Source organism: Caballeronia jiangsuensis (genome assembly GCF_046030135.1).
GTDB classification, from domain to species: domain Bacteria; phylum Pseudomonadota; class Gammaproteobacteria; order Burkholderiales; family Burkholderiaceae; genus Caballeronia; species Caballeronia jiangsuensis.
Genome location: NZ_JAQQDB010000028.1, coordinates 56,847 through 97,348, shown reverse-complemented (window position 1 = coordinate 97,348; position 40,502 = coordinate 56,847). Strand labels below are relative to the sequence as shown.

Annotated in this window: 36 protein-coding genes; 16 read left to right on the top strand and 20 right to left on the bottom strand. The window is 63.2% G+C overall.

Going from position 1 to position 40,502, the window contains the following annotated elements:
• Positions 1 to 137 precede the first annotated feature (137 nt).
• The 5 genes from PQR08_RS26290 to PQR08_RS26270 all read right to left on the bottom strand — a co-directional run bounded on the left by PQR08_RS26290 (position 138) and on the right by PQR08_RS26270 (position 7,217).
• Positions 138 to 1,565, bottom strand: coding sequence for an efflux transporter outer membrane subunit (locus PQR08_RS26290; RefSeq protein WP_250487611.1), 1,428 nt, complete (start codon positions 1,563 to 1,565; stop codon positions 138 to 140).
• A gap of 11 nt (positions 1,566 to 1,576) precedes the next feature.
• Positions 1,577 to 2,746, bottom strand: a complete 1,170-nt coding sequence (locus PQR08_RS26285; protein WP_250487612.1) for an efflux RND transporter periplasmic adaptor subunit — start codon at positions 2,744 to 2,746, stop codon at positions 1,577 to 1,579.
• 11 nt (positions 2,747 to 2,757) lie between these two features.
• Positions 2,758 to 5,946, bottom strand: a complete 3,189-nt coding sequence (locus tag PQR08_RS26280; protein ID WP_250487613.1) for an efflux RND transporter permease subunit — start codon at positions 5,944 to 5,946, stop codon at positions 2,758 to 2,760.
• 179 nt (positions 5,947 to 6,125) lie between these two features.
• Complete coding sequence (locus PQR08_RS26275) at positions 6,126 to 6,254, bottom strand: hypothetical protein (RefSeq protein WP_284509263.1); 129 nt, start codon at positions 6,252 to 6,254, stop codon at positions 6,126 to 6,128.
• Between the two features lie 138 nt (positions 6,255 to 6,392).
• Positions 6,393 to 7,217, bottom strand: coding sequence for an undecaprenyl-diphosphate phosphatase (locus PQR08_RS26270; RefSeq protein WP_250487614.1), 825 nt, complete (start codon positions 7,215 to 7,217; stop codon positions 6,393 to 6,395).
• Between the two features lie 325 nt (positions 7,218 to 7,542).
• On the opposite strand from PQR08_RS26270, the gene PQR08_RS26265 reads away from it, so the two are divergent.
• Positions 7,543 to 9,765, top strand: a complete 2,223-nt coding sequence (locus PQR08_RS26265) for a TonB-dependent receptor (protein WP_250487615.1) — start codon at positions 7,543 to 7,545, stop codon at positions 9,763 to 9,765.
• A gap of 24 nt (positions 9,766 to 9,789) precedes the next feature.
• On the opposite strand, the gene PQR08_RS26260 is transcribed toward PQR08_RS26265, so the two are convergent.
• The 4 genes from PQR08_RS26260 to PQR08_RS26245 form a co-directional block, all read right to left on the bottom strand.
• Positions 9,790 to 10,638, bottom strand: coding sequence for an ABC transporter permease subunit (locus PQR08_RS26260; protein WP_250487727.1), 849 nt, complete (start codon positions 10,636 to 10,638; stop codon positions 9,790 to 9,792).
• A 23-nt stretch (positions 10,639 to 10,661) separates the two neighbouring features.
• Entirely contained in the window at positions 10,662 to 11,441 is a 780-nt protein-coding gene (locus PQR08_RS26255) for a taurine ABC transporter ATP-binding protein (RefSeq protein ID WP_250487616.1), read from the bottom strand.
• A 247-nt stretch (positions 11,442 to 11,688) separates the two neighbouring features.
• The gene (locus PQR08_RS26250; protein WP_250487617.1) at positions 11,689 to 12,864 is read right to left on the bottom strand and encodes an acyl-CoA dehydrogenase family protein; all 1,176 of its coding nucleotides are present in this window, start codon (positions 12,862 to 12,864) and stop codon (positions 11,689 to 11,691) included.
• Between the two features lie 221 nt (positions 12,865 to 13,085).
• Positions 13,086 to 14,483, bottom strand: coding sequence for an LLM class flavin-dependent oxidoreductase (locus tag PQR08_RS26245; RefSeq protein WP_250487618.1), 1,398 nt, complete (start codon positions 14,481 to 14,483; stop codon positions 13,086 to 13,088).
• A gap of 248 nt (positions 14,484 to 14,731) precedes the next feature.
• Here PQR08_RS26245 and PQR08_RS26240 point away from each other — a divergent pair, with 248 nt between their 5' ends.
• Positions 14,732 to 15,490: a glutathione S-transferase family protein gene (locus PQR08_RS26240; RefSeq protein WP_250487619.1), complete on the top strand. Its 759-nt coding sequence runs from the start codon at positions 14,732 to 14,734 to the stop codon at positions 15,488 to 15,490.
• Positions 15,491 to 15,499: 9 nt separating this feature from the next.
• Here PQR08_RS26240 and PQR08_RS26235 read toward each other — a convergent pair whose 3' ends face one another.
• The gene (locus PQR08_RS26235) at positions 15,500 to 16,870 is read right to left on the bottom strand and encodes an NAD(P)/FAD-dependent oxidoreductase (RefSeq protein ID WP_250487620.1); all 1,371 of its coding nucleotides are present in this window, start codon (positions 16,868 to 16,870) and stop codon (positions 15,500 to 15,502) included.
• 117 nt (positions 16,871 to 16,987) lie between these two features.
• On the opposite strand from PQR08_RS26235, the gene PQR08_RS26230 reads away from it, so the two are divergent.
• Positions 16,988 to 18,538: a bifunctional AfsR/SARP family transcriptional regulator/alpha/beta hydrolase gene (locus PQR08_RS26230; protein ID WP_250487621.1), complete on the top strand. Its 1,551-nt coding sequence runs from the start codon at positions 16,988 to 16,990 to the stop codon at positions 18,536 to 18,538.
• Between the two features lie 28 nt (positions 18,539 to 18,566).
• Entirely contained in the window at positions 18,567 to 19,058 is a 492-nt protein-coding gene (locus PQR08_RS26225) for a flavodoxin family protein (protein ID WP_250487622.1), read from the top strand.
• A 51-nt stretch (positions 19,059 to 19,109) separates the two neighbouring features.
• Here PQR08_RS26225 and PQR08_RS26220 read toward each other — a convergent pair whose 3' ends face one another.
• Positions 19,110 to 19,532, bottom strand: a complete 423-nt coding sequence (locus PQR08_RS26220) for an ACT domain-containing protein (RefSeq protein WP_035508115.1) — start codon at positions 19,530 to 19,532, stop codon at positions 19,110 to 19,112.
• 281 nt (positions 19,533 to 19,813) lie between these two features.
• On the opposite strand from PQR08_RS26220, the gene PQR08_RS26215 reads away from it, so the two are divergent.
• A complete protein-coding gene (locus tag PQR08_RS26215) occupies positions 19,814 to 20,275 on the top strand; it encodes a hypothetical protein (protein WP_250487623.1) in 462 nt (153 codons plus the stop codon).
• On the opposite strand, the gene PQR08_RS26210 is transcribed toward PQR08_RS26215, so the two are convergent.
• Together PQR08_RS26210 and PQR08_RS26205 are read right to left on the bottom strand one after the other, a co-directional pair.
• On the bottom strand, positions 20,257 to 20,724 hold the full coding sequence (locus PQR08_RS26210) for a YybH family protein (protein ID WP_250487624.1): 468 nt from the start codon (positions 20,722 to 20,724) through the stop codon (positions 20,257 to 20,259). The genes PQR08_RS26215 and PQR08_RS26210 overlap by 19 nt on opposite strands.
• A gap of 103 nt (positions 20,725 to 20,827) precedes the next feature.
• Positions 20,828 to 21,451: a glutathione S-transferase family protein gene (locus PQR08_RS26205; RefSeq protein WP_408162834.1), complete on the bottom strand. Its 624-nt coding sequence runs from the start codon at positions 21,449 to 21,451 to the stop codon at positions 20,828 to 20,830.
• Between the two features lie 292 nt (positions 21,452 to 21,743).
• Between PQR08_RS26205 and PQR08_RS26200 the strand changes: the two genes are divergently transcribed.
• The gene (locus PQR08_RS26200; protein ID WP_250487626.1) at positions 21,744 to 22,568 is read left to right on the top strand and encodes a GGDEF domain-containing protein; all 825 of its coding nucleotides are present in this window, start codon (positions 21,744 to 21,746) and stop codon (positions 22,566 to 22,568) included.
• 25 nt (positions 22,569 to 22,593) lie between these two features.
• Here the strand turns inward: PQR08_RS26200 and PQR08_RS26195 are convergent, their stop codons facing one another.
• The 3 genes from PQR08_RS26195 to PQR08_RS26185 form a co-directional block, all read right to left on the bottom strand.
• Positions 22,594 to 23,508 (bottom strand): DUF2950 domain-containing protein, encoded by a 915-nt coding sequence (locus tag PQR08_RS26195; RefSeq protein WP_408162832.1) that lies wholly within the window; start codon positions 23,506 to 23,508, stop codon positions 22,594 to 22,596.
• 11 nt (positions 23,509 to 23,519) lie between these two features.
• The gene (locus tag PQR08_RS26190) at positions 23,520 to 25,103 is read right to left on the bottom strand and encodes a DUF3300 domain-containing protein (protein ID WP_408162830.1); all 1,584 of its coding nucleotides are present in this window, start codon (positions 25,101 to 25,103) and stop codon (positions 23,520 to 23,522) included.
• Between the two features lie 114 nt (positions 25,104 to 25,217).
• Positions 25,218 to 25,514 (bottom strand): hypothetical protein, encoded by a 297-nt coding sequence (locus PQR08_RS26185; RefSeq protein ID WP_238287907.1) that lies wholly within the window; start codon positions 25,512 to 25,514, stop codon positions 25,218 to 25,220.
• Between PQR08_RS26185 and PQR08_RS26180 the strand changes: the two genes are divergently transcribed.
• From PQR08_RS26180 to PQR08_RS26170, 3 genes are all read left to right on the top strand, one after another.
• Positions 25,426 to 26,070 carry a CBS domain-containing protein gene (locus PQR08_RS26180; protein WP_250487729.1) on the top strand — a complete coding sequence of 215 codons (645 nt, stop codon included), beginning with the start codon at positions 25,426 to 25,428 and terminating at the stop codon, positions 26,068 to 26,070. The genes PQR08_RS26185 and PQR08_RS26180 overlap by 89 nt on opposite strands.
• A 244-nt stretch (positions 26,071 to 26,314) precedes the next feature.
• Positions 26,315 to 27,310: a LysR family transcriptional regulator gene (locus tag PQR08_RS26175; RefSeq protein WP_250487628.1), complete on the top strand. Its 996-nt coding sequence runs from the start codon at positions 26,315 to 26,317 to the stop codon at positions 27,308 to 27,310.
• A gap of 62 nt (positions 27,311 to 27,372) precedes the next feature.
• Positions 27,373 to 27,756 carry an RT0821/Lpp0805 family surface protein gene (locus tag PQR08_RS26170; protein ID WP_238212999.1) on the top strand — a complete coding sequence of 128 codons (384 nt, stop codon included), beginning with the start codon at positions 27,373 to 27,375 and terminating at the stop codon, positions 27,754 to 27,756.
• 11 nt (positions 27,757 to 27,767) lie between these two features.
• Here PQR08_RS26170 and PQR08_RS26165 read toward each other — a convergent pair whose 3' ends face one another.
• From PQR08_RS26165 to PQR08_RS26155, 3 genes are read right to left on the bottom strand one after another with little or no spacing between them, the layout of a single operon-like run.
• Positions 27,768 to 29,519, bottom strand: coding sequence for a SulP family inorganic anion transporter (locus PQR08_RS26165; protein WP_250487629.1), 1,752 nt, complete (start codon positions 29,517 to 29,519; stop codon positions 27,768 to 27,770).
• Between the two features lie 20 nt (positions 29,520 to 29,539).
• Positions 29,540 to 30,880, bottom strand: coding sequence for an ArsB/NhaD family transporter (locus PQR08_RS26160; protein ID WP_250487630.1), 1,341 nt, complete (start codon positions 30,878 to 30,880; stop codon positions 29,540 to 29,542).
• 18 nt (positions 30,881 to 30,898) lie between these two features.
• The gene (locus tag PQR08_RS26155; protein WP_238287248.1) at positions 30,899 to 31,960 is read right to left on the bottom strand and encodes an amino acid ABC transporter substrate-binding protein; all 1,062 of its coding nucleotides are present in this window, start codon (positions 31,958 to 31,960) and stop codon (positions 30,899 to 30,901) included.
• A 442-nt stretch (positions 31,961 to 32,402) separates the two neighbouring features.
• Between PQR08_RS26155 and PQR08_RS26150 the strand changes: the two genes are divergently transcribed.
• The 5 genes from PQR08_RS26150 (at position 32,403) to PQR08_RS26130 (ending at position 38,500) form a co-directional block, all read left to right on the top strand.
• Positions 32,403 to 33,575, top strand: coding sequence for a monovalent cation:proton antiporter-2 (CPA2) family protein (locus PQR08_RS26150; RefSeq protein WP_238287258.1), 1,173 nt, complete (start codon positions 32,403 to 32,405; stop codon positions 33,573 to 33,575).
• Positions 33,576 to 33,692: 117 nt separating this feature from the next.
• Entirely contained in the window at positions 33,693 to 34,793 is a 1,101-nt protein-coding gene (locus tag PQR08_RS26145) for an AI-2E family transporter (protein ID WP_187603216.1), read from the top strand.
• A gap of 13 nt (positions 34,794 to 34,806) precedes the next feature.
• The gene (locus PQR08_RS26140) at positions 34,807 to 36,351 is read left to right on the top strand and encodes an efflux transporter outer membrane subunit (RefSeq protein WP_284509264.1); all 1,545 of its coding nucleotides are present in this window, start codon (positions 34,807 to 34,809) and stop codon (positions 36,349 to 36,351) included.
• Positions 36,348 to 37,481 carry an HlyD family secretion protein gene (locus PQR08_RS26135; protein ID WP_250487631.1) on the top strand — a complete coding sequence of 378 codons (1,134 nt, stop codon included), beginning with the start codon at positions 36,348 to 36,350 and terminating at the stop codon, positions 37,479 to 37,481. Before PQR08_RS26140 ends, PQR08_RS26135 begins: the two co-directional genes overlap by 4 nt.
• 8 nt (positions 37,482 to 37,489) lie before the next feature.
• Positions 37,490 to 38,500 (top strand): DUF2955 domain-containing protein, encoded by a 1,011-nt coding sequence (locus PQR08_RS26130; protein WP_250487632.1) that lies wholly within the window; start codon positions 37,490 to 37,492, stop codon positions 38,498 to 38,500.
• 43 nt (positions 38,501 to 38,543) lie between these two features.
• On the opposite strand, the gene PQR08_RS26125 is transcribed toward PQR08_RS26130, so the two are convergent.
• Positions 38,544 to 38,801 carry a hypothetical protein gene (locus PQR08_RS26125; RefSeq protein WP_187603220.1) on the bottom strand — a complete coding sequence of 86 codons (258 nt, stop codon included), beginning with the start codon at positions 38,799 to 38,801 and terminating at the stop codon, positions 38,544 to 38,546.
• A gap of 191 nt (positions 38,802 to 38,992) precedes the next feature.
• On the opposite strand from PQR08_RS26125, the gene PQR08_RS26120 reads away from it, so the two are divergent.
• A complete protein-coding gene (locus PQR08_RS26120) occupies positions 38,993 to 39,796 on the top strand; it encodes a MipA/OmpV family protein (RefSeq protein WP_187603221.1) in 804 nt (267 codons plus the stop codon).
• A 265-nt stretch (positions 39,797 to 40,061) separates the two neighbouring features.
• Positions 40,062 to 40,292 (top strand): hypothetical protein, encoded by a 231-nt coding sequence (locus PQR08_RS26115; RefSeq protein ID WP_408162840.1) that lies wholly within the window; start codon positions 40,062 to 40,064, stop codon positions 40,290 to 40,292.
• The last annotated feature ends 210 nt before the right edge of the window (positions 40,293 to 40,502 follow it).

The following is a 40,502-nucleotide window of genomic DNA, read 5'->3' as shown; positions in this document are numbered from 1 at the left end:
GCTGCTTTCTTTGGTTACTTTCTTTGCAGCAGCAAAGAAAGTGACTGCCGCCCCGCACAGGGGCAGTGCTAATAGACCACTAAGAAATCGGGATCCAGCGAAAACGCCCTCATCAGGCCACATTGCCAAGCCCGATATCACTGATCTGCGCGTACCCGCCAGTCGCCGCCCAGCGCGACCAGGAGGCCCACGGAGGCGACGGCCCGGCGCGCATCGATCTGCTCGGCGGTGCGTTCGTTGGTGAGCGCAATGGTCTGCGCGGTCACGACATCCAGATAACTCACCGCGCCGGCATCGAAACGATTCGTCACGAGCTTCAGCGAGAGCGTCGCCGCGTCCGACGCGAGCCGCTGACTGCGTGCTTCGTCCGCAAGTGCATTCAGGGCGGTGAGATTGTCCTCGACTTGCTGGAACGAAGTCAGCACGGTCTGTCGGTAATCCGCGACATAGCCGTCATAGCGCGCATGCGCGCTCGCAAGCGATGCCTTCCGACGCCCGCCATCGAACAAGGTGCCCGCAAGCTGCGGACCAAGTGACCAGAAGAGACTCGGCGCGGTGAGCCAGGGCGCGAAGAAGCTCGACTCCAGACCCGCGCTCGCGCTCAGGATCAGATCGGGGAAGAAGGCTGCACGCGCCTCGCCGATTTGCGCATTCGCGGCGAAGACGCGGCGTTCCGCTGCAGCGATGTCCGGCCTGCGTTCGAGCAATTGCGAAGGCAGCGCCTGCGGAATGTCCGGCAACAGGAAGGTTTGCTTGCGCGCGGGTATCGAGAAGGTCGAAGCCGGTTCACCGATGAGCGTCGCAATCGCATGTTCGAGCATCGCGCGTTGCGAAGCGGCCTCGGTCGACTGCGTGCGCGTGCTTTCCAGTTGCGCCTGCGCCTGCGCCACCGCCGATGCATCGATCGCGCCGCTCGCGAGTTGCCGCTTCAGCAGTTGCAGGGCGGCGTCATAAGCGGTGACGGAATCGTCGAGAAGCTGCTTCTGGGTATCGAGCGAGCGCAGATTGAAGTAGTCCACTGCGAGCTGACTCGAAAGCGACAGACGCAGCGCCTCGACATCGGCGGCGCTCGCCTCGGCGCTGGCTTGCGCGTTGAGCGTCGCATCGTGGATGCGGCCGAAAAGATCCGGTTCCCACGATGCCGATACGCCCGTCGAATAGTCGGAGATGGTCTGTCCCGCCAGCGATTTGCCGAGCAGATTCTGCGATGTGCGGTAGCGGCTCTGCGCCACGCCGGCTGTCACTGTCGGGAAGAAACCCGCGCGCTGATAGTCGACCATGGCGCGCGCTTCCTGCAACGAAGAGACGGCTTTCTTCAGCGACTGATTCGAGACGTTCACACGCGCTTCGAGAGCGTCGAGCTGCGGGTCCTTGAATGCCATCCACCAGGGGCCGCGTGGTGTCGAATCGGCGGGAGCGGCAACCGACCATTGCGGTGAGCCCGCGAAATGCGCCGGAACGGCGACCTCCGGTTTCTGATACGGCGGCACGGTCGAGCAAGCGACGAGCGTCACGCAGACGAGGGCAGCGGCGCAACGGCGCAGCGCGAAAGGGACACGTTTCATTCTGTCCTCCTTCACGATGCGCTCGCGGACTTTGCGATCTTCACCGCTTCGCCGCTCGTGATCGCGTCGCCGGGGTTGTCGATCACTTTATCGGACGACTGCACGCCGGTCATGATCTCGACATGCGTGCCGAAATCTCGGCCGAGCGTCACGGTCTTGAGACTGATCCTGTTCGATGCATCGACGGTCGCCACCGTCACGCCGTTCGGCCGGAAAAGCAGGGCGCTCACAGGGAGATCCAGTTTCGGCGTCTGACTGACGAGCTCCAGATGCGCCTGCGCGTAAGCGCCCGGCAACAGGGCGCCATCGGCGTTCGCGACATCCAGCTCGACGCGCAAGGTGCGGGTCACCGGGTCCATTGCGCCGGCATTGCGCGCGACCGTCGCGGGGAAGCGTCGTCCGGGATATTGCTGCGCGGTGAGATAAGCCTGGGTCGTCGAGGTCACGTAGGGCGCATCGCCTTGCGGGACATCGATGAATACGCGCAAGGTATCGCTCTGCACCACATGGAAGAGTTCACCGGTGGTGCCGCCGAGGCCGGGCGTGCCGCCCGCCGTGACGAGCGCGCCCACATCGACACGGCGCGCGCTCACCACGCCATCGAACGGCGCGAGCACTTTCTCGTAGGACACGAGTTCCGTGAGGCGGCGCACGTTGGCTTGCGCGGATGACAACATGGCCTGCTTCGCGAGCATATCGCCCGACTTCGTATCGGCGTCCTGTTGCGACACCGACTGCGTCTTCAGCATGTCCTGCCAGCGTGCGGCCGTGTCCCGCGCATAGACATAGTTCGCTCGCGCGGTGGCTTCGTCGGCGCGTGCCTGCTGCAATTGCGCATCGACTTCGGGTGTCTGAATCACCGCGAGCAATTGCCCTTGCTTCACGTGCGAGCCGATGTCGGCATACCAGTGCTGTACATAACCGCTGGTGCGCGCATAGACCGACGCGTCCGAGTACGCCGACACGGCGCCCGGCAACAACAGTTCCTGCGTCGCCGGAGCCTGGCGCGGCGCGATGACCGATACATTCATCACGCTCTGGACATCGGCCTGCGCGGCGAGCGCGCTCTGTGCGTGCAGGCGCGGAATGATGCCGGCGCCGAGCAGCGCGGCTGCGATCCCGAGAAGGATTAGCGCTGGGAGAAAGCGCCGCTTGGTCGTGTGTTCGTCTTGCTGGTTCATGATGGTCGCTATTAGGCGTCGATAGAAGGATGTGCGCTCGATGCGCCCCTCGCAGCTTGCCGGCGCGCGAGCCACGCATGCACGACGCCGAACACCACGGGCACGAAAAGGAGCGTGGACACCGTGCCGAGCATCAAGCCGCCGATCACCGCGCGTCCGAGCGGCGCGTTCTGTTCGCCGCCATCGCCCAGTCCGAGCGCCATCGGCAGCATGCCGATCAGCATCGCGAGCGCGGTCATCAGCACCGGGCGAAAGCGTGAGAAGCCCGCTTCGATCGCGGCCTGAACCGGTGCCATGCCATTGCTCAAGAGTTCGCGCGCGGCGTTGATCACGAGGATGCTGTTCGCCGTCGCGATGCCGATACAGAGAATCGTCCCGGTGAGCGCCGGCACGCTCAGCGTGGTGCCCGTTGCGAAGAGCATCCACGCGATGCCCGCAAGCGAAGCAGGCAATCCGCCGATGATGATGAGCGGATCGAGCCACGACTGAAAATTCACGACCATCAGCAGATACACGAGCGCGATCGCGAAGACGAGTCCGAAGCCGAGGCCGCTGAACGACTGCGTCATCGACTGGACCTGCCCGCGCATGACGATGGTCGAGCCGCCCGGCAGATGCGCACGGCTCTGTGCGATCAGGCGCGACACGTCCGCGGCGACGCCGCCCAGATCGCGACCCTGCACCGACGCGTAGATATCGAGGACGGGCTGCACGTTGTAATGCGACACCACCGCCTGCTGCGAGCCGCGCTGCATGTTGCCGAGCGACGCCAGAATGCTTTGCGGCGCGCTAGACGCCGCGTGCTGGTCGAGCGGCAGATTGGCGAGCGTCTGCAACGAGTGGATATCGTACTGAGGCACCTGCGCCATGAGCGGATAACTCACGCCGTTCTTCGGATCGAGCCAGAAATTCGGCGTGGTCTGCGAGCTGCCCGAGAGCGAGATCAGCATGTCCTGCGCGATCTGCTTCTGCGTGAGGCCGGCGAGCATGGCCTTGGTGCGATCGACGCGGATGTTGATCGCCGGGGCATCGTCGGGTTGTTGAATGTGCGCATCGACGAGACCGTGCACGCCGCGCATTCTGGCGAGCAGATCGTTGGCCACGGCGCGATTGGCGACCAGGTTCCTGCCGACGATCTGTATGTCGATCGGCGCGGGCTGGCCGAAGTTGAGAATCTGGCTCGTGATGTCGGCGGGCAGAAACGAGAACGTCGTGCCGGGGAACGAAGCGGCCAGCACGCCGCGCAGTTTCGCGACGTAGGATGCGGTCGGCGCATGACCGGGCTTGAGGGCGATCATGATGTCGGCATCTTCCGAACCGATAGGCGCCGACGACGAATACGTGAGGTTGATGCCGCTCACCGGCAGGCCGATGTTATCGAGCAGCGACGCCTCTTCGGACTTCGGTATCACGGTGCGGATTTTCGCTTCCACCTGATCGGCGAGCCGCGCGGTCTCTTCGATGCGCGTGCCCGTCGGCGCGCGCATATGCAGGCGAATCTCGCCGGTATCGACACTGGGAAAGAAGTCGCGCCCTGCAAATGGAATCAGCGCCATCGAGGCCGCGCAGAAGAGCGCGAAGATCAGGATGACCGTGCGCGGCCGGCCCGTGTTATTCGTGAGCGCGGCCTTGTATCGCAGGCGCAGGCGCTCGAAGCGATGTTCGAACGCCGCTTGCCCGCGCGAGAGAAACGCAAGCCGCCCAACCGGCGCCTGCTTCGAGCGTGCCTTGAGCAAGTACATGGCGAGCGTCGGGATCAGCGTGCGCGAGAAGAAGTACGACGCGCACATCGCGAACACGACCGCTTCGGCCATCGGCACGAAGAGATAGCGCGCCACGCCCGACAGCATGAACATCGGCGCGAACACGATGCAGATGGAAAGCGTCGAAACGAAAGTGGGCACGGCGATCTCGCCTGAGCCGTTGAGAATGGCATCCGCGAGCGGCGCGCCGTTCTCCAGGTGATGCGTGATGTTTTCGATCGCGACGGTCGCATCGTCCACCAGGATGCCGACGGCGAGCGCGAGTCCGCCCAGCGTCATGATGTTGATGGTCTCGCCGAGCGCGGACAGCGCCAGCAGCGAAGTGATGACCGACAGCGGAATCGTCACCGCGATGATGAGCGTCGCGCGCCAGCTCCCGAGAAAGAGCAGGATCATCATCGCGGTCAGGCACGCGGCGATGAGCGCCTCGCGCACCACACCGAGAATCGCGGACTTGACGAACACCGACTGATCCGCGAGCGGCACGATATGCAGCGCCTTGGGCAAGCCCGCCGAGATCGTGGGCAGCATCGACTTGATCTGCTGGATGATGGTCAGCGTGGACGTGCTGCCGGTCTTCTCGACAGTCAGCAGCGCGGCGCGCTTGCCGTCGCTGCGCACGATGTTGGTCTGCGGCGCATAGCCGTCGCGCACCTGCGCCACGTCGCGCAGATAGACCACGCCGCCGTTGACCGCCTCGATGGGCAAGTCGTTGAGCGCGGCGACGCTCTCGGTGCTGCCGTTCATCTGGACGTTGTATTCGCGCGTGCCGATCTTCGCGGTACCGCCCGGCAGAATCAGGTTCTGCACGTTCACCGCGTTGACGATATCGCTCGGCGAAAGATTGCGCGCCTGGAGCTTGCGCGGATCGATATCGATCATGATCTGGCGAATCTTGCCGCCATAGGGCAGCGGCACGGCCGCGCCCTGCACGGTGGCGAGTTGCGTGCGCACGAAGCTGTTGCCGAGGTCGTACAGCGATTGTTCCGGTAGCGTCGCACTGGTCAGGCCCAGTTGCAGGATGGGCACGGTGGACGCGTTATACGTGATGATATTGGGCGGCAGCGTGCCGGGCGGCAGCACCCGCAGGATCGACGCCGAGCTGGATGTCGCTTGCGCCACTGCACGATTGATGTCCGCGCCGGGGTGAAAGAAGATCTTGATGATCGACACGCCATTGAGCGATTGCGACTCCACGTGCTCGATATTCTCGATATCCGACGTCAGCGCGCGCTCATAGTTGGTCGTGATGCGGCGGGCCATGTCCTCGGCTGAAAAGCCGTTATAGGACCAGACGATGCTGACCACCGGGATATTGATGTTGGGGAAGATATCGGTCGGCGTGCGCAGAATCGTCAGCGGGCCGATGCTGAACAGCAGCAGCGCCAGAACGATGAAGGTATAGGGCCGCCGAAGGGCCAGGCGAACGATCCACACGAGCAGTATCCACGGTTGTTACCCGACGCCAGAAGGCGCCGGGTCTTGTGATTGCACAACGGGATGGAGTGTGCGGGCGGCCGCCTTACCTGATACTGTCCGTTAAATGACAAGCTTGTAATCTGCGTCGGCGTGTGGCGACGCCGTTCGCCCGGAGCCGAGCGTGTACCGGACCGTCTTCAGGCGAAGCGTCCGTGCCGTCGCGCGGTCTCGCTAAGCTCGATCCGCTCGAAAAACCGGCCCATCGACACGGTTAACAATGCGCCCAGCGAGACGGCGTAGACGGAGCCAATGATCAGTGTCAGCATGAAAATATCCTCGAGAGTGATTCGATTGATTGAGGCGCTCGCGAAGCGTTCTTTTTATAAAATCGACGTCGCGCCTTCAATCAAATTGCTACCGAATCCTTAGCAGGGTCTTAGTACGAGCATACTGTCCAAGGCCCGTCAATCGGCCCAGTTGACCCAGCCGAAGTGCGCCGTCACCAGCACCGCGACGCCGAACGCGATCCGATACCACGCGAACGGCACGAAGTCATGCGTTGCCACATAGCGCAGCAGCCAGCGCACGCACACCCATGCGCTCAGGAACGAGAAGATCAATCCGACGGCGAACAAAGGCGCGTCGGTCGCCGAGAGCAGATGACGTTCCTTGAAGAGGCTGTACGCGCCTGCGCCGATGAGTGTGGGTATCGCGAGAAAGAAGCTGAACTCGGTCGCCGCGTTGCGGCTCAGTCCGACCAGCATTCCGCCGATGATGGTCGATCCCGAACGGCTGACGCCTGGAACAAGCGCGAGACATTGCAGGAGGCCGACCTTGAGCGCATCGAACGGCGACATGTCGTCGACGGTGAAAACGCGCACCGTGCTCTTGGGGCGGCGCTCGGCCCACAGGATCACCAGCGCGCCCGCGATGAAGGACGTGGCCACGACCGTCGGAGTGAAGAGATGCGCCTTGACCGCCTTGCCCACGAGAAGACCGATCACCACCGCGGGCAAAAACGCGATCAGCACGTTCAGCACGAAACGCCGCGCGCGCGATGAATCGCCGAGTGCGGCGGCGGTGTCCACGAGACGGCGCCAATAGAACAGGATCACGGCGAAGATGGCGCCCGTCTGGATCGCGATGTCGAATACCTTGGCCTTCTCGCTGGTGAAGTCGAGCAGCGACCCGGCCAGGATCAGATGCCCGGTCGACGAGATCGGCAGAAACTCCGTCAACCCTTCGACGATTCCCATGATCGCGGCTTTGACGAGTAACAACGTATCCATGTGCATTCCGGTCTGGTTTTTTGATTGGTATGAGTTCGCTCGGGCTCACGCGTCGAGTCAGGCGGCACTCTGCCGGGGTTTACTTAGACGTTGCTTAGTGACCTCTGTTTACTTAGCGTAATCTTTCATTTTTACTGTTTCGCCTTATATGGCGGGGCATTTCGGCAAATGCACGTCCGAAGACGTTTACACCTTTGTAAATAAACATTACAATCCGTCGCGTCAGTTATTGAGGATGATTCTCATTAACCGAATCTAACGCGATCCGTCTCGCGCCCGTCCGCTCCATGCAACGTGGGGCTTCATCCTTCTTCACATTGTCACCATGCCCGCTCTGTTAAAGACGCGGACGCGTCTGCTCGCGTCCGTCGGTGCTCTTTATTGCGCAAGTTTTCTCGCTCCGTCCCAGGCCGTCGCGCAGTCCGTGTCGACGCCAGGCTCGAACGACGCTTCGCCCCAATCCTTGCCCGCGGTTCAGGTGAATGCGACCACGGCGCAATCCGACCTGCAGACGAAGGAACTGCCTTCGTACAAATTCACCGCGCCGCTGCTGGACACGCCGCGCTCGATCACGGTCATTCCCGAAGAACTCATCAAGGAAACCAACGCGACGACCTTCGCCGATGCGCTCAAGACCGTGCCGGGCATCACGTTCCTCGGCGGTGATGCGGCAGCGAATCCGTCGGCGGACCGGCCGGTGATCCGCGGCTTCGAATCGCGCAATTCGATTTTCGTCGATGGCATTCGCGACTCGGGCGTGCAGAACCGCGAGACGTTCGACATCGAGAGCATCACGGTGATCAAGGGTCCGGACTCCGTGTATGCGGGGCGCGGCGCGGTGGGCGGTTCGATCGACATCGAAACCAAGATGCCGAAGAACGAAAACTTCATCAACGGCAGCGCGGGCATCGGAACCGATGCATACAAGCGCCTGACGCTCGATGTGAACCAGAAGTTCGCCGGCGACAACGCGTTCCGCTTTAACGCGATGGGCTTCGATGCCAATCAGGCGGGCCGCAATAACGTCTATAGCAAGCGCTGGGGCATCGCGCCGTCCGTCGCATTCGGCCTGAACAGTCCGACGACGGTCACGCTCAGCTACTACCATCTGAATAGCTATGACATGCCCGATTTCAGCGTGCCGTTCCGCTCGACGGGCGGCACGCCGATCAACAGCGATCGCGGCCAGTTCTACGGCCTCAACAACCGCGATTATCGCTATGGGCAGACGGACACGGGCGAGGTGCGCATCGAGCATCGCTTCAACGAAAATCTGAAGCTCAGAAACACGACGATGTTCGGCCGGTCCACGCTCGATTACATCGCGACGAATCCACAGTTGACGAGCCCGACGTCGAACATCCTCAGCCTGCAGGCGAAGAGCGGCAAGTACGCAACCAACAGCATCACGAACCAGACCGAACTGACCGGCAAGGCGACACTCCTCGGCATGCAGCACACGATGACGGGCGGCGTCGAGTTCAGTCACGAGCACAGCCTCTATGAAGGCTATCTCGTCTCGGATAGCGCCGGAAACAATATCCGTACGGGCGGTCCGTGTTCGGTGGCATACAACTGCACGCCGGTCAACGCGTGGAACCCGGACAATCCGTGGCTCGGCAGCGTTCTGCTCAACGGCGACAAGGCCTTTCCTGGCGCGGCGACGCATACGCAGACCAATACCGCATCCGCGTATCTCTTCGATAGCGTGAAGATCACGGACCGATGGATCTTCAACGCGGGCGCGCGTTTCGACCGCTTCGACGTCACCTCGACTCAGGCAGGCGCGAAAGACCTCTCCAACAACTCGAATCTCTTCAGCTATCAGCTCGGCCTCGTGTACAAGCTGATGCCGACAGTGAGCCTGTACACGTCGTACGGCACGTCCGCGAATCCGCCGGGTGCGAACGCGGGTCTCGGCGGCGGCACGGATCAGCTCACGGCCACGAATCAGGATCTGTCGCCGGAACGCAGCCGCAACATCGAAGTGGGCGCGAAGTGGGACGTGCTGGATCGGCTGTCGATGAACCTCGCGCTGTTCCAGACCGACAAGACCAACGCGCGCGTAAGCGACGGCCTCGGCGGAACGATCAACGCGGGCCATCAGCGCGTGCGCGGCGTCGAAGTCGGAACCGCGGGCAATATCACGGGCAAGTGGAGCGTCTTCGGCGGCTACTCGTATCTGGATGCGATCACGGTCGACGCGGGCGCGGCCAGCGCGGCATCGTCTGGTCTGCCGATGGTGATGGTGCCCAAGCACAACTTCACGCTCTGGTCGTTCTATGACGTGCTGCCGAAGCTGAAGGTCGGCGCGGGCGCGACGATCGCGAGCAAGTCCTACGCGTCGGTTTCGCCGACGGTGCTCAAGTGGACGCCCGGCTACGCGCGCTTCGATGCGGTGGCGACGTATCACGTCGCGAAGAGCGTGGACTTGCAGTTGAACGTGAACAACATCTTCGACCGCAAGTACTTTTCGAGCGCGTACCCGATCTATGCCACCTGGGCGCCGGGACGCTCCGCGATGCTGACGCTCAACTTCTATCAGTAACGTCACCTTCGACTTGCGCGCGGCTCAACGCCCCTTCCACGGCACGAGCCGCCGTTCCAGCGCGCGCATACCGAAGTCGAAGATCCACGCGATCGCGCCGATCAGCACGATGCCCATCACCACCACGTCGGTGCGCAGAAAGCTCGATGCATTGAGCACCATCTGCCCGAGGCCAGCGGTGGCCGCGACCATCTCGGCGGCGACGAGCGTGGTCCATCCGAAACCCACGGCGATGCGCAGGCCCGTGAGTATCTCGGGCAACGCGGCGGGCAGCACGACGTGCCACACGACCTGCCGGAAGTTCGCGCCGAGCGACCACGCCGCGTTCACTTGCTCGGCTGTCGCGCTCTTCACGCCGGCGCGCGCGGCCATCGCGATCGGCGCGAAGCACGCGAGCCAGATCACGACGATCTTCGCGGTCTCGTCGATACCAAAGTAGATGACGACGAGCGGCAGATACGCGAGCGGCGGCAGCGGCCGATAGAACTCCAGCGGCGGATCGAGCACGCCGCGCGCGATGCGGCTCACGCCCATCAGAATGCCGACAGGCACCGCCGTGACGACCGCCAGCGCGAATGCGCCGAACACGCGGATCGCGCTCCACAAGAGATGTTCGGAGAGCGGCAGGCCGCCCTGGAGCCGCCCATGCAACGCATCGACGAATGCCTGCCAGACGGCTTCGGGCGAGGGCAGAAAGAGCGGCGGCAGCCAATGAAAATGCGTGGCGGCCCACCACAGCAACGCGAGCGTCGCGACGCACAGCGCGCTGGGCAGCGCGGTCGGGCCCGCGCCCGGCATGCCGCGATACTGCGCGCGTCGTTTCGCGCGGGCGGCGCGTCGTGTGGTCGGCTGCGTCGTGGCGGCGCGCGGCAGCGGGACTTCGTGTGCGGGATGAGTCACGCCACCTCCGTATCGGTGCGATGCAGGCGGCGCGTCAGCCGCTCGCGCCACTCGATGAACGCGGGCGACGACTTCACCGCGCGGGCATCGCGGTTACGGATGTAGTCGCGCGAAAAGGGCAGCTCGTGGACTTCCTCGATGCGTCCGGGGCCGGGCGTCATCAGCACGAGGCGCGTGGCCAGAAAGAGCGCTTCCTCCACGCTGTGCGTGATGAAGAACACCGTCTTGCCGGTGCGCGCCCACACGTCGAGCACGAGTTCCTGCACGTTCTCGCGCGTGAGGGCGTCGAGCGCGCCCATCGGCTCGTCCATCAACAGCACTTCGGGATCGCTCGCGAGCGCCCGCGCAATCCCGACGCGTTGCTGCATGCCGCCCGAAAGCGCGTAGACCTTCGCCTGCTCATGCTGCGCGAGGCCGACGAGCGCGAGCGTGCGACGCGCGATCTCGCGGCGCTCGTCGCGCTTCACGCCGCGAAAGCGCAGGCCGAGCGCGACGTTGTCGATGACATTGAGCCACGGCATCAGCGCATGTTTCTGGAACACGACGCCACGCTCGGCGCCGGGCCCGGCGATCGGCTCGCCGTTGAGCGATGCGTCGCCTTCGGTCGGCTCCAGAAAGCCGGCGAGGCAGTTGAGCAGCGTGGTCTTGCCGCAGCCCGATGCACCGAGCGCCACCACGAACTCGCCGCTGCCGATCTGCAAGTCGACGCCCTTCAACGCGGGCGTGCTCGCGCCTTCGTAGGTGACGCCGAGATTGCGGATGGAAAGCGACGTCATTTCGCCCCGCCAACGATCAGCGTGCGGCGATGGATAGCAGGTTTCATGGCGCGGACGAAGTGATGTAGAGAAGCCTTCGACTATAGGCACTCTGCATGCCGCCGCTACGAATCAATCATGCGTAGCAAATCACGCGTCGCGTGATTCGCATATACGGCCGGCCGTACTTCGAACCGTTCGATGCGAGCGGTCATCACTTGCCGACGAAGCGAAGCGCGCCACGCGACGACCGCATGGCGCGCGACGCTCACGAATAGAACGAAGGCTTCGGAATCTTTTCGTTGAGCGCCCAGTCGCCCAGTTCGCGCACTTTGTAGTCGATCGGATCGTGCAGCGTATGCACACGCACGTTGCGCCAGAACCGGTCGAGGCGCAATGCCGCCGTGGTCGAGCGCGCGCCCGTCACTTCGAACATGCGATGCGCGACCTCCAGCCCTGCGCGCGCCGCCGCCACTTTCGATGCCGCCACGGCGACCGCCACTTCGCCGCGCTCATGTTCGGTCAGGTCGAGTCCGCGCGACCACGCGCGGTCGAATGCCTGCATTGCACGCTCGACGAAGAGGCGCGCGCCTTCGAGCGCGACCCAGAAGTCGCCGTAATGCGCGAGCACGTAGGGATCGTCGGCGGGACGTTCTGCGGCCGATGCGATCCACGGCCGCGTCTGCGCGAGCGTCGCGTCGCGCGCGGCCTGCAACGCCCCTTCGCCGATGCCCAGATAGATGTGGCTCAGGATCGACTGCGCGAGCAGCGGCCGTAGCGTGGCGAACGGGCTGGAGAGCGGTCCGGGCTGAAGCAGCAGTTCGTCCGTGGCGATGGGCACGCGCTCGAACACCACCGTGCCGCTGTCGGTCTGACGCTGACCCATGTTGTCCCAGTCGTCGAGCACGGTGATGCCCGCGCGATTCGTCGGCGTCACGCCGATGAGCAGACGCCCGTCGCCGTCGAAAGCGGAAGCGAGCAACTGGTCCGAATCGCGCGCGCCGGAACAGAAGCTCTTGCGGCCGTCGAAGACAAAGCCGCCGGAGTCATCGGGCAGGGCGCGCGTGCTCTTGTCGAGCGGATTGAGCGCATTGCCCCAGAACCACCCTCGCTCGACGGTCTCGGCGAGCCAGCGGCGAATCTGCGTGTCGCTTCCGAACAGACGGATCGTCGCCAGTTGCAGGTGATGGAACGCGAAGAGATGCGCGAGCGAACTGTCGACCTGCGCCATGCGCCGCACGACATCGAGGGTCGTCGACCAGTTCGCGCCGTCGCCGCCGAACTCCACCGGAATCGAAAGCCTGAGCAGGCCGCTTTCGCGAAGCAGGTTGCGTTCATGAAAAGCGGTGCCGCCCGACTTGTCGCGCGCGGCGGCCGTCTTCGCCCACTCCTTTAATACCGCGTTCAACGGCTCGATCCATGCGGCGTCGTCGGTACGACTCATTGCGCTATCTCCTGATTGTCACGGTTTCGCCGATGCGGAAAACCATTCGTTGATTTGGCTTTTCGTGGCCGGTTTGCTGCGTCGCGTCCATTGCAGACGCGAGAGCCACATGAAGGAGTTTCGCCGATTGCGAGCCAGCGTGCTGGTCATCGCGTCGCGTTCGCTTCGTTCGAAGAGAGCTTCATCCTCGAAGCGGCTCTGGAGCAGAGGCATCGAATGACTCATCGCGCGTGTGTCGTCGTTGCGTCAGACAGATCGCGAAAGCTCGCGGCCGTGTGACGCGGCCCGAGCCGCGCGCCATCGCCGAAAAGTTTTTCACGCAGCGTTCCCTGCGCATACGAAGTCTTGTAGATGCCGCGCGACTGCAATTCGGGAATGACGAGATCGATGAAATCCTCGTAGCTTTCCGGCGTCACCGTGCGCGCGAGATTGAAGCCGTCGACGCCGGCTTCATCGACCCAGGATTGCAGCGCGTCGGCCACCTGCACGGCATCGCCGACGATGGTCGTATAGCGTCCGCCCAGTTGCATCTGGTCGAGCAGATGCCGCACCGTGATGCCGCGCTTGCCGTCGGTCACGCGCTGCACCGATGATTCGATGCCGCGTCCCTTGTGGCCGCCGGGAGGCGCGAGTTCGTCGTCGGGCGCGTAAGTGGAATAGTCGATGCCGCTGCCCGCCGCGAAGTGTGCCAATCCTGCCTCGGGGCTCGCATACCGCGCGTATTCGGCGTACTTCTCCTCGGCCTCGCGCTGCGTGCGGCCGACCACCACGGTGATGCCCATGACGATCTTCAGATCGCTGGCGGCGCGTCCGGCCGCGACCGCCTGCGCGCGCAACGCGTCGACCAGCTTGCGCGTGCCTTCCTTGCTCTGGCTCGACACGAACACGCATTCGGCGTGACGCACGGCGAACGCCTGACCGCGCCCCGACGATCCCGCCTGGAACAGCACCGGCGTGCGCTGCGGCGAAGGCTCGCACAGGTGATAGCCTTCGACGTCGTAATAGCGGCCGCGATGCCGGACCTTGCGGACTTTCGCGGGATCGGCGAACACGCGGCCTTCACGGTCGCGCCGCACGGCGTCGTCCTGCCAGCTTCCTTCCCAAAGCTTGTAGAGCACGTCGAGATATTCGTCGGCGCGGTCGTAGCGCTCGTCGTGCGGAATCATTTCGGCGCCGCCCATCGCGCGCGCGGCGCTGTCGAGATAACCCGTCACGATGTTCCAGCCGATGCGGCCTTCGGTCAGATGATCGAGCGTCGAGAAGCGCCGCGCGAGCAGATAGGGCGCTTCATACGAGAGATTCACCGTGATGCCGAAACCGAGATGCTGCGTGGCGGCGGCCATCGCGGAGACGAGCATCATCGGATCGTTCACGGGCAACTGCACCGATTCCTTGAGCGTGACATCGACCGATTGCCGATAGATGTCGTAGACGCCGACGATATCCGCGATGAACAGTCCGTCGAACAGGCCGCGTTCGAGCAGCTTGGCGAGACCGGTCCAGTAGGAAAGCTTCCGATAGTCCGTCGAACGATCGCGTGGATGGGTCCACAGGCCATGATTGATATGGCCGACGCAGTTCATGTTGAACGCGTTCAGAATGATGTGCTTCTTGGTCATGGAAGGACGGGCGTGAAATTCAGGCGACGCCGATGCGCCATTGTGATTCGTGAAGCGAAGATTATCAGCAACGACCGCGCCGACGCTAAACGACGAATTGTCAGAAGCTAAGGTGAAATCGTCGTGACACGGCAGCTTGAGGCATTCGAAATATTTCTCGATTGCCTGTGGCGTGCTGTCGTCGGAAGGTTCAGACTCATTGAGTCCGTACCAACGCGTGGACGAGAGCATCCGTCATGGAGGAAAACATGCGCAAGCTGTTCTTCACAACAGGATCGCCCTTCGCGCGTGCCGTACGCATCGTGCTCGTCGAAAAAGGACTCGACTTCGAGCGTGAGGAAACCTACACGACGCCCAGCGCCGAAGAACGTGCGAAGGTGGCGCCCACTCTGCAAGTTCCTACATTGGTCGATGGCGAGCTGACCTTGTGGGATTCGGCCGTGATCATCGACTATCTCATGTCGAGTTATGCGGGGAGTCCTGTGCCCCAAGGCATGCCGCCGCTTGCGACTGATTACGTGCGCGCGACGGAAGGCTGGCACGACAAGCTCGTCCTCGCCACGTTGCAAACCTTCGGCGTGTCGACGACGACGGTGTCGCAACTGCAATGGTCCGGAGTCCGGCATGAAGAGAACGGACATGCCGCGCGATGCGCCATTCGCAATCAGCATCTTCTCGACTGGTTCGAGGCGCAGCTCGTTAGCGCCGACGACGGTTTCGTCGCCGGCGTGGTTTCCGCTCAGGACATCCTGCTTGCATGTTTGTGTCACTTCATCGAACGTCGGCCACTGCGATTATCGTGGCGGTCTCCATCTCGGCCCAAGGTCGAGTCGTTGGTGGCGCGAATGGAAAGACGATCGTCTTTCCAGCAGGAGGGCGCGCTTTGGTGGGAGCCGGGCGTGACGTATGCAACCGTCGCTGAAGTGGAATGGGCGAGCCGTAAAACCATTTACGACGGGCCCAGCTTCAGCGACTGGTCCGCGCAGTCCGCAGGTTCCAGACAATAACCGCCCACGCTATTGCGCCTCGTTGGTTCGATTGCAGGCGAGCGCATGAATTGGCACGGGCCACCGGTTACCCTGCCAGACGCGTCTGACGATCGCGGGGCTGAACAGCGACGACGGCGGCATCATCAGGTTGACGACCTTCAGAAACGCGGTCGCCAACGTGCTGTCCCGTGTCGCAGCGAGATGAAGTTTGCCGATGTACCAGTTGATGAAGCGCATCGCCGGCGAGCGCGCGCCCTTGACGTCCGGATGGCGGAGATCGTTGCCGACCGCGATGTCCCACGGAATATCGACGATCCTTGCAGCCGCCGCGAAGAATCGACGCGCAAGGCCGGTCGAGCCCGCGCGCAGGCACTGATGCAGCGTCAGCGCTTCCTCTGCCGCAACCGTCATGCCCTGGCCGTAGACAGGGTTGAAGCTGCAGATGGCGTCGCCGAAAACCAGGTAATTGTCGGGGAAGCGCGCGAGCCTTTCGTACCGTCGGCGCAGGCTGGAAACGTGGCGGTAGCGCCTGTAATCGGTCAGCGGCTCCGCACTTGCGACGACGTCATGAATCTCCATGGTCGGCAGCGTCGCCAGATATGCGAGAAAGCCCGCGTCGTTGTCCGGGGCGTCGTCGCCAAGATAACCCCCGGCGCTAACGATCCAGGTTTCGTCTTCCTGTGCGAGCATGACGCCGTTGCGCCAGTTCGGCGCGCTGCCCGCGACGACGATACCGTGCTTGCCGTCGAGATCGCCCGGCCGGCGCCGATAGGTACGGGTCATATAGCAGATGCCGATCTCGACCTTCTCATCGGCGGGTGAAGGGTAGCCGAGCGCTTCGAGCCACGCGGGACTGGATGAGCCACGACCGGTCGCATCGACGACGAGGTCCGCTTCGATCATCTCTTCCGGCTTGCCCTCGGCACATGCGCGCACGCCCGTCACGCGCTTGCGAGCGGGGTCGGTGACAAGCGCCCGCACTGCGCAATGTTCGATGGCATGCACGTTGGACAACCCCAGAAGCCGCCGACGCAGATGGCCTTCGAGCACCGGACGGCTCGCAAGCAGACCGATCAGGTCGCTTGCGCCGTTGGCAAGCCTGACGTTGCGGCCGATCCAGATCACATCGTTGGCTACATCGCCGATCAGACCGCCGCTTTGCGTGACGACGTCATCGTTATATCCGGGGAAGAATTCCTCGAAGATCGCACTGCCGCGTGCAAGGAGCCCGTGCGTGTGACGACCCTGCGGCACGCCCTTGCGCGCGCTGTCCGCAGCAGGAAACGCATCGCGCTCGAGCACGGTGACGCTGGTATAGAAATCCGACAGTACGCGGGCGGCCAGAAGCCCACCTACGCCGGCGCCGATCACGATCGCATGCTCGCCCAGTTTCTTCATGGCAATCCTCCAGTTCAGTCTGTCGCGATGAGCCCGGCGGCCATCGTTTGCAGGCAAATGCTAGGATTGCGTCGTCCCCTGAGCGTCCCCCGGACGCCGTCGTCGAGAGCTTCCTTCATGGCTTTGTTCAGCGTGCGAACGCTTGGATTTCCGGAGATTCGTCGGGACGGCCGGCCGTGCCAACTGGCTTTGCGCAAGGGCCTGGCTCTGCTGGTCTATCTGGCCGAAGCGAAGACGTCGGTCGGGCGCGACGCCTTCGCGACGATGCTGTGGCCGGAAGGCGCCGAAGAAGTCGTGCGGGCGCGGCTGCGGCGTCTGTTGCATCGTCTCCAGCTTTCGCTCGGCGAGAACGTTCTGACTATCGACCGCTCGACAGTTCGATGGTCGGAGTCGATCGGCCTGCAAGTGGATTCCCGGCTATTCGAAGAGGCCTGCGACCGCGGCGAGTTCGAGCGGGCGTGCCGCGAGTATTCGGGCGATTTTCTCGAGGGTTTTTCGCCCGGCGACTGCCCGGAGTTCGACGAGTGGGCTTTCTTTCGCCGCGAAGCATTGCGGGGCCGGGCGATCCAGGCGCTCGAGCGCGTGGTGCAGGACAAGAACGCGGCCGGTGACTATGCCGCGGCGGCCGTGCATGCCGGCCGTCTTGTCGAGTTCGATCCGCTCAGCGAAGTGTATGGCCGTCATCTGATCCGCAACCTTCTGCTTGCCGGCGACAGGGCCACGGCCCAGCGGCACTTCGAGGCCCTGACACGTCGCCTTCGCGACGAGCTTTGCGTGACGCCCGAATCCGAGACGCGCGCGCTGCTGAGCGACAGCGCAACGTTGACCATCGACGATCCGCCGTCGACGCGCTACGTGAGCGGCGGCGGTGTCCATCTCGCATTCCAGACCTACGGCGTCGGCCGGATCGATGTTCTGCTTCTGCCCGGTTTCGTCTCCCATGTCGAGCGGGTGTGGGAGGAGCCGCGTTGCCGGGCGTTCCTGTCCGCCCTCGCCAGAATGGGCCGTCTCATCCTGCTCGATCGTCGCGGTGTCGGACTCTCGGACCGGGTCGGGTTCAATCCCGGCGTCGACGCAACCGCGCAGGACATCGGCACGGTACTCGACGCCGCCGGCAGCCGTCGGGTCGTTCTGTTCGGTGCGTCGGAGGGCGGGCCGGCGTGCATCAAGTTTGCCGTCGATCACCCCGATCGCGTCGCCGGCCTCATTCTGTTCGGCTCCCTGGCGAAAGGAACCGCGACGCATGACTATCGCCACGCGCTGCTGGCGGCGCAGTATGACGAGTGGCTGCGGCAACTCATTGCAAGCTGGGGCGGGCCTGCGGGCATTGAGACATTCGCGCCGAGCCTGTCCGGCGATCCTCAGGCGAGAGCCTGGTGGGCAGGCATGCTTCGGGCTGCGTCGAGCCCGGGAGCCATCAAGGGCGTGCTGGAGGCGTTGCGCGATATGGATGTGCGGCATCTTCTGGGCCGGATTTCCGTCCCGACGCTGGTGCTGCACCGTCGCGACGACCGCGCAGTTCGCATCGGCGCGGGCCGCCATCTCGCCAGCCATATCGCGCATGCGCGATTCGTCGAACTCGCTGGGGCGGATCACTGGGCTTTCGCCGGAGATCAACGACCTGTCCTGGACAACGTCAGGCAGTTCGTCGAAAGTCTTGCGGCCTAAGTGCGAACGGAGGGCAGACAGACTAGTTATGAAGACATTGTTGATCGTCTATCACACGATGACCGGCGGCACGCAACAAATGGCCGAGGCGGCCGCTGCCGCCGCGCGAGAACAATCGGATGTCTCGGTCAATTTGAAGCAGGCCGTCGAAACAGGCCCGGAAGACGTTCTTTCGGCCGATGCTTACCTGTTCGCAACGCCGGAAAATCTCGCGACGATGTCGGGTCTGATGAAGGACTTCTTCGATCGCTGCTACTACCCGGCGCTCGATCGCCTGAACGGCCGACCCTACGCGGCGATGATCTGCGCGGGTAGCGATGGACAAGGCGCGCTGCGCCAGATCGAACGTATCGCTCTGGGATGGCGTCTCAACGCGGTGGCGCCCGGAATCATCGTCTGTACGCATGCACAGACGCCAGAGCGCATTCTGGCGCGCAAGGTCATCGGTAGCGCCGATCTTGCGCGCTGCGCGGAGCTTGGCGCGGGATTGGCGGCCGGTCTTTCGCTCGGCGTGTTCTAGCGTCGCATCGACTTTGAAGGCGCGACAACCCGGCGGTTCGATATGAGCGGTTCACGCCCTCTGCAAGATGTCCATTGCCGTTTCGGTATCCTCCAAGGAATCGACCGCGATATAGGCGATGAACTGTGAGCCAAGCACCGCGGCGGACACTCCGCGAAGGTTGACGCCACCATCGGCAAGCATTTGAGTGACTCGCGCGACGATCCCCAGTTGATCCATACCCATCACACGGACGGAGTGAAGGCTCGGAGTCACGCTGAATCCCGCCTGCGTAGCGGCACGGATCTCGCTTTCTCCCTGCAATGGTGCGACGAATACGACGCCCTTGCCCGATGCTTCAGGCGTGCGCCGCGCGACGACGAATTGCAGATCGACGCCAGCATCGCGCAATGCATTCAACACCTGTGCAAGCCCGCCCGGTTTGTCATCGATGGTGGCGGCCCAGACATCGACACGTTCGACATGCAGTTCCATGGCAATTTCTCCCGACAATCGCATTGCAAATCAAAATCTAGTTCATCGATCGCGTGCGAACAAGAAGGCGAGTTAAGCGACGCGCGAGGACTGCGGTTACGCGTCGGGAGCCTGCGGCCTCGGTTGTGCGGTGTTGTCATCCGTGGAATAAGCAAAAACTTATAGGTCGGCGATAAATACTAAATAGTGTAAATATTTTTGGGACCTTATATTTTTTGTCGACGTCAAACGAGCCGGCCCACGGCGACGTGCACGCATTCAACGATTCTGAGAGGCAAGCAATGGCAATCGACGCGATCGTAGCGAATATGGACCCCGTGTGGACCAGCACTGTCGAAGACACGAAGCCGGCAGTGAGATACGAGCAGAGCGCCGCGCTCAAGCGCTTCCTGCAAAGCGTGCGTGACGACGGCTATCCGCTGCTGCTCATGAGCGAACTCAATGCGGAAACGCTGAACGACGCCATCAGCGAAACTCTCGGTGACGACGGCATTACATACTTCTCATCGATCCTGTCATCGAGCGCATGCATGTCGCGCTATGAGGTGGCGCTTCACACGCTCGCGACGCCTGCGCATCGCGTGGTCGCGGTGGGTGTCGATGAACGTGAAATGGAAGAGGCGCGTAGCTCGGGCATCACGCAATGTGTGCCGTTGAGCGATGCATTGCGCCGCGGCGACGCGCGGTTCGGTCCGTCCGATCGCAACGAATCGGTGGAAAGCGCTCAGTCTTTCTCCGGGTAAGCAATGTAACGGATGATCTTCCAGCTACCGTCAGGCTGGCGGCCGAATACATCGAGGCCCGTCTCATCGTTGGACTCCTGCTTGCCGTCCTTGGTAACAATCGATCTCCATGTCAGGCGCACGATCGCGAGGTCGCCGGAGACGATGATCTCCCTGATCGTGAGGTCGTAACGAAGCGATTGCGCAGGGTCGGCCAGCGCGTGGTGCAGACGGGCACATAGCATCGGATAGGTCCGCTCGGGCGCGCCATAGAAATCGTAACGAAGATCGGGCGCGAAGAGGTCGCAGATATGCGCGGCACGTCGAGCGTTGAAATCTTCGCGCCACTGTGTCAGAGCGGAGCGGATGGTGCTCGCGGGATCATCGTTGACTGTCGCTGCGTTCAGCGCGCAAGAGAGTGCGGTGAAGATAACGCCGACCGTGGCGATGCGGAGTACCCGTCGAGTCATTTCGGCTCCTCTTTTATGCGTGCGCGGGATCGTTAGGATTCCGCAGGTAATCGCAGGACACGGCACTACTGTCGATGCACAAACACGAAGTCCAGTTCGCTGGTCAAGGCACGCCGTTTCGGCAGTATTGAGCGAAGCCGGGCCGGTCGAAAAGACGTTCCAGATACGCGGATACGGCGGGCAACGCCGGATGGTCGAACGGCGTTTCAAGCCAGCGATTCACGGAAAGCGCAATCGGAATATCGGCGAGGGAGAATCGCTTTCCCGCTACGAACGCTTCAGTTGCGGATAACTGTCCGTTCAGTATCTCCATGTTTCTGTTCCATGCAGCGATCGATTGGGCGGTCTCTTCCGCCGCGCGGTGTGTCGGCGACTGCCGAACCAGCGCAAGAAACGCGTAGCTCCATGAGCGGTTCAAGTCTGTTGCTTGCCAATCCATCCACTGGTCGACACGGGCACGCATCTTCGGCTCCGCTGGATACAGGTGCAGACCATCGTAGCGTGACGCAAGGTATCGGATGATGGAGTTTGACTCCCACAGAATGAAGTCATCGTCCTTCAGCACGGGCACCTGGCCGTTCGGATTCAACGCAAGAAAATCGGGCGTCAGCGTGGACCTGAATCCGCTGCCCCAATCCTCTCTCTCGAAAGGCAGGTGCAACTCGGTGCAGGTCCATAGCACCTTGCGCACGTTGATCGACGAAGCCTTACCCAGGATTTTGAGCATGGAGAGTCCTGAAAGCGGAGGATTCGCGTCACTGTAGACCGCGTTTCGATGCGAACGCAATGCACAGTTTTGCGCGATACCGCCGCCGCTTCAGTCCGATCCGTGGGCGACCTGATGTAGTTCTCTAGTAAGGCCTGTTTTACCCATTCTTGCGGCGACTTGTCGCGGATTCGGGCCAGTGGACCAATTATTATTTGCTTGATTAGTCAACCATTGCCCGGGCCGAAAATCTCCGGAACAGGGTGACGGTCCCGGTACCCATCAGGGCCCGGCACTTGAAGAGATTCGAGTCATGGTAACGCGTCATCCCCGCAGCTCGCCGGCGAGAAGTTATACGGGCGTCAGCACGCAATTCGTTTTGAGCCGGACTGCGCAGATTCTCGGCGTGCACCCGATGATTATCGGTGTCCTCGGCACCGGCCTTGCCGTTGGTTTGATGACCTTGATGCTCGATGCGGTACAGATGAGTCTCGGGGATGCAACGGTACTCGCGCTCGCAGTGACGCTGGGGGTCGTTGCTGTTTCCGCTTCCTGGCTCCTTGCATTCATGCTTCGAGAGCAGGTCAGCAAGGAGACCAAGCTCAGGCGCTTATCATCGACCGACCCGCTTACCGGGCTTGCCAATCGCCGCAGCCTCGAATTGCATCTTGCTCAGGAGTGGGACAAGGCGCGGGAACGTGGCTCGCCTCTTTCCGTCCTTTTCATCGACATCGACCACTTCAAGCGATTCAATGACACGCTCGGACATGCTGCCGGCGACGAGGTACTCATCGCGGTTGCGCACTGTGTTCAGCGGGTGGCTCGTCGGTCCGTCGACTTTGTCAGCCGGTATGGCGGTGAAGAATTCGTGGTGGTCTTGCCCAAGGTGACGGCCGAAGCAGCAACGGCGATGGCCGATGCGATCAGGACGGAAGTGCAGAGCATGAAGCTTCCGCTCCTCACGGGCAAGGATCAATGCATCACGGTATCCATCGGTGCTGCGACCTGCGATCCGGATGAGGACTTCGCGCCGACCCGCCTGGTCGAAGCGGCCGACGCACAGATGTACGCCGCCAAAATGGCTGGCCGCAATCGCGTATGCGCTGTCGCATTGAGTAAAGCGGCTGTTACTACTTGAGCGTTGCTGCAGGCAAGGCAGGGCTTCAGGGCGACTCCTTTTCCCAGCCCGGTCCGGGATCGAACGACTTCATCGCCTGCGCCATTTTCGCACCGTCCGGGCCAAGATCGCGCTCATAGACCTGTCCGTCGTGACTGACCATAAAGCTCTTGATGCCCGTCTCCCCATAATGGGCGGGCCACGCGATCACGGCAAAGCCGCCGAACAGACGGCCGTTGACCATGTAGTCGTATGCGCCACCCGGTGCGTGAGACCCCTGGGCGCGTAGCAGCTTGTAGTGATAGCCGTAGTAGCCACCCTCCGATCTCGCACGGGCGCCGGCCGTCATGAAGGCCGGACCGAGCGGGCTCGGTTCTTCATCGGCGCTGGTCGGCCAATACAGCCCGTCATGCTTGCCGTCGCTGCTGGCGAACTTGTCGGCGTAGACATAGACCTTGTTGCCGTCGTGATACTTCGATGCGTAGTCACGTTGGGCATCGTAGATGGCGAGCATCGTCTGGATCACGGCAAGCTCGTTGCGTCCGATCTGCCGAAGGCGCATCTCGTCGGCGCCTGCGCGCATGTCGAATTCCCAGCCTTGCTGTGTTTTCACGAGCGGGATGGGCAGCGTCCAGCCATCGTTGCCGACGACGATCCGGGCGTGGTCGCTGTCGGTCGTCTTGATCGCGTGGGAAGCCTGCCACGCGGTCAGGAACTTGCTGCGGAGATCCGCGCCGACCGAAGGAATCACGTCGCGAAAGTCGGCGCCCAGCAAAGCCTTGAGTTCGCCTTCGTCGTTGTCGGCGATCGCGGTTCCGAAGGCGTTCATCGCTGCATCGGGTGTCTGGAAGAACTTCTGCGCGCTTATCGCCGGAACCGGGATGACGGCGAGCGTAAGCGCGACGATCATCGTGGTTCCTGCCACGGCGAGGAGCGCGCGAATCTCCGATAGTCTTTTCATGATCGCTCTCCTCATCGCCGTCCGCCGCCACGCCCACCGCCGCCACCGCCACCACCACCGCCATGACGCGCGCCGCCACCGCCACCACGATTGAAGTTCGACGACTGGACGCTCGACTGTCCACGGTTGAAATCGCGTTGCGCCGCACCACCCCCGCCTCCGACGCCCTGAAATGCGGTGTCGCGCGCGCCGCCGGCGTATGCCCCTCGATTGCCTGCCTGCGCGCTCGCTGCGCCGCCACGGGCGGGCGATTGAGCGCGATCCGGCATTTGAGCCGCCCGATTGGCGGTCTGAGGACGATTGCCCGCCGCCGCCTGACGATTAGGCGTATTCGCTCGATTGCCCGCCGCCGCCTCACGATTGGGCGTGTTCGCGCGATTGCTCGCGCCCGCGGTATTCGCGCCGGCGCGGTTGGCGACATTCGCGTTATTCGCGCGGCCCGTCCGGTTAGCGGCTCCCTGGTTGCGTGCCGCCGACCGATCCGCCGTGCTCACGCGCTCGGGCGTAGCGCCGGTGCGTCCACGATAGTCGCGTCGCGCATCGGCGCCTTGCACGCCGCGTGAGTACTTGTCGCGCGTCGCGTTATCGCGATAGGCAACGCCCTGGCGGTGCCCTGCGTCATGCTGCCACTTGCCGCCGCCTTGGACCTTGGTGCGATCGAAGTTGCGGTCGATGTTCGTCGCCTTGTTGATGTTGACGTTGACGTCGTTGTTGTTCCAATTGCAATTGCTGAAGATCGCGCCCGCCGCGGCGATGCCCAGGCCCCACGCAAATCCACTCGCGAGGGCGGCTCCGGGATAATAGGCCGGTGGCGGCGGCCAGTACGTCGGCGGGTAGGCCGGGGCGGGCCAGGCGCCATACACGACGGTCGGGTTGTAGGAGGGCACATAGATGACCTGCGGGTCGGCAGGTTCGATGCGCACGATATTTTGCGCGGGAGGTGCCTGACCCGGCTGGCCGGTCTGGCTCGTGGCGGAACGTGGTTCGACACTCACTTTCTGCTGCGGCGTCGACTTCAGATGTCCGGAATCCTGCGCGCGAATCCTCAGGCGCTGCACGGCGGCGAGCACGTCGTTTGGCTGAGCGAGAAAGGCATCCCCGAGTCGCTGGGTCCAGTCCAGCTTGTCGTTCATCGGTACGAGCACCTGCGGAAACGCCACCAGCGATTTGACGCTGACGTCCCATGTCTGATTCTGTACGGCCTTTACCGCGGCGTCGCCCTTCACGTCCGGATGCGCTTTGACCCACCGGCCAGCGTGCACGATTTCCAGCGGATACGTCGAGGCCATCAGCACCTGCGACAACAGCGAATCGGGATAGAGCGCGATGGGCGCGACCAGCGCCTCCAGTTCCTCGGGCGGATATTGTTGAGCCGAAGGCTGGGACGTCGAGGCGGGCAGCGGAGGCAAGGCCGCAGCGGAAGCCGGAGCGACCTCGGAGGCCGGCGCCGCGACGGAGGCAGGGGCTGCTGCCGAAGCTGGAGCGGGCGCCGATGCGGACTGACTCTGGGCCGGCTGATCCTGTTGTTTCGAAGGGCAGCCTGTCAGCAAGACGAGGAGGCTTGCGCTAAGGAGCCGTCCACTCCATGTCGTCATGACCACCCCCGTTCGGTCCGTTGTCGGCAATACGGTCGCTCAGTGAAGAATGGTCTGGCTCGTTGTGTCGGGTGAGCGGCCACACTATCAGCATAGGTCGGGTGGTCGTGTCTGTCAGGTTATCGCCGACACATCGTCTCGTTGAGACACCCACGCGTCCAGTTCCTTGAATTCACTCTGGCGTTCGCATACTGTGACCAAAGAAGCCGTCTGCTCTCCTGTGACGGGAGTGACGTAGCGCATCGCGATGACTTCCATGAAGGAGATGAACGTGCGAGCTTCCGACATCATGACGACTTCGATCATTACGGCGAGCCCGGACATGTCGATACGGCACGCTGCGGGAATGATGGTGTTCGCCGGCATCAGCGGGATGCCTGTGGTCGACGCGTCCGGCAGGCTGCTTGGCATGGTTACGGAAGGCGATCTGATGCGTCGCGCGGAGATCGGGACGGGCGTCAAACAGCCCTCGTGGTGGCTCGAGCTTGCCGCGTCCACGACTGAACTCGCGAGCCAGTATGTGAAGGAACACGCGAGGAAGGTCGAAGATGTGATGACGACCGACGTCTCGACGGTGACCGAAACATGTCCCGTCGCCGATATCGCCGAGTTGCTCGAGCGTCGGCGTATCAAGCGCGTGCCGGTCATGCGCGACGGTAAGGTCGTGGGCGTGGTAAGCCGGGCCAATCTGATTCGCGCGCTCGTGACCATGGCGCCCGAGGTGTCCACGGCGGCGGAGAGCGGCGATAACGCCATTCGCGAAGACGTACTCGCGGCCATGAAGGATCATCTCTGGGCACTCGCGCGGGAAAACGTCACCGTCGAAAACGGAACCGTGCATCTCTGGGGGCCGGTCGTTCGTTCTGAAGAAGGCAACGCGATTCGCGTCGCAGCCGAGAACGTGCCGGGCGTGAGAGACGTCAAGACGCACTTCGGGCTTCCGCCGTCCGATTCGTCGTCGCGCTAGCAAAGACGAACTTCTTTATTAGCGTCGATCGCGCGAAACTGTCCACGACAGGTGCGCGAGTGTCAGTCGCGTTGTCGCGGTCGGCGCTTGACGAGCCGCACAAAAAACCAGTGACAAACGATGAACAATCAACTATCTACTTTGAGAGATTGAAATAGTTGGCGTGGTCCGATATTGCTTTCGCGGTGCGCAGCAAACTATGTAATACGCAGGCAAGACAATTCCGCGCATTGAGGGCGATCAAATGAACGAGATTCATGCGATGCGTGTCTTTGTGCGCGTAGCGGATACGGAAAGTTTCCACAGTACCGCTCGACAACTACGGGTCTCCAACGCGTTGATCAGTCGCGCGATCGCCTCGCTCGAGGCGCGGCTGAAAACCCGGTTGATCAATCGCACCACCCGCAGGGTATCACTGACCGAAGCTGGCGCGCGCTACCTCGAAGGATGTCGCACATTTCTGGAGGAGCTGGATCATCTCGGGTCTACCATCGCGCGTACGGAAGACGAACTCAGCGGCGCGTTGCGCGTCGTCGCTTCGACCGTGGTTTCACAGTTCACCTTGACTCAACTCGTTGATGGGTTCCGCAAGCGCTATCCGAGCGTAACGGTACGGCTGACGCTTGCCGAGCGGCATGTCCATTTCGTCGAAAATGGATTTGATGTTGGCATTGTCACGGGGCTGGCGGATGACACCGCGGTCGTCAAGCGGACGGTCGGCGTCAATGCGTTTGTCCCTGTGGCCACGCCTGCTTTTCTGCGCGAGCATGGCCTGCCTGCCGCGCCGGGAGATCTGCTCAGCCTGTCGTCGGTCGGGTTGGAAGACGAGATACGCAGTCAGACCTGGAATTTCCGTGACCGTCACGGCATCGTGGATGAAGTGAGGCTCGCACCGGCGTACTCGGTCGATAACTGGTTTCTGGCTCGTCTCGCGACGCTCCACAGCATCGGGTTCTCGATCCTGCCGAGAGGCGTGGTGCAGACGGATCTGGACGACGGCATACTTGTTCGCCTGTTGCCGGACTATTCGATCGACGAGCCCGACAAGCATGTCTTCATTGCCTATCCGGCGCGTCAGCATTTGCCTCGCAAGACGTGCGCGTTCATCGAATATGCCTTGGATTATCTGAGCCGGGAACTGGCAGTCTCGAATCGGCGAACTGAAGACAGCGACACGTTGGCTCTGCAGCAACCGCGATCGCTTCCTGATGCGGTTAGCGTCGCAGCGAATGCGATATGACGGATAACGAAATAAATGAATAGTTGTTTTAGATCGACCTAATGCTATGAACGGAGGCGGACATGAAGGCGAACCCACGTGGTTTCACAGGTCGCGTTCTTGCCGGACTGTTGTTGTCATGCACATGCGCCCATGCTGCGAACCTGAACTTCCTCAAGGACACGCCGATCAGCTATATGAAACCCGCCGACCGCAAGGCGCTCAATCGCGCCGCTCAGGAAGCGCTCGACACGAAGAAGGACGGCCAGTCGATCAAATGGAACAACAATGGCACGGGTAACACGGTGCATATCGAAGGCACGGTCACGCCGCGCGACACCGTGAAGCGCGACGGCGGGACGTGCCGCAAAGTCACGCTCGTCGCGGTCGCGAAGGGACAGACGCAGACCTGGACGCCGACCGCGTGCAAGAAAGGGGGGGCGGAGTGGCGCATCGAGAAGCAATGACGCGCCGACCCTCAGATCGAAGATGTCCGCTCCGCGCGCGCGGCGTCACGATACGCATCGACCGCGCTGCCGATGGTCGGATGAAAGCACGCGTCGGGAAAAATCGACGTCAACTCGAAGCGTCTGAGCTTGTCGCGGACGGGGTCTTTCATCTCGGCGAAATGCAGCTCGATGCCGCGCTCTCTCAACGCGCGATGCAGCTCGCGCAGCATGTCGGCGGACGTCACATCGACGCTCGTCACCGGCTCGGCAGTGACGAGGACGCGCTTCACCGGCGTCGGTGCGTCATTCACCGCTTCGATCACACGCTGCTGAAACAGCTCCGCGTTCGCGAAGAAGAGCGGCGCATCCCATCGAAAGAGCAGCAGTCCCGGGATCTGTTCCGCATTCGGGTAGCGCTTCAGGTCGTGATAGCCGCGCAATCCTTCCACCCGGCCGAGCACCGCGAAGTGCGGGCGCCAGCCGTCCCACAGGAACTCGATGACCGCGATCACCACGGCGATGCAGATGCCGGGTATCGCGCCGAACACGGCAACGCCGACGAAGCAGCAGACGGAAAGCCAGAACTCCCACTGCTGGATGCGATAGATGCGCTTCAGGTCGCTGAATTCGAAGAGACCGATCGCCGCCGCGATCACGACGGCCGCGAGCGCGCTATTGGGCAGATGCCGCAGAAGATTCGGCGCGGCGAGCAGGACGGCCGCGACGGCGAGCGCGCCGACGATGCCCGTCACCTGCGTGCGCGCGCCCGCCGCTTCGGCGACCGGCGTGCGCGACGAACTGCTGCTAATCGGAAAGCCCTGGAAAAGCCCGGTCGCGAGATTGGCGACGCCCAGCCCGATCATTTCCTGATTCGGATCGACGCGCATGTTGGCGCGTGCCGCGAAGGTGCGCGACAGCACGCTCGTGTCCGCGAACGCGATCAGCGCCACGGCGCAACCGCCGAGCACGATCCGGACGATATCCGCGCCGCTCGCCCACGGCAGCGACAACGCGGGCAATCCCTGAGGAATCGTCCCGAGCACCTTCACACCTTCGCGGTCGAGATGAAACACCATGACGCACAGGGTCGCGAGCACGACGGCGATCAGAATGCCCGGCACCTTGTCGAAGCGCTTCAGCAGCAGGATGAGCGCGAGACTGCCTGCGCCCACGGCAAAGCTGGTCCAGTTGGATTGCCCGGCCGCGATGGCTTTGACAAGTTCAAACAGATCGCGCAGCGGTCCGCGGTCCTCGATGGAAATGGCGAAAAGCTTGGGCAACTGGCTGATCAGCACTGTCAGCGCGATGCCGTTCATGTAGCCGTAGCGGATCGGCTTGGACAGCAACTCCGTGACGAAGCCGAGCTTGAGCAGGCCGAAGACGATGCAGACGACGCCCGACACGATCGCCATCATGCCCGCGACGGCGATGGCGCGCGAAGGATCGCCCGACGCGCCGATCACGACGACCGCAAGGACGGGCGCGGCGAGCGCCGAGTCGGGGCCGAGCACGAGAATCCGGCTCGGACCGAAGATCGCGTAGGCGAGCAGCGGCACGATCGTCGCGTACAGACCGCAGACGCCGGGCACGCCCGACGCCTCCGCGTACGCGATGCCGACCGGCACGAGCATCGTCGTCAGCACGAGGCCGGCGATGATGTCGTTCTTCAGCCATCCGGCGCGATAGCTCCCGAACATCGCGACAATCGGCAGATGGCGCATCCAGCGCTGCACCGTGCCGGTGACGACCTGTCGCGACCGGGGCGTGTGATCAGTCTGCATGGATCGGCATCGTCGAACGTTCAATGAAGAAAGCGCGCAAGCACGACGACGTATGCCGCCGTGATCGCGAGCTGACACAGCGTCACCGGAAGGCCATAGCGCAGGAACCGGCCGAAGCTGATCGGCGCGCCTTCTTGCGTGCAGATTCCCGCAGCCACGACATTCGCCGCCGAACCGACGAGCGTCGCGTTACCCCCGAGCGTCGCGCCGTACATCATCGCGATGAAGACGGGAATGACCGGCGCGGGCCACTGCGTGAACTGGTCCGACAAGGCCGATTCAGGGACGAATTCCGCCGTGACGAGATACCCCTTGACCATCAGGATGGACGCGGCCGCGACCGGCACGTTCGCGAGCAGCGAAGAAAGCAGTCCGATCCCGCAGATCATCGCGAGCGCGACGAGCGTGAGGCGTGTGCCGAACACCTCGTAAAGCTTGAGCGACATGACCTGCAGCAGGCCCGTCTTCGCCATGCCCTGCACGAGACAGAAGATGCAGGCCAAAAAGAGCAGCGTCTTCCAGTCGACATCGCGCAGCACGCGATCGGTGGGCTCGACCTTGAACGCATACGCGACGAGCAGCGCGAGCGCGCTGGCGATCACCGCGACCACGGGCGGCACGATGCGCGTGGGCAACTCCTCGCCGAGCACGAAAAGCACCATCATGAGCGCGAGCACGAGGACCGCCAGCGCGGCGTAGAGCGGCCGCTTCAGTTTGGCGCGAGGAGTGCGAGGCGGCAGGGGCTTGACGCTGCGCCAGATGCCGCGCATCAGAACGGGCAGGAGCGGAATCACCACGCCGATCGCGAGCAGGCCGCCGAGGCTCGCACGCTTCAGATACTCGCCGAAGCTCATGCCGATCGAACTGCCGACGAGAAAGGTCGCCGGGTCGCCGACGAGCGTCAGCAGGCCGGCGGCATTGCTGAGGAGGGCGGTGAGGATCATCGGCGGCACGATGTCGATGTCGAGCGCGCGGGCGACGCGAATGATGATCGGAGCGAGCAGGATCACCGTCGTCGCATTGGGAAGCAGCGCGCACAGCGGGGCGACGATCACGATCAGCAGGAGCAGAAAGCGCTTGCCGCTGCCCGCCGTGGCCCTGAGATAGTAATCGCCGACGAGATCGAAGAGGCCGGTGGTCGCCAGTATGCGCGCGACCACCATGCCGCCGAACAGCAGGCTGAGCGGCCCCGCCGCGGTTCGCGCGGTCGCGAGCAGATCCTGTTCGTCGATGATGCCGAGCGCGATCAGCACGCTCGTGCCGACGAGCGCGGCGACGGCCATGTCGATCACATCGAAGGCGATCACGAGGATCACCACCGAGAACACGCCGACGACGAGATAGATTTGCCAGTCGCTCATGATGGGCCCGCGCAGGCGTCATTGCATCGGCGGCGCGTACATCAGGCCGCCGCGTGTGTAGAGCTCGTTCAGGCCGCGATCGAGCTTGATCGGGCTTCCGGTGCCGAGATTGCGGTTGAACATCTCTCCGTAGTTGCCGGCGCTCTTGAGCGCGCGAAGCGTCCAGCCAGGGCCGATGCCGAGCGTCGCGGTCACGCTCGGGTCCGGAACGAGCGCGCGAGCCACGAGCGGATCTCTCACGCGCTCGGCCTGATTCTGACGGGTCACGCCGAGTTCTTCCGCGGCGATCAGCGTGAAGAGCACCCAGCGCACGATGACGAGCCATGCGTCATCGCCGCCGCGCACGGCTGGCGCGTGCGGCTGCTTCGAGATTCGTTCCGACAGGATCGCGAGCGCCGATGCACCGCCGGGCGTGCGGCTGCGCAGTGTGGCGAGCAGGGATAGATCGGCCGTCACGGCGCGGCATCGTCCGGAGGTGAAAGCCTGCTCGAGTTCCGCCGCCGAGCCGAGCACCACCGGCTTCAGATCGAGCGCATTCGCATTCGAGTAGCCGACGAGATTGTCTTCGCTGGTCGTCTCACGTTGAACGCAGACGGTCACGCCCTTGAGGGATGCGAGCGTGCGAATGCCGCTCGCCGTCGAAACCATGAAGGCTTGCGCGTCATAGAGCAGCACGCCCGCGAATTGAATCCCGAGCGTGCCTTCACGCAAAAGCGTCCAGGTCGTGTTGCGCGCGAGCAGATCGATGCGGCCCGTTCTGAGCGCCGGGAAGCGGGCGGACGCCCGGAGCGGGACGAAGGCGACCTTGTTCGCATCGCCGAGCGTCGCGGCGGCCACCGCGCGGCAGAAATCCACGTCGATGCCGGACCATTGTCCGGACGCATCCCGCTGGGAAAAGCCGGCGATGCCGTCGCTGACGCCGCATCGCAGGACACCTCGCGCTTCGACCTGCGCGAGCGTTACCGATCCCGCCGCGAAGGCGGGGACCGGCGCTGCCGGCAGCGCGAGCAGCGCGGCGCCTACGATCGCGATGAGATTCGCCGCAGAATTGCGCATCGTCTTCTCGATATGAAGACTCATGTTCACGTCGTCTTGTCACGCGGTTCGCCGTCCGGCGGGACACATGCCAGATTAGGTTGTAGACGAAAACTGGTCCAGTTCAAGCGTTCGTTTCTTCGAAGTCGCGCACGTTGGCAGCAACGAAGCAGGACGAGATCACGATCCAGTGAAGCATGTGCCTACGGGCTCCACAGTATCGACGCACGCCCGGCGCGGAATCTGTCTGCTCGCGACAAACCTTGAACCCTTTACGTATATCACTATGCTGTAAGAAGGCCGAAGCCCGATCCGCGCGTGAGCGGTCCCGGGCTTCCTGCGTTGTCCGCGCGCGATGACCCGAACGCCTCGCCGCGTCGAACAACCGCTTTCGTCAAGCGCGCCAGCCGCCGGTACAACGATGCAGATGCGTCGACGCAAGTTTTCGTGTCTGCGTTGGTCGCAAGCCGGTTCAGGAGAACAACGCATGACAAAGCTGCTGATCGACGTGGTCATCTTTCTTGCGTCGGCGCTGATCACCGTGCCGCTCGCCGTTCGCTTCGGCTTCGGCGCGGTGCTCGGCTACCTGCTTGCGGGCGTCTTGATCGGCCCGTGGGTACTGAGGCTCGTGACCGATGTCGATGCGATCCTTCACTTCTCCGAGCTGGGCATCGTGCTGATGATGTTCGTGATCGGACTCGAAATGAAGATCGACGCGTTGTGGGCGATGCGCCGCACCATCTTCGGCTACGGGACCATGCAGATGACCGTTTGCGCCGCCGCGCTGCTGGGCGTTTTCATGATGCTGGGGCTGCCCTGGCGCATTGCATTGACGGGCGGCCTCGCGCTGTCGCTTTCGTCGACGGCGATGGTCATGTCCGAGCTGCAGGAGCGCAAGCTCATGGACATGCCGACGGGCCGCGCCGGTTTCGGCATTCTGCTGTTCCAGGACATGGCGGCCATTCCGCTGATCGCGCTCCTGCCGCTGCTCGGGCCGACGGTGCCCATGCCCGCCGCCGAACCGGGCTGGCTCCTCGCGCTGAAGGCGCTCGCCATGCTGGGCGCCATCGCGCTCGTCGGGCGCTACCTGCTCAACGCCGTGCTGCGGCTCATCACCAGCACGGGCGTCCCGGAGATATTCACCGCATTCGCGCTGCTGTGGATCGTCGGCATCGCGCTTCTCATGCAGAGCGTGCATCTGTCGATGTCGCTGGGCGCGTTCGTCGCGGGCGTGCTGCTCGCCGATTCCGACTTTCGTCACGAAATCGAAGTCGATATGGCGCCGTTCAAGGGCTTGCTGCTCGGTCTGTTTTTCATCGCGGTAGGCATGTCGATGGATTTCAGCGTGCTCACGCGTGAGCCGGTGCGGGTAGCGGTGCTCGTCGTCGCGGTGGTCAGCGTGAAAGCGGTCGCGCAGTGGTTCCTTGCGCGCCGCTTCGAAGTGCCGGCATCGCACCGGAGCTTCTTCGCCATTCTGCTGTCGCAAGGCGGCGAGTTCGCGTTCGTCGTGATGGCCGCGTCACTGGCGGCGGGTGTCATCGATCAGCGTCAGGCATCGCTCGTCACGCTGGTCGTCGCGCTCTCGATGGTCTCCACGCCCTTGTTGCTGCTCGTACACCGCAGGCTGTCCGAAGCGACTACGCGGGCTCGGGCAGGGTAAGCGTGTTTCCTCGATCACCGCATTCATAGCGTGATCGCCGGCTTCATGCGCCGATTTGTTCTGGAAGTCATGCTGCCCGTCCCGTATTCGAACGGGTCAACGCGAGGAGGCACGAAAATGCTATCGCCGATTTCTGAGCGCACGCTCTCCAGGGAACTGCTCGATGTCCTGATTCGCGCCGGTCTCGTCGCCGTTCTGGCGGTCTTCTGTTTTCGGGTATTCGTGCCGTTCCTCGACCTGATGGTCTGGGCGCTGATTCTCGCGGTCACGCTGTACCCGCTTCAGGTCCGGCTTCGCGGCGCGTTTGGAGGCAAGGACGGTCTGATCGCCACGTTGATCATCTTCGTCGCGTTCGCCGTCATCCTCGTGCCGACGTACCTGCTCGGCGTGGCGGTTGCCACGTCCATCGAGCGCGCGATGGGCGTCGTCAGGAGCGGCACCTTCCAGATTCCGCCGCCAGCGGAATCGGTGGCCGCGTGGCCTCTGGTCGGTCAGCGGGTATACGACTTCTGGGCGCAGGCATCGACGGATGTCTCGGGTCTTGCGCAGAAGTTTGCGCCGCAGATCAAGGAAGCCGGTCTTGCCGTGCTCGGCACGATCACCGGACTGGGCGCCGGGCTGATCGTGTTCTTTCTCGCGCTGATCGTCGCGGGTATCTTCATGGCGCATGGCGAGAAGGGCTATGGCAGCGCCGTGCAGATCGCCTCGCGCATCTCCGGGCCCGAGAACGGCCAGCAGATCGCGGATCTTTGCACGGCCACGATTCGCGCGGTGGCGCAAGGCGTGGTCGGGATCGCGTTCATCCAGATGCTGTTGATCGGCATCGGCTTCGTCATCATGGGCATTCCCGGCGCGGGGCTGCTCGCGCTGGCCGTGCTGCTGATCGGCATCATGCAGTTGCCGGCGACGTTGATCACGATTCCCGTCATCATCTTCGTGATCGTGACGAATGGCGTGAGCACGGCGACGATCGTCTTCTCGGTCTATACCTTCATCGCCGGTCTCGCCGATAACGTGCTCAAGCCGATGCTGCTGGGTCGCGGCGTCGCGGTGCCGATGCCCGTGGTGCTGATCGGCGCGCTCGGCGGCATGGTGACGGGCGGCGTGATCGGCCTGTTCATCGGTCCCGTGATGCTCGCGGTCGCCTACAAGCTGTTCTGGCGGTGGGTGAAACAACAACCGTCCCTGGAACCCCCGCAACAACAGGAGCGGCTCTGAGGGGTCGCCTTCGATGCACGCCTCCCGGATCAGACGGCCGCGGCTGACGGACTGCGTCATCGTGGGCCTTGCGTCGTTGCTGAGCGGCTGCATGCGCGTGGGGCCGGACTTTCATCCGCAACACGAGCCCTGGAGCGAACACTGGAGCAGCACGTCGCTCGAACAGGTCACGCAGCAGGCGCCGCAGCCCGATGTCCGGCAATGGTGGCGAATGTTCGGCGACGAGAATCTCGAACGCCTGATGGAACAAGCCGATGCCGGGAACGGCGACCTGCAGATCGCCGGATTGCGCGTGATCGAGGCGCGCGCACAACTGGGCATCGCGCTCGCGGGACGCTATCCGCAAGTGCAGCAGGCCAGCGCCGAGGCGCTTGCGTCGGCGCAAAAGCGTTCGGACGGTTTCGATCCGCGCTCGGGCGTGTATCTGCAGTATGGCGCGGGCTTCGTCGTCGGATGGGAGCTCGACTTCTGGGGGCGTTTCGCACGCGCGATCGAGTCGGCCGACGCCGCGTTCTTCGCCGCGCAGGCGAACCGCGACGCCGCGCTGGTTCTTCTGCACGCTCAGGTCGCCGAAACCTATTTCACGCTGCGCACCGGCGAGGCGCGCCTGCGCATTGCCCGCGAGAACGCTCAGTTGCAGAAACGCAGCTACGACATCGCGCAAAAACTCTTCAAGGCCGGCGAGACGGATGAACTGGATTTCCAGCAAGCGAATACGCAGTATCTGGGTACGTTGAGCAGCATCCCTGAACTCGAAAGCCAGATCGTGCTCGCGAAACACGCGCTGTCTTTGCTGATGGGCCGGCCGCCCGGCCCGTTGCCGGAACTCGGCGTGTCGTCCGGTAAGGGAGGCGTGATTCCGCTGGTGGATCGCGCCGTCCTGCAGGACGTACCCGCCGATCTGCTGCTGCGCCGCCCCGACGTGCGCGCCGCCGAATATCAGATGGCAGCGCAGTCGGCGCTCATCGGCGTGGCGGAAGCGGATCTCTATCCTTCGGTCTCCCTGCTTGGCACGCTCGGCTTCAGCGCGAGCTCGCTGAAGGGCTCGCCGAGCACGCTTGCCGTGGCGATCGGTCCCAGCGTGGTCTGGAACGTCTTCGATCACGGCAGAATCACGAACAATGTGCGCGTTCAGGACGCGCGGCTGCAACAGCTGACGGTCGCTTATCAGAACACGGTCCGCGAAGCGGCGCGCGAGGCCGATGACGCCGCCACCTCGCTGATCGCCGCGTCGCGCCGCGATGCCATCCTCAACGAGGCGCAAGGGGCCGCGCGGCGCTCGCTGACGCTCGCCAGCACGATCTATCGGGAAGGGTATTCGGACTTCCAGCGCGTGCTCGATGCGCAGCGCGCGCTGTTCGCCCAGCAGGACGCGTATGTCGTCAACCGGCGCAACGCGGTCGGCAGCCTGATCGCGCTCTACAAGGCGCTGGGCGGCGGCTGGACCACGCGCCAGCCGCTCGTCGATGCCGCGACACGCCAGCAGATGCAGCAACGCACCGACTGGGGCGATCTGCTGAACGAGGTGAGCGTGCCATCCGAAGGAGCGGCCCGATGAGCGAAACGGGCGGGTCTTCGGAAACCGCATCGGCGCGCACGCCGCCGCCTGCTCCGGCTGGCGATCCATCGGGCAGGGCGCTGAAGTGTGTGATCACGCTGATCGTCGTGAGCCTGATCTGGTATCTGCTGGCCGACCGCATCACGCCCTATACGCAGCAGGCGCGCGTGCAGGCCAATGTGGTGCCCGTCGCCGCGGAAGTATCGGGCCGGGTGACGCGCGTGCTGGTGCGTGACAATCAGGAGGTCAACGCAGGCGACGTGCTTTTCGAAATCGACGGCGAGCAATACCGCATCACCGCCGATCGCGCGCGCGCCGATCTCGAAACCATGCGCAGGCAGATCGGCGCAAGCACGGCCGGCATCGATTCGGCGCGTGCGTCGCTGCGCGCGGCCATCGCGAACGAGGTCAAGGCGCGGCAGGACAGCGAGCGGCTTGAACGGCTGTATCGCGAGGACGAAGGCACGATCTCGCTGCGGCGCCTCGAAGTGGCGCGAGCGACTTACGAGCAAGCTCAGAGTCAGGTCGCCGCGGCGCGCGCGGAAGTCGAGCGTGCACGCGAACAGCAGGGCGGCATCGAGGCGGAGAATGCGCAGTTGCGCAGCGCGGCCGGGGCGCTCCAGAAGGCCGACCTCGATCTCGCCAACACGCGCATCAGGGCGCGAACCGGCGGCGTCATTACCGATCTCGGCACGGAAGTCGGGCAGTTCGCATCCGCAGGCAAGCCGGTGATGACGCTGATCGCGATCCGCGACGTGTGGATCAGCGCGGACATGACCGAAAACAATCTCGGCCGCCTGAGGCCCGGCACGCCTGTGGCCATCGTGCTGGATGCGCTGCCGGGCGAAGTCTTCAATGGGCGGATTCGCAGCATCGGGTTCGGCGTGAGTGTGGGACAGAGCACGCCGCCCGGCAGTCTGCCTTCCGTACAGACAAGCCGCGACTGGCTGCGGCCGGCGCAGCGCTTTCCGGTGATCGTCGAATTCGATAAGGACGAGCGTGCGCGCCTCTACAACATGCGTGTCGGCGGTCAGGCCGAGGTGATGGCGTTTCCGAGTCAGGGCAATCCGCTCAATCCGCTCGGCCGCATGTTCCTGCGCGTGATGAGCTGGCTGGCGTACGTCTACTGAGCACGCCGATGGAAAACACGCTCCAGCTTCCCGGCCGTCGCACGCTGCGCATGGCGACCGGGACGGCGCTGTGCCTCGCGATCAGCTTCGCGTTCGATTTCCCGATTCCCGTGATCGCGCCGGTGTTCGCGGTCTTTCTGCTCGCGACGCAGAACCGGCCGATGTCGTTCAGGGCAGCCGCGATGTTGGCGCTGGTCGTGATGCTGACGACCGGTAGCGGCCTGCTGCTCGTTCCGCTGCTTCGTCATTACGCGCTCGCCGGTGTGTTGCTCGTCGGCCTGTTGCTCTTCGTCGCGTTCCTCTACGGGGTGCGCGGCGGCAACAACCTCGTCGCGACCTTTCTGGTGGCAGGGCTCACGATGATCTCCGCGGCCGGCACCGCCGACTTCCAGGTGGGCGCAACGGTGGTCGGCGCGCTGGTGAAGGGGCTGCTGCTCGCGTTGCTGGTGTCGGCGCTCATGCACGGCCTGTTTCCCGAGAGCGCGAACGCGCGGCCACCGCCTCCCGCGAGGGCCGTGTCCTCCCATCAGGCCGCGCGCATTGCACTGCGCGCCGCGCTCGTGGTCATGCCGGCGTACCTCCTTGCAATGACCGACCCGGCGAGCTATATGCCGATCATCATGAAATCGGTCAGCCTCGGCAGACAGAGTTGCACCACGACCGCGCGCGGCGCGGCGCGGGAGCTCATCGGCTCGACCCTGCTCGGCGGGCTGCTAGCAATTCTGTTCTGGTTTGCGCTGAAACTCTCGGTGCACCTGTGGATGTTCTTCCTGTGGATGCTGCTGTTCGGTTTGATGGTCGGGCGCAGGCTCTACGGCATCAGGATGACGCGCTACCCGCCGGGTGTCTGGCTGAACGGCTTCATCACGATGATCATCCTGCTGGGCCAGTCAGTGCAGGACAGCATCGCGGGCAAGGACGTCTATACGGCGTTCGCGGTGCGCATGGGGCTTTTTCTTGCGGTCAGCCTGTACGCGTGCCTGATGCTGCAGGTTTTCGATCGACCGCACAGCGAGTGATGGCGCATGACTCGCAGGTTCGACTTGACCGCGTCTCGCGTAATCAGTATTTGATGTCTCTTGCGGTTTGACGCCCGTGCTGCTTCGTCTGCCGCTTGTCGTGCCGGCAATGCGCGTTCGATTGCTGGTTGGCGGCGCGGCAGTCCTGCTTGGTGTGCCGGGAGTCCTGGCGCGTATCCTGACGAACGTCGCGACCGGCGCGACGTTGTTGTGCCTGCTCCGTTGCCAAAGACACGTCCGGCCAGGAGCAGACGAGCATCGCAGTGACCAACGCGGTAAGCCTGAGGTTGCGAGCGAACATGATGTGAGTTCCGGAGGACGAGTCGAGACATCTTGGATAAGGTGCGTGCATCAAGATAGCTGCATCCTCGACCATTGTGAATCGGCTTTTGCAACGACGACGCATAGCAGTAAGCAGCACGATGATTCGATTGATCAAGAAATCGAAATACTGCCAGGCAGACGGGCTCATATCGACCGGAGAGCGCACCCGTGAAACGATGCAAAGCGATCACCGGAGCATGCTTCTCGCTTGTCGTGGGCAGCGCCTGCGCAAGCCCGGTCGATTTTTCGAACGCATTGCCCAATTTCTTTGGCGCGGGGATCGGTTCGACCACCGAGTATGCCGGCGGCAAGGATCGCATCGTCGGTGTGCTTCCTGGTATGCGATACGTGACGAGCGGTGGCCACCTGTTCGAGTGGTACGGAACATATACGCAATACAACTTCGGGAGTCTTACCGGATTTCAGTGGGGGCCGGCTCTGGCGCTTCGTCTGGGACGACGGAATGTCGACGACGCGGTCGTGTCGCAGGTTCACGACGTCTCCACCACGGTGGAAGGCGGCGGATACGTCGGCTACGAATACAGTCACGTCGGCGATGTGCCGTTCCGCTTGCGAGGGGAGGTGACCGTTGTCACGAATGCCGGCTCCGTCTACACGGGTGCGCGTACCACGCTGAATACGAGCGCATGGCTTCCACTGCATTCGCGCGTGTTCATCGGCGGGGGACTCGGTGCGACATGGGTGAGCGGCGGCTTCAACGAAACCTACTACGGCGTGACATCCGAGGACTCCCAGAAGAGCGGATTACCGGTCTTCAATCCCGGAGGCGGCCTCAATCAGATTACCGGCTGGGTCGCCGGTATCTTTCAAGTCAGCCCGAAATGGTACGCGGGCGCGATGGTCTACTACCAGCGCCTGATGGGTGATTCGGCAGCCAGCCCCATCGTGACGCAGCGTGGCACGCGCAATCAACTTACATACGGCGTCGGGATCGCTTATGCCTTTCAATGACCTTCACTGAAACCGGGGCCAACGGGCGCGGTTGATCGGCAATTCCATCATCGTCCGGGCCGACATCGATATGATCAGGTTGCTTGAATTCACGAACGAGTTCGCATACTGTGAGCAGAGCAGAGTGCGGTTTATACCGCGTTGTCGTTCCTGGAAAAGTTCGCGCGGAGAGGAACGGCCGGCACACCTCATATCTCCGTGAAGCGTCGATAGCAGTCAAAGAGAGGAGGTAGCCATGAATCGTCTCAAAGGAGCTGTAGTGCTGATGTCGATCGCGTTCGCAACGAATGCGTGGGCACAAACCGATCAGGGCGCGGCTCAGCCCGCGCATAACGACGAAATCGTCAAGATGCGAATGGAAGTCTCCGCAGCCAACAAGAAATATAACCAGAAGGTCGCAGCGGCCAAGAAAGTCTACGACCACAAGAAGGCGGAAGCCGCCAAAGAGCGCGACGCGGCCATCGCGGCAGCACATGGTGGTGCGACTGCGCAATGATCGCTGCGTGAAAGGGCAAGTGCAATCCGATGTTCTTTGGAACTGAGACGGCCCTGTAACGACCCGGGCTCTGGAACACGCGCGGTATAGCCAATCCTGGTGGTGCTGGACATGCGTGAGTGCTTTAGCGTGATGGTCATCGCATCCGCGCTGTGTGCAGGCGGGTGCGCAGTTCCTCAAACGCCACCGGAAAGCGGTGCGCAAACGGTC

Coding starts and splice junctions, on each gene's coding strand:
- PQR08_RS26290 (WP_250487611.1), bottom strand. CDS start 1,565: ATGAAACGTGTCCCTTTCGCGCTGCGCCGTTGCGCCGCTGCCCTCGTC.
- PQR08_RS26285 (WP_250487612.1), bottom strand. CDS start 2,746: ATGAACCAGCAAGACGAACACACGACCAAGCGGCGCTTTCTCCCAGCG.
- PQR08_RS26275 (WP_284509263.1), bottom strand. CDS start 6,254: ATGCTGACACTGATCATTGGCTCCGTCTACGCCGTCTCGCTGGGCGCA.
- PQR08_RS26270 (WP_250487614.1), bottom strand. CDS start 7,217: ATGGATACGTTGTTACTCGTCAAAGCCGCGATCATGGGAATCGTCGAA.
- PQR08_RS26265 (WP_250487615.1), top strand. CDS start 7,543: ATGCCCGCTCTGTTAAAGACGCGGACGCGTCTGCTCGCGTCCGTCGGT.
- PQR08_RS26255 (WP_250487616.1), bottom strand. CDS start 11,441: ATGACGTCGCTTTCCATCCGCAATCTCGGCGTCACCTACGAAGGCGCG.
- PQR08_RS26250 (WP_250487617.1), bottom strand. CDS start 12,864: ATGAGTCGTACCGACGACGCCGCATGGATCGAGCCGTTGAACGCGGTA.
- PQR08_RS26245 (WP_250487618.1), bottom strand. CDS start 14,483: ATGACCAAGAAGCACATCATTCTGAACGCGTTCAACATGAACTGCGTC.
- PQR08_RS26240 (WP_250487619.1), top strand. CDS start 14,732: ATGCGCAAGCTGTTCTTCACAACAGGATCGCCCTTCGCGCGTGCCGTA.
- PQR08_RS26235 (WP_250487620.1), bottom strand. CDS start 16,870: ATGAAGAAACTGGGCGAGCATGCGATCGTGATCGGCGCCGGCGTAGGT.
- PQR08_RS26230 (WP_250487621.1), top strand. CDS start 16,988: ATGGCTTTGTTCAGCGTGCGAACGCTTGGATTTCCGGAGATTCGTCGG.
- PQR08_RS26225 (WP_250487622.1), top strand. CDS start 18,567: ATGAAGACATTGTTGATCGTCTATCACACGATGACCGGCGGCACGCAA.
- PQR08_RS26220 (WP_035508115.1), bottom strand. CDS start 19,532: ATGGAACTGCATGTCGAACGTGTCGATGTCTGGGCCGCCACCATCGAT.
- PQR08_RS26215 (WP_250487623.1), top strand. CDS start 19,814: ATGGCAATCGACGCGATCGTAGCGAATATGGACCCCGTGTGGACCAGC.
- PQR08_RS26210 (WP_250487624.1), bottom strand. CDS start 20,724: ATGACTCGACGGGTACTCCGCATCGCCACGGTCGGCGTTATCTTCACC.
- PQR08_RS26205 (WP_408162834.1), bottom strand. CDS start 21,451: ATGCTCAAAATCCTGGGTAAGGCTTCGTCGATCAACGTGCGCAAGGTG.
- PQR08_RS26200 (WP_250487626.1), top strand. CDS start 21,744: ATGGTAACGCGTCATCCCCGCAGCTCGCCGGCGAGAAGTTATACGGGC.
- PQR08_RS26195 (WP_408162832.1), bottom strand. CDS start 23,508: ATGAAAAGACTATCGGAGATTCGCGCGCTCCTCGCCGTGGCAGGAACC.
- PQR08_RS26190 (WP_408162830.1), bottom strand. CDS start 25,103: ATGACGACATGGAGTGGACGGCTCCTTAGCGCAAGCCTCCTCGTCTTG.
- PQR08_RS26180 (WP_250487729.1), top strand. CDS start 25,426: ATGTCGATACGGCACGCTGCGGGAATGATGGTGTTCGCCGGCATCAGC.
- PQR08_RS26185 (WP_238287907.1), bottom strand. CDS start 25,514: ATGCCAAGCAGCCTGCCGGACGCGTCGACCACAGGCATCCCGCTGATG.
- PQR08_RS26175 (WP_250487628.1), top strand. CDS start 26,315: ATGAACGAGATTCATGCGATGCGTGTCTTTGTGCGCGTAGCGGATACG.
- PQR08_RS26170 (WP_238212999.1), top strand. CDS start 27,373: ATGAAGGCGAACCCACGTGGTTTCACAGGTCGCGTTCTTGCCGGACTG.
- PQR08_RS26165 (WP_250487629.1), bottom strand. CDS start 29,519: ATGCAGACTGATCACACGCCCCGGTCGCGACAGGTCGTCACCGGCACG.
- PQR08_RS26160 (WP_250487630.1), bottom strand. CDS start 30,880: ATGAGCGACTGGCAAATCTATCTCGTCGTCGGCGTGTTCTCGGTGGTG.
- PQR08_RS26155 (WP_238287248.1), bottom strand. CDS start 31,960: ATGAGTCTTCATATCGAGAAGACGATGCGCAATTCTGCGGCGAATCTC.
- PQR08_RS26150 (WP_238287258.1), top strand. CDS start 32,403: ATGACAAAGCTGCTGATCGACGTGGTCATCTTTCTTGCGTCGGCGCTG.
- PQR08_RS26145 (WP_187603216.1), top strand. CDS start 33,693: ATGCTATCGCCGATTTCTGAGCGCACGCTCTCCAGGGAACTGCTCGAT.
- PQR08_RS26140 (WP_284509264.1), top strand. CDS start 34,807: ATGCACGCCTCCCGGATCAGACGGCCGCGGCTGACGGACTGCGTCATC.
- PQR08_RS26135 (WP_250487631.1), top strand. CDS start 36,348: ATGAGCGAAACGGGCGGGTCTTCGGAAACCGCATCGGCGCGCACGCCG.
- PQR08_RS26130 (WP_250487632.1), top strand. CDS start 37,490: ATGGAAAACACGCTCCAGCTTCCCGGCCGTCGCACGCTGCGCATGGCG.
- PQR08_RS26125 (WP_187603220.1), bottom strand. CDS start 38,801: ATGTTCGCTCGCAACCTCAGGCTTACCGCGTTGGTCACTGCGATGCTC.
- PQR08_RS26115 (WP_408162840.1), top strand. CDS start 40,062: ATGTCGATCGCGTTCGCAACGAATGCGTGGGCACAAACCGATCAGGGC.